The organism is Sinomicrobium oceani, assembly GCF_900119185.1.
GTDB classification, from domain to species: Bacteria; Bacteroidota; Bacteroidia; order Flavobacteriales; family Flavobacteriaceae; genus Sinomicrobium; species Sinomicrobium oceani.
Genome location: NZ_FPJE01000005.1, coordinates 1 through 57671, shown reverse-complemented (window position 1 = coordinate 57671; position 57671 = coordinate 1). Strand labels below are relative to the sequence as shown.

Genomic DNA, 57671 nt, shown 5'->3' with positions numbered 1-57671 from the left:
GTCATCGCCATAATGCGCGATGTGGAAAAGACCCAGACCAAGCCCACGGTCGCAATGCTGCAATCTTTGTTTGAAGTGGACGAACCCAAAAAGAAACCGCTCATTCTGGAAAAGAAATATGCCGGGGATAAACAGAAAGAACCCAAGTTCAGGGAAAAGAAGAGCACAAATGATAAACCTTAAACCAATCTACCATGTACATTACCATCACGCCCCAGAAATTGGGAACCGACTATCCGCAAAGCTCGGCCGACTTTGTGGGCTACCTCGAAAAGGAAAATGAGGGTCTGGCCAAAGAAGATATGGAGCACTTTTTCAACCAGTACGGCGATAGAATATCGGCGGGGGAAGTTGTCAGGGAAATTGACGGCAACACCGCCAAGCTCAAAAAGAAAGAGCCCAAGTTCTATTCAATAACGGTCAGCCCCTCTAAATATGAGCTGCGGAAGCTTCAGGACAGTAGCAAGGGCCTTAAGCGCTATACCCGCGAGTTGATGAAGGATTACGTGGCCAGTTTCAACCGAGAGATCAATGGACGCCCCGTTTCGGTGGACGACATCAAATATTTTGCAAAAATAGAGCACCAACGCAGCTTTAAGGGAACGGCCAGGGAGATTCGAGAAAACCAACCTTATGCCACAAAGATTCTTCAGTTTAAAACCGAAATCCGGAACATTCAAAAAGGAACGATGGAAGGCAATATCAAAAAACGACAAAAGGAAATAGCCAAGCTCGAAAAGGAAGCACCGCACCAACAGAACGGCAAGCGCATCGTTCAGGGAATGAAGAAAGCGGGTAACCAGAGCCATATCCATATCATCGTCAGCCGAAAGGATGCTTCCAACACCTTTAGCCTGTCCCCGGGCAGCAAGCACCGGGCATCCCAAGTGGAGATGCACGGCAAGGTGGTGAAGCGAGGCTTCGACCGTGATCGGTTCTTTGAACGTGCGGAGCAGACGTTCGATAGGGCGTTCGGTTACAAACGTAACTATGCCGAGACCTATAGGGCAAAAAAGAACTTTGTGCAACACCCGAAACTTTACTTTGCTGCCCTTATGAACCTGCCGGCCAACGAGCGGGCCATGGCCTTTAAGATCATCGGCAAGTCGGGGGCGCCAATGCTGCCCAGTATCCCCACCAGTCAGGCTCAAATGGCATTGCGGATATTCAAACGGTTGCGACGAGGCGCGGAAATCGCCGTGAAATCAAGCTCAATAGGAATCTAAAATCAAGATTATGGACAATTTTATTCAAATTATATTGACACTTATAGGTGTGGGCGGCCTGTTTTACGGCTGTTTTCGTGTGGTCAAATATGCATTCGCCCTAAACCTGTTGTTGACCGGTCTATTGGTGTTCTACCTATCAAGGGAGTTGGAAATGGCCCTAGCATTGCTTTATTACGCCTGTCCGTTATTGCTCATCAATACAGTGGGCTATGTGTTCCTGCACAGGGCTGACCAATCAAAATCAGGAAACGATAGATACCGTGTAGGTTTTGCCACAGCCAATGGCCGTTTCGAACTGAACAACATCAAGCGTGGCGCATCGGTAATCGGTTCCGCCGGGAGCGGAAAGACCGAAAGTGTGGTCTATGGTTTTCTAAAACATTTTAAAAAACATGGGTTCTGTGGTGTCATCCACGATTATAAGGATTTCGAGCTCACCGAAATGGCCTACCCACTTTTTAAGGATAGCGAGGTGCCGTTCAAGGTCATTTCCTTTGAAAACATCATCCATAGAGCCAACCCCATTGCCCCGCGCTATCTGGAAAATGAGGAAAGCGTCAATGAGGTGTCCCGGGTACTGATCGAGAACCTATTGGAACAACGGGAAAGCGGCTCAACGGGTACTACAAAATTCTTTAACGATGCCGTTGAGGGATTGGTTGGTGGACTGATCTGGAAACTGAAAACGGATTACCCCCAATACTGTACCCTGCCCCATTTGATAGCCATATACCAATTGCTGGACACGGACAGCCTGATCGGATTTTTGGAGACCAACACTACATCGAGGGCAATGGCGGACGCATTCATCAGCGGAAAGGATTCCGAAAGGCAGACGGCGGGTGTTAAAAGCACCTTGGCCAATGCGTTGAAACGGATCAGTACGCAACGTATTTTTATGGCGTTGTCGTATGATGAAGTACCGTTGGATATCAACAGTGTGGAGCATCCATCGGTCATTTCCGTGGTCAACAATCCTAAATATGAGACGTCCTATGCGCCAGTTATCGCCACCATCATACATACCATCACCAAACAGATGAGCGTGCGCCATTCAAGACCGTCCTTTCTTTTGATGGAAGAAGCGCCGACCATTAGGTTGTTGAACATGCACCGTATTCCGGCAACGCTCAGGAGCTATGATATTGTTACGGTCTATGTAATGCAGGACAAGATACAGAACGATATGATGTACGGCGACAAGGCAAGCAGGGCAATTTTGAGCAATCTGTCCTATCAGTTCTTTGGGAAAGTGAACGACCCGGATACCGCCAAGTATTACGAGCGCTTTTTTGAAATAATAAAGGATCCGACAAAGAGTGTCAGCCGTGGGCACAACCTGGATTTTGATACGCGGGTTACCACGGGCGAAAAGGAAATCCCGAAGGTTCGGGCGGACGTTTTTTTCAGGTTAAAGCAAGGCGAGTTCATTACCTATGCAGATGGCAGGGATAAAAAGGTACAGTTCAAACTGACCAGAATACAGAGGGAACTGCCCAAAGGTGAAAGGCCATATTCAAGTACCGACCTACAGACCAATTTTGATAGGATATATGATGAGGCCCGGTCGATTTTTTCATAGCCCATCACATATTTGGTCAAAATTCTGTTTACCTTTTAAGAGCTTCCAGTTCAACCCCCAAAGCATTGAACATCTGAAGAATACTGCTGATCTTCAATTCGTCGGGACTATATTCCTGTGTTTGGATGGCACAGGTGAACTCCCATAGCTCCAGGATTTCATCGGCCTTGATTTCATAGGGGAGGTATTCCCTGTTGTCCGAAACCAAGAGCAACGTCCCTTTGGAATGCAATTGGTCAAAGACCCGTTTGTAGACCATGCCATCGTTTTTGGTCAAAAGCACATAGGTCGTGCCGTTTTTGATATCGGCCATGTCCTCAACATAGCGGCCAACAATGAATGACCCATTTTTCATGGGCAACATCGAATCCCCCTTAATGGGAAAGGCACGGTGCTTCCCAGAAGGAAGGAAAGGTAACTTGATCTTTTCCAGTTGTTCAATGTACTCCGGGTCATCATATCCTGCCAGATACCCGGCGGAAGTCTTTACGGGTACCACCTCGATAAGGTCTTCATTTTCTGAGTCCACCATGATAGGGAACAGAACCCGTTGGTTGCCCAAGTCTATAAATGAAAAATCCTTGGTCTTGGTGAGATCCTTTTTTATAAGGATATCGACAGGTATCTTGAAGAAATCCGATAGGGTTACCAATAGCGCCAGATTGGGTTCGGAACGTCCTTCCTCTTTGGAACCGAGGTTCGATCGGGATATGCCCAATTCCTCAGCGAGTAGTTCCTGGGAAAGACCTTTTAAATCACGAAGATGCCTGATGTTTTTGGATATAAAATTCATAATGCTACAAAATTAAGCAATAAAAACTACATATTGTAGTTAATTTTGCTTTTCCAATGGAAAATAAAATTCTACATCTCGATTTGGACACTTTTTTTGTGTCCTGTGAACGGCGACTGGACTCCAGTTTACAGAAACGTCCTTTATTGGTAGGCGGCACGGGCGATCGTGGCGTGGTTTCCGCTTGTAGTTATGAAACCCGAAAGTTTGGCATCCGCTCGGGAATGGCGATGAAGTTGGCCCGACAGCTTTGTCCCGAAGCCGTTGTCATTCGTGGCAATGCCGGAACATATACCAAGTTTTCGCAAGAGGTTACGGAAATCATTAAGGAGCAAGTGCCTATTTTTGAAAAGGCGAGCGTAGATGAATTCTATGCAGACTTGACGGGAATGGACAAATTCTTTGGCTGCTACAAATACGCAACAGAGTTGAGGCATAAAATCATCAAGGAAACGGGACTGCCCATTTCCTTCGGACTGTCCTCCAATAAAATAACCTCAAAGGTGGCCACGGGTGAGGCCAAGCCCAACAACCAGATGAAAATCGATTTTGGTCTTGAAAAGGCGTTTTTGGCTCCGCTGTCCGTGCACAAGATTCCTTCCGTAGGCGGCAAGACTTTCCAATGCCTAAAGAATATGGGGGTTTTTAAGGTGCAGACCATTCAGGAAATGCCGGAGGAAATGATGATCAGTGCGTTTGGGAAAAATGGGCAGACCATTTGGCGGCGAGCCAATGGCATTGATAGGCCGCCACTGATCCAATACCATGAACGGAAATCCATTTCGACCGAACGCACCTTTTGGGATACGACTGATATGGTAAAGTTACGAACCACGTTAACGGCGATGGCAGAAAATCTAGCCTTTGCCCTGCGGAACGGCAATAAGCTCACTTCCTGTATCTCCATTAAGATAAGGTATGCCGATTTCAATACCTATACCAAACAAGCGAAGATACCGTATACCAGTGCCGACCATATCCTGATTCCAAAAGTCTTGGAGCTTTTTGAACAGTTGTACCAAAGGCGGATATTGCTACGGTTGGTAGGTGTGCGGATGGGCGATTTGGTTTCCGGGAACTACCAAATCAACCTGTTCGACGACACCGAGGAAATGCTGAACCTTTACGGTGCAATGGACCATATCCGCAAGCGATTTGGTGAAAACAAGATCATGCGGGCATCCTGTATGGGTGCGAAATCCATCGGTAGATTTTACAATGTGTTCAATGGCGAACCGCCAATGGTGTTGGCGCACAGAACCCAATAGCCTATGTATCTGAACTGCCACACCTATTATTCCTTACGATTCGGGACGTTTTCCGAAATCGACCTGTTGCAGCTTGCCAAGGATAACGGTGTGGGCGAATTGGTACTTACCGACATCAACAATACATCGGCCTGCCTCAATTTTATCCGTAAGGCTCCTGATTTTGGCATCCGCCCGATGGTAGGCATTGATTTTAGGGACGGGGCAAAACAACTGTACGTAGGTATTGCGAAAAACAATGAAGGTTTTCTTGAACTGAACGCATTTTTATCAAAGCATTCCCATAATGCCATCAAACTGCCCGAGGTAGCACCGGAGCTAAAAAATGCCTTTATCATTTATCCTTTTGAACAGCTTTTGCAATTGGATAAGACCCATTTTTTGGACAATGAATTCATCGGTATTTCGATAGAAAATTTAAGGAGACTACCGTTTTCCGCCTACCGGAATTTTACCGACAAATTGGTGGTACAACAACCCGTAACTTTCCGAAATAAAAAGGATTTTAACGCCCATAGGTTACTTCGAGCCATTGACAACAACACACTATTGAGCAAATTACCCACTACGGAAGAAGCCAGTGAGACCGAAAGGATGCTGCCCTTGGAAGATTTGTTGGGTCGTTATCAAGAATTTCCCCATATCATCAAAAACACCGAAAACCTATTATCGCAATGCCAAGTCGATTTCAGTTTTGGAACGAACAGGGTATCGCAGAACCAACAGGTTTTTAGCGCATCGAAGGAGCAAGACTATCAGCTTTTGACCGAACTCTGTAACAAGGGCCTGCCCAAACGCTATTCAAATCCCAATGACATCGTGCTTGCCCGCTTGGAAAGGGAATTACAGGTCATACGGAAGATGGATTTTGTATCTTATTTCCTCATCAACCACGATATTGTGAGCTATGCCAAGAGCCAAGGGTATTTTCACGTGGGCCGTGGTAGTGGAGCAAACAGTATTGTAGCTTATATTATTGGGATAACCGATGTAGATCCCATAGAGCTCGACCTGTATTTTGAACGCTTTATCAATCCGTTCCGGGCTTCACCACCCGATTTTGACATTGATTTTAGCTGGCGTGACCGTGATGATGTTACCGCCTATATCTTCAAACGCTTTCCGAACACAGCATTGTTAGCTACCTACAATACCTTCAAATATCGGGCTACGGTACGGGAATTGGGCAAGGTGTTCGGATTGCCGAAAAGCGACATCGACCAATTGAGCGATGGAAACTTCCCACTTTCCAAATTGAACGACATCCATAGGCTCGTAGTCAAATACGGTTCACTTATCCAAGGGATGCCCAACCACCTGAGCGTACATAGCGCAGGAATCTTAATACTGGACAAACCCGTTCATTATTATTCGGCGACCGATTTACCGCCAAAGGGATTTCCAACGGTGCAGTTCGATATGATTATTGCCGAGGATGTGGGAATTTTTAAGTTCGATATTTTGGGGCAACGGGGATTGGCGAAAATCAAGGATGCCATAGACATCGTAAAAGAGAACCGTCACGAGCTTCCCGAGATCGACATTTCGCAAATTGAAAAATTCAAGAAGGACGATAACCTGAACCAAATGCTTTCCAAGGGAAAGGCCATCGGGGTGTATTATGTGGAATCCCCTGCAATGCGTGGGCTGATGAAAAAGTTGCAAGTAAGTGATTATTTAAGTTTAGTGGCTGCCAGTTCCGTGATTCGCCCTGGTGTTTCTTCATCTGGGATGAAAACCGAGTTTATCCGTAGGCATAGGGAACCGGAACGAAGAAAGGAAGCCCATCCCGTTCTGGCCAAGATTATGCCGGAAACCTATGGCGTGATGGTGTATCAGGAGGATGTGTTGAAAGTGGCGCACGAGTTTGCCGGACTGGATTTGGGCGAGGCGGATGTGCTGCGACGGGGAATGAGCGGTAAGTTTCGCTCCCGGGAGGAGTTCAAGGCCGTAGAACTGAAGTTCAGGAGCAACTGCTTGGAGAAAGGCTATTCGGAAACAGTCATCAATGAGGTTTGGGAACAGATTGCCAGTTTTGCGGGGTACGCCTTTGCCAAAGGGCATTCGGCCAGTTATGCCGTGGAGAGTTACCAAAGCCTCTATTTGAAATGCTACTATCCCTTGGAATTTATGGTGGCCGTACTCAATAACGATGGCGGCTTTTATAGCAGCGAACACTACATTCAGGAAGCCCGGATGTGCGGCGGCATTATCCACGCCCCTTGCATCAACAACAGCGACCACGCCAACAGCATTAAAGGGAAACATATTTACTTGGGATTTGGCTACCTGAAGAATTTGGAAACCTTTTTGGTACAGCGGTTATTGACGGAAAGACAGCTCTACGGGAAATATGAATCCTTGGACGATTTTATTGACAGGGTTGCAGTAAGCATTGAACAGCTAACGATTTTGATACGCATCGGGGTGTTTCGGTTTACCCATAAATCGAAGCCCGAATTGCTCTGGCAAGCCACGTTCAAATTGAATACTTTGGGAAAACGGAGCGCACATCCGCAGTTGTTCCGTCCCAAGCACCGAAATTTTCCCTTGCCCGAGTTCAATCAAGGATGGTTGGAAGATGCCTATGACGAAATGGAGCTTTTGGGCTTTCCGTTGTGCAACTATTTCGACTTGATTTCAGAAGCCCCAAAATCCAATTGGATGGCCAAAGATATGCCCAGGTTCAATGGCAGGGAAATGTTATTGTACGGGATTATGGTGAATTCAAGATTCCATACAACAAGTCAAGGAAAACGGATGCGGTTAAGCACTTTTATTGATAACGAGGGCGAATATTTTGATGCGGTACATTTTCCAAAAGCAGTCGATAAGTACCCCATTCACGGTAGGGGCGTATATGCCTGTTATGGCAAGATTACCGAAGAATTCGGGCATTTTAGTATGGATGTGGTTTGGAGTAAAAAAATGGCTTTAAAGACCGACCCACGCAGCCCTGATGAGCCGACTTATGAAGATGTCTTTAAACTAAAATCCGCCAAACGAAAGGAAATTAAAAGCTAATTCGGTATATTGTAACAAACATTTTTGTTATGTGTTACCGGACCAGACTCAACGCCAAATTAGAGGATATAGAAAAATCGTTCGATGCCTATTTTGAGGAAAAGGAGCGTTACAAACCCAGTGAAGAAATCAATGGTTTTGCACATTCGCCCTATCCTGTTATCGTGGATGAAAGCCCAGGCGAAATCCAATTTTATAGTTGGGGCTTGATACCGTTTTGGGCAAAGGATAGAAAAATCCAAAAAGCGACCTTGAACGCCAAGGTGGAAACCCTTGACGAAAAACCGTCCTATCGCAATTCTGTAAAGAAACGGTGTTTGGTACTGGCGGATGGGTTTTACGAATGGCAATGGTTGGATCCAAAGGGTAAGGCCAAACAAAAGTTCGTCATAAAACCACAAGACCAAGACATTTTTGCACTCGCGGGGATTTATTCGCTATGGAACGACCCCGAAACCGGAGAGGAGTTGGGGACATATAGTATAGTCACTACCGAGGCCAACGAGCTGATGAGCGAAATACACAACACCAAGAAAAGAATGCCCATAGTTCTACGTGAACAGGATAGAAACCGTTGGCTAACCAATGATGATTACAGTTTGTTCGCTTTTCCTTATGAAACCAATTTGGTGGCTTCCAAGTGTTAGATTTGCCAAAAATCAAAACGGGGATTTTTCACGTAATCCTTTTTCGGTAACCTTCCAGTTGCCATCCACTTTTACGAGCTTAAAGGTTTCGGGTTCATCGCTGTATGAAGTGGTGAATTTCACCCAGGCCGTATCGCCGTTAACGGCTTCATCCAGAACCTTGAAATTTGATGCGCCGTCCATTTTGGAGGGCACCAGCATATCATGAACGGCCACAAAGGCCTCGTAACTTTCCGTTGTGGTATTCTGCCTTAAGGCGGAAAGGTCCTTCTGGTAAAAGCTTTCGATAACGGTTTGGGCGATTTCAACGGGTGATTTTTGAACTGTGGTGCAGGCCATAAAAAGTATCGGCCATAATTATCAATAAATATGGTTATGTGCTTATTTTTTTATGGTGGATTTTTGAAAAAGAATAAAAAACCAATAACAGCCAAGACAATGCTGCCAGCAATTATAAAAGGGTAGTAAAAACCACCTGCGAGTAACCAAGTCCCTAAAACAGGCCCTAGAATTTGACCAACGCTATTAGTAGAGCTCTGAATAGAAATGTTCCTGCCAGTATTTTGCTTTGATATTAATGAGACCGCAGAAAGTAAATTTGGGGTTACCATAGCACCTCCAGCAGCGAAAACAACGATTAACACATATACCAAGTATTCATTCTTAAAAAAGGGAAAGACAATTAAGGATAATCCAGATATAAACAACCCTAATGCAATTTGTTTCTTTGTGGATAAAAACTTCTCTCCGTAAGTAGCGAACAAAGGTTGTAAAACAGCCATTATTGAACCACATAGCATAAAACCAATACCTATTTGGTTACTGTTAAACCCTAATTCATCTTTCCCATATATTGAAAAGACGGTTTCAAACAGCGTTACTACAAATTGGATGACAAACGACAGAACCAGTAATACGGCAAAATATTTGGTAAATGTGAATCGCAAGCTCACTTTTTGTATCGTGAACGTATGTACACGAGGGATATTTTTTAGCCATTTTGCTACTACAAATAGGACTATAAATCCTAGAAGAGCGGCAAACAAAAAGGGTACTGAAAATCGGTCTAAATGCAGCAGGCCTATCGTATATTTTAAATGAAGGTCAGTTTGAGACAGAAAGCCACCAATGACAGGGCCAAAAATAACACCAGAGCTAATAGCAACACCAGACCAGGCCATTATTTTGGTTCTCCGTTTTTCTGAAGTAATGTCGCTTAAATATGCGTTGCTAACAGGAATAACTGAAGACGTAAAAATACCTCCAAATATTCGAGCAATATATAGCATTGTCAAAGATGTTGCTAGACCAGTAAGCAATTGCATTATAACAAACCCAATTAGACCGATTAATATAATTGGTTTACGTCCATATCTATCTGAAAGCTTTCCCCATACCACAACAAAAATTAATTGAAATAATGGATAAATGCTTGTAAGCAGTCCAATATGGAAGTTGATTAAATCGGTATCAAGATTGTCTTTTAAAGCTAATCTTTCGGTATAGTAAGGAAGGGTTGGCAATAATATACCATAGCCCAACATCACTGCAAATAAACTCAACAGGATTAAAAATATCCTGTTGAGTTTTTCTTTTCTTTCCATTTATTTTTTACCGATTTTTCTTTTTAACAATTGTGCATTAATGGCCACTATAATGGTGCTCAAACTCATAAATACAGCTCCAACGGCAGGTCCTAAAACAAAGCCTGAAGAATATAGTACGCCAGCTGCTAAAGGAATAGCCACTACATTATATCCCGTAGCCCAGATTAGATTCTGAATCATTTTGTTATAGGTCGCTTTTCCGAATAGAATTAGATTGGCAATATCCTGTGGATTGCTATTTACCAAAATAATATCGGCAGTTTCAGCAGCCACATCTGTTCCGGAACCAACGGCAATACCAACATCAGCTTTTGCAAGTGCAGGCGCATCGTTTACACCATCGCCAGTCATAGCCACAAACTCTCCCTTACTTTCCAATTCTTTTACTATTTCCACTTTTTGATGTGGCAAAACTTCGGCGTAGTATCCATCCAAGCCGAGTTTATCGCTAACAGCTTTGGCAGTTCTTTCATTATCACCGGTAGCCATTAAAACTTTTATATTATTCTTTTTAAAGACTTTTATGGCTTCGGCAGATTCTGGTCGTATTTCATCGGCAAGAGCAATGTAACCAGCTAATTTTCCATCAATCAAGACAAAAACAACTGTTTCAGCGGCATCACTGTATGCGTCTTCGGGAATAGTGATTTTTTCATCCCTTAAAAAACCAGGACTAACCACTTTTACTTGCTTACCTTCTACATTGGCCTCAACGCCTTTACCTGTAATTGCATTAAAGTTTTCAGGCTTTGGGATGGTCATATTATCTTCTTTGACTTTTTTAATAATACCTACGGCGATAGGATGTTCCGAACTTTGTTCCAATGCACTCGAAAGCCTTAAAATTTCTTCAGATGAATAAGTTTCGCTAACAGACTCAATTCGAGTAACGCCAAAATCGCCTTTGGTCAATGTTCCCGTTTTATCAAACAATAAAGCTGATATTTTTCGGGATTCTTCAAAAGCTGTCCTATTTCGAATTAATAACCCGTTTTGAGCTGAAACAGCAGTAGAAATAGCAACCACAAGTGGTATGGCAAGACCTAATGCGTGTGGACAAGCAATGACCATAACGGTAACCATTCTTTCTAAAGCATAGACAAATGGAAAGCCTAAAATCAGCCATACCGCTAATGTTCCAAAACCAATACCTAATGCGATATAGGTAAGCCATTTTGCAGCTCTATCCGAGAGGTTTTGCATTTTTGATTTGGTTTTTTGCGCTTCTTCGACCATTTTGATGACCTTGTTGAGATAGCTATCTTTTCCAGTATGCTCAACCTTTACTTTTAAGGTACTGTTACCATTTACCGAACCACCAATAACCTTATCGTTTTCATCTTTTTTTACAGGTTTGGATTCGCCTGTAAGCATAGATTCGTTCAGGTAACTTGAACCGTCTACTATAATCCCATCAGCAGGAACTTTTTCACCTGGTTTTACAAGTATTACGTCATCTTTCAGTAAATCTTCCAGAGGAATATCTTCAATAGTGTCTCCTTTAACACGATGTGCCTCGGCAGGCATCATGCTTACTAACAGCTGCAAGGCCTTAGAGGCGCCTAGAACGCTTTTCATCTCTATCCAATGACCTACAAGCATAATAGCAATAAGCGTAGCCAGTTCCCAGAAAAAATCGACACCTTCTAAACCAAACACCGTTGCCGAACTATAAACGTAAGCCACGGTAATGGCCATAGAAATAAGGGTCATCATCCCTGGTGCACCTTTTTTGATTTCAGACCAGAATCCTTTTAAAAATGGCCAACCACCATAGAAATATACGATTGTGGAAAGTGCAAAAAGGATATATGGATTTCCGGGAAGCAAAAACTCATATCCAAAAAAGTCCTGAATCATCGGCGAGAAGAACAGTATGGGAATAGTAAGTACAAGGGTTACCCAAAACCGTTTTCTAAAATCGGCAATCATCATTTTATGATGGTCGTGCCCGTGTTCTCCGTGCCCTGGATTGTGGCCAGAATGGTCTCCACCTTTGTGGTTCATTTTAGAATGGTCTTCTTTTTTGTGTTTCATCTTCGAATGGTCCATTTTAGAATGGTCCATTTCATCGTGATTGTGGTGTTCGTGATTTTCCATTATTGTCTTGTTTAAGTGTTATCGTAATTTTTTTCTCATAGCTTCCGAAATGTTTTCGGCATAGACGCCATAGGCATCTACCAAAAGTCCTTTAATCCCATTTTTTGATGAAATAGCATAAAGCACACTATTATCGTCGGTACTGCTCATACCCTCAAAACGATGCATCTCGTCAACATTAAAATCTTCTGGGTGTATTTCAATTTTTAGTGAGGCACACTCCAAACATTCTGGTTTTAGGTTAAAATCATATGTATAGCCATTTCCCTGTAAATCGTTTATGGCTTCAGAAAGTGTATCGTAATTTTTCATCTGTCTTTATTTATAGTTTATTGTAAAATAGCTGTTATCTGCTTCTGAAAATTTCTGAAAAGTCAATAAACCTTTTTCATTTAATTTTTCGATAACGGTATAATTGAGTTGCTTAATGCGAATTCCCCAGGCATAGGCTTTAATATTAATTTTTGATTTTATAGTGTTTTTCCCATCCTCTAATTTTCGGTCATAAATTTTTATGATGCTTTTGGAACCAAAAAAGTTTAACAAGCCCGAGTCAAAACTCATTTCCAATTTAATATCTTTCAAGTTTTGTAAATCGTAGAGCTTTTTAAAATTTTCAGAAATGGTATTAATTTCGGTTTCTTTTGATTTTGGCTTGGAAAACGGAAAAGCCATTATCATTACATTGGCGTCATCTGGCTCACAACGGTAGGTAGTAGTGTATTTATCGGTTGATTGTTTGTTTTTGTCAAACAATTCTGTAACTACCTTTATTTCATAATATCCATTTTCCTTTATTGTTTCTCCAGCTTCAAAAGTTTGTTTATTGAGAAAATCACCTTCTTTATCAAAGTTTTCCCGAATAACAACTCTGCCTGAAATCTGCCCAATGAGCATTTCAGTTTGTCCAGTCATTGTGATGCTGAATAAAGTGATTAGTACTATAAAGCCTTGTTTTCTCATATATGGTGCATTAATTTTTTTACCTCTTTTGCCATAATATCACTTAAATCAATTCCATTTGAAGAGTGTGGGATGGTATTACAAGTCACTATTTTTTCTACTCCGGAATCCAATAAATCTTGATAGGCGTTTCCTGAAAAAACGGCGTGAATGCCTACACAAATAGGTGGTTTCATTCCTGCTTTTTTAAGATGTTGTACGGTTTCAATCATTGTTCGGGCTGTGGAAATAATATCATCTACCAAAATGGGTGTAGCATCTTTATATATATCCACATCGGGAACAGAGACTTCTACATCACGGTCACCGTGACGCACCTTTTGTAATACCGTAAATGGTGCTCCTGCATTTTTGGCGACTTCTGATACCCATTGTTCACTTTCAGAATCAGGTCCGATAAGTACCGGGTTTTCGATATTTTCTTTAATCCATTCTGAAATTGCGTCGGCAGCGTGAATCACTTTATTTGGAATTTGATACACTTCTCCCAACGAACTAATTCTGTGCAAGTGAGGGTCAACTGTGGTAATGCTATCGGCGAAACCAGAAATCAATTTTCCGAAGAAACCGGAAGTCACTCCTTCTCCTTCATTAAATACTTTGTCCTGCCGCATATACGCCAAATAGGGTGCTACCAAACAGGTACACATAGCTCCTAATGATTTGGCTGTGTGGCTTAAAAAATATAGTGACAACAGTTTTTCGTCCGGTTCGTGCAAGGTGCATACCAGTACCACACATTTATCTTTAACATCAGACAATATGCGCGTGTATGATTCCCCGTCAGGGAATTTCCTTAATGTGGCTTGACCCACTTCAGCATCCATTTTTGTAGCCATTAGTTCTGTGAGTTCTTCATTTCCGGGAAGACTGAATAATATTGTTTTCATAGTATGTTCTTTAATTTATAGTTATGATGTCGTTATGGTTGTTTTCATATTCCAAGGCATAATTAAGTTCACCTTTGGATTCAGCATATATGGTATAAAGCAGTTGGTTCTCTTCGATTTGTTCTCCCAAATGCACATTTAGAAGAATCCCTGCCGATTTAGATTGTGGTGCTCCAGAAAGCTTTGCCAGTTTTGCAATTTTACGGTTATCAATTCGTTGCAAAACGCCTGACTTTTCAGCTTTAATTTCAATTTTATAAGGTGCTAAAACTGGTTTTGAAAATTGACCTTGCGCCTTACAAATGGCTACGAATTTTTCATATGCTTTTCCAGATTTGAGAATTTTATGTGCGGTTTCCTGTCCCTTTCCTTTTTCTACTTTTCCAGAAAGTTCTAATAGTTCAGTAGCTAAAAGCAATGCTCTTTCTGTTAAGTCTTTAGGTGCATCTTCCTCATTTTTCAAAACTTTTAATATATCTATGGCTTCTAAAGTTGGACCGATACCTCTTCCAACAGGCTGCGTGCCATCCGTAACTACAACTTTTACATTCAACCCAACAGCAGTTCCAACGGTTTCCATATGATTTTTTAGTTTTTCTGCCATTTCGGTACTGCGAACCTTGGCGGTTTCTCCCACGGGAATATCAATGACCACGTGAGTAGAACCAGCTGCTGCCTTTTTAGAGAGTACTGAAGCGATGAGCTGACCTTCGCTATCAATATCCAAGGCTTTTTCAATTTTAATGAGCACATCATCGGCAGGACTTAACTGCGCTGTACCGCCCCAAACAAAACATCCGCCTTCTTTTTCTACTACGGTCTTTATTTCCTCGGAAGAGAGCGTAACATTGGTCAGTACTTCCATTGTATCTGCTGTGCCTGCTGGCGAAGTGATTGCCCGTGAGGATGTTTTTGGCATAGTAAGCCCATACGCGGCAACAATGGCAACTACCAATGGTGTTGTCCTATTGCCAGGCAATCCGCCAATACAATGTTTGTCGACCACGAAATCCTTGTTCCAGTTCAGTTGCTTTCCGGAAGCAATCATTGCTTTCGTTAGGTCGGATATTTCATCAATATCCATTCGGTCGCCAGCACAGGCAGTAATAAATGCCGAAAGGTGGATGTTGGAATAATCGCCTTCCACGATATCGGTTATGATGTTGTTATAGGCCTTATAATCCAGTTTTTTGTTATAGATTTTTGCCCTGACGTGGCTTAAGGATTCAATAGGCTCTAAATGGGAAACATATAATGTATCGTTTGGGGAAACATTGAGTTTTTTCGCAGCAGCATCTGATAGTCCGATTTCATTAGGCAACAGAATATCAGAATTCAGGACATTAAGACTTGCTACGATTGATGTATTTGCATTGGATATTCTTATTCGGGTAAGTGCCTCAAACCCTTCTGAAATACAGACGTGGCAATCTTCGCGCATATACACTACATTTTCGTTTTGGGTATAGATTCCGAGATGTTTATATTTTAATATGTTTGAGTGTGTGTCCATATTTTATTGGTTGTTGTGATTTTTCGATTTATTCTATTTCTTCGATGGTGTATAATTGCGGAATTTCTGCATCCCACCCATAGGTTTCCTTGATGCCTTTTTGCAATGTTTCTGCACTCTCTTTTTCACCGTGTACAATGAAAATACGTTCGGGTTTGTTTTTTATCTTATCCATCCAGTCCATAAGTTCTGCGTGGTCTGCGTGTGCCGAAAGCCCTTCAATTTCTACTACTTGCATTTTAAACGGCACCCATTTTCCATATACTTTTAGTTCTTTTTCACCTTCCAATAATTTTCTGCCACGAGTGCCTTCAGCTTGATAGCCTACAAAAAGTAAGGTGTTATTTGGATTTTGTGCCTGTGTTTCAAGATAGTTTAGCATTCTTCCCCCTGTGAGCATTCCGCTTCCTGCAATCACGATTTTTGGTTTGTAATCTGTTCTTAATTCCATTGTTTCACGATAACTGCTAACAACTGTAAAGTGTGAGCACATTTCGTCACATTCGTTGTCTTCCAACCTGTGCCAATCTCTTGTGCGATGAAACAATTCTAATACACTTGCTCCCATTGGGCTGTCCATTATCATTTGTATTTTTGGTATTTTCTTCTCTTTCAATAATTTCCAAAAAATCAGCATCATCAATTGGGCACGTTCTACTGAAAAACTTGGAACAAATAGGCTGCCACCTCTGTTGATGGTGTCATTGACCAATTTTTCTATCTGTGGAAGTGCTTCTACTTCATCAGGATGAAATCTTCCTCCGTAGGTGGATTCAATAAATAATACATCTGCCTTTTTTGGCTTTAATGGCGGAAACAGTAATAAATCGTTTGTTCTGCCTATATCGCCAGAAAACACAAAACGTTTCCTGTGTACATCCAACTCAATGTAAGTTGCTCCCAGAATGTGTCCATTATATTGAAATCGAGCCCTTATGCCATCAAACAATGGAATCCATTGTGATTGCGGAATTCCTTTAAAATGAGGGATAGTTTTTTCTACATCCTTTAGGTCGTACAATGGTTCAGCAGGATTATGTTTGGAATAGCCTTCTTTATTGGCACGTTCTGCTTCTTGTTCCTGAATTTTTGCACTATCATTCAAAATGATTTTTGCAATGTCCAAGGTGGGATTGGTACCATAGATGGGCCCTTTGAAACCTTGCTTTACCAATCTCGGCAGATAACCTGTGTGGTCCATATGGCCGTGGGTGAGCAAAACAGCATCAATATCAGCAACATTAACAGGTGGGTACTCCCAGTTTTTAAGGCGTAATTCCTTTAGCCCTTGAAAAAGTCCGCAGTCTATGAGTATCTTTTTATCTCCTGTGTCCACTAAATATTTTGAGCCGGTTACCGTACCTGCTGCACCTAAAAAGTGAATATTTATTTTATTGTTATCCATCTTTATAGTATTTATTTAGAGTCCACCACAGCAGGAAGGTGTATTTCCTTTATCTTGTTTTGATTTGCTCAATTCCACTATTTCTTTATATAGATTACGAGAATCCTCTTTAATAAAAAGAGCCAATTTCTTTACTGATTTAGGTTCAAAGTGAACCATTTCCAATAATATCTCAAGGGCTTCTTCAAGTAGTTTTGAGTCATCTTCCAATGCCTGGTAAAATGGTTCTAAATCTATGTTGCCCTGTTTTTGCAATTCTTCAGTTTTCATTTGTATTATTTTTAAAAATTAGTAATTATTCATTATTTGAATTAATGGGATCTACATAATTCTCTTGAATCTTCGAGTATCTTATTTTGCCTTAGCTTACTGATACCCATTTGTTCCAAAAAGTCTGGATTTTCGTGTAGCTCCTTGCAGAGTATGATGCCTTGATCCAATAATTTTGTTTTTTCAGCTTTGGTAAGTGTTGTTAAAGCGGTTAAGGGATGTAGCCCCGATTTATCTATTCTGTCCTTGAGACCATTTCCTCTTGGATAATCCCAACTGGTCATAAGCATTCCAACACATTTCCCGTACTGAATGGCATCGGTTGTGAAACGCGTATTGGTGTAAACCCCGCCTTTATGAAGTTTAGCCTCGTGACCTTTTTGGTGTTTCCATTGCTTTTCCACGTCCAAAAACCGTGAATGGATATATAATGGGATTTTTACATTGCAAAACCTGCCTTGGTCACTATGGTATTTACATTCAATCATATAATGTTTATTTCCTTTTTGTGCTATCACATCCACTTCGTGCTGAACGCAATTGCCTTGAACTATGACACCAACCTGTGTTGAAAATCCTTCGTGTGCCAATAGTTTGCCTACTAACTTTTCAAATGGAAAACCGGTTGGACCTAGTTCCATTAAAGCTTTTTTGAGCTTGTACTTTGAGGCACTTACCCTAGATTTTCGTTTTAGCATCTTGAAAGCCAACTGATAGATTTTTTTGGTTGTCATTCCTTCTTCAATCTGCTCTTGTACTTTCCGGGCTACATCCTGAATAATATCCTCATCTGCCCGCGAACGTCGCAGGGAGTTGATGAGTTTGTTTACATCAAAGGCTTCATACTCACCAGAATATTTTTTTATTAAGACTGATTTATTCATTTTTACATTTTAATAGTCATTACTGGTAGTTCGGAGTGATTGGTAATACCCTCTGCGATGCTTTTAGAGAATAAGCTTAAAAAGCCTGTACGTCCGTGTGTACACATTGCAATTAAATCGGCATTTTTATATCGTAAAAAATTGTTTATCCCTGTTTCTACGTCAGGTTCGTTATATACGTTCATTGAGAAGTTATCCAAATCCGGGAATTTTTTCAGGAACTCATTGATGGGGTTCAACCCTTGTTCTATACTGTTAAAATCGGTCTGAGTATTGACCCTCAATAAATGGATATGTGCACCGCATTTTTCAGCAATCGAAATAACCTGCTTAAATGCATCGCTTACATCTTGAAGAAAATCTGAAACAAAAACGATATCCTTAAAAGGAAAGGATACTTCTTCATCCTTGACTACAACAACCGGTACATCAGCTTTCCTAACAATTTTTTCTACGTTGCTTCCCATTAACTCACGTATACCGCCTCGGGTGCCACTACTTCCCGTAACTATAAAATCGTGATGGAAATGACCAGAATGTTCTAAAATATCTTTCTGTCCCGAATCAAATTGAAGAAAAGTTCGACATTTAAGACCTTCGTGCTCAGCCTTTTTTTCCAGTTCCCGCAATTTTGATTTAACGACTCCAATTTCCTTTAAAGTTTCGGGATACCTTTTTTCTTTTTGTTTATCCAGTTTTACCCAATCAACAGGGGTTTTCATCAAATGGAAAAAATGGATTTCGGAATTGTAAAGCTTTGCCATTTCAATTCCGAGTTCTTCTGCTTTATTGCAATTTTTTGAAAAGTCTGTTGGTACGAGTATGTTTTTCATAATATTTGTTTTTAACTATTAATTAATGCTAATTTCATTTCCAGAAGGTTTTTGTTTTTCAAAACAATCCAGATTATATATGGTTGTTTCTGCAATATTGGTCAATGCGGTTTTGGTTAAAAAAGCTTGATGGCTTGTAATTAGTACATTGTTGAAAGTCATTAAGCGTGCAATCACATCGTCTTGCAAAATGTCATCGGAATGGTCTTCAAAGAACAATCCTTCTTCTTCCTCATAAACATCCAGTCCTAAATACCCTATTTTTTTAGTTTTCAATCCTTCGATAACTGCCTTGGTGTCCACCAACCCACCACGACTTGTATTGATGAGCATTACTCCAGATTTCATTAGTGCTATATGCTCTTTATTTATTAAATGTTTTGTTGAAGCTTTTAATGGCACGTGCAGGCTTATTATATCTGCGTGCTTACAGAGCGTCGCACAATCTGAATAGATTACGCCATATTTATCAATTAGGTCTTTGCTTTCTTCTATATCCTGGGCAAGAATATTGCAGCCGAATCCGTGAAGTATTTTTACGAGTACAGACCCTATTTTTCCTGTTCCAATCACGCCAACGGTTTTCCCATTTAGGTCAAAACCAGTGAGACCGTTTAATGAAAAGTTTTGTTCGCGCACTCTATTGTGGGCTTTAATCAGTCTTCGGTTTAATGCAAGTATCAAAGCCATTGTATGTTCTGCAATGGCATAAGGTGAATAGGCTGGGACACGGGCCACTTTTATATTCAATTCAGCTGCTTTTTCTAAATCGACGTGATTGAAACCTGCCGAACGTAATGCGATAAATTTTATGCCTAGTTTGTGTAAAATATCCAAAACTTCCGAAGAGGCATCGTCACTTGAGAAAAGTGCTATGGCCTTTGAACCTTCTGCCAATAAGGCGGTTTCCTTTGTTAGCCTAAATTCCAGAAAATTCAATTGATGTTTTCCTTTATTAGCGTTTTCAATGGAAGGCTTATCGAATTTATGTGTGCTGTATATTGTTGTTTTCATAATTTATGTTCCAAATAGTTCTAAAAGTTCGTGCAATTCTTTATTGACCTGATGTTGTTTGACCACTTCATTAAAAGGGGTTAAGTGCAATTGATTGTTTAAAATCCCGACCATTACATTCTTTTTACTTTGTAAAAGTGATTTTACGGCTTCCACCCCAAGCCTAATACCCAACATCCTATCTAAAGCAGAAGGATTTCCACCACGCTGTACGTGCCCAAGTTTTGTAATTCGTAAATCGACATTGGGGTTGACTTCCTTTATTTTTGAAGAAACAAGTTCGGCACCTATTTCATCGCCTTCTGAAACCACGACAAGAAAAGCATCTTCGCTATCGTAATTTTTAACCTTATCCAATAGATAAATAAAGTCCTTTCCACTCTCGGGAATTAAAATGGCATCTGCTCCTGTGGTAAGTCCTGAATGAATGGCGATGTAGCCAGAATCCCTGCCCATTACTTCCACAATGAATACCCGATTGTGAGATTCCGCAGTGTCCTTTATTTTATCAATATTCTCAATGGCTGTATTTACTGCGGAATCAAAACCAAGGGTATAATCTGTTCCTGAAATATCATTATCTATAGTACCAGGAATGCCGATAAACGGAATGTCGCATATTTCTGAAAAAGTAAGTAGTCCTTTAAATGTGCCATCGCCACCAATGGCAATCAGGGCATCTATTTTGTTTGCATTTAGGGTTTGCAGGGCTTTTTTTCGACCTTCCAGTTCGAGAAAACGTTTGCTTCGTGCGGTCTTTAGAATTGTGCCACCCTTTTGGGTCAGTTTTTGTAATTCGTGTGATTTAAATTGAACCAAGTCACCGTCTATCAATCCTTCATATCCTTTTCTAAAACCACTAACTTTTATACCAGTTGCTTCAGCCGTTTTTGCAATGGCGTACAAGGCTGAATTCATCCCTGGACTATCACCTCCAGAGGTAAATACACCTATATGTTTTATAGTACTATCCATAGTTATAAAGCTTCTTTTTTAAGAATTTCAGTATTTTTTATACCATACAACCTATTAAAAACCATACAAGCTGTAAGGTCACCCGTTACGTTTACAGCAGTCCTGAACATTCCCAACAATCTTTCTACACCAATGATAATGATGATGCCTTCGGCTGGAATACCGACACTTCCCAAAACAGAAGCGAGTATCACCACACCACCTCCGGGAATGGCAGGTGTGCCGATTGAAGCAGCAACGATAGTAACAATGACCACAATAATATTGAGCAAACTCATTTCCAGTCCATAGGCTTGGGCTATAAAAAGGGTTGTTATCGTTTGATAGAGTGCAGTACCATCCATATTGACGGTTGCGCCAATGGGAATGATAAAATTGCTAATGGTCTTGTCCACCTTTAGTTTTTCTTCGGCTGTTTGAAGAGAAAGTGGCATCACAGCGGCAGAGCTTGTGGTTGAAAAAGCCAATAGCTGAACATCCCTTATTTTTTTCAGGAAATGCATAGGGTTTGATTTTCCAAGAAGCACAATTAGCCCTAAATAGAAAATCACTAAGAATAACAGACCGAGCAAGACGACACCCACATAGTAGGTGAGGCCAGATAGAGAACTCAAACCAACGCTAGAGGTGAGCTGCGCCATAAGTCCGAAAACAGCAATAGGCACTAGAAGCATTGACCATTTTACTACTGTCATACAGACTTCCTGAATGGCACTTAGAAGCAGCTTCACTGGGCGCAGTAAGGCATTTTCAAGTGATAGCACAGCTACACCAATAATGATTGTGAAAATTACAATGCTTAACATTTCACCACTTACCATAGATGCCAACGGGTTTTCGGGAAGTAAGTTTGAGATGGCATCAGGAATCGTTTCAATTCCGAAGGAAAGCTCTGGATTTTCCGTTGGAACAGCTGTAATTTCATTATGTTCAGCTAGAGCCTGTTGATGTAAAAAGCGACCAGGTCTAAAAAGTTGAGATAGTATGACACCCAAACTTACCGAAACTATCGTAGTACCTAGAAAATATAACAAAACCCCACCACCTAATTTTTTTAGACTGTCCTTATCATTACTTGCTATTCCAGTAATGATGGAAGCCACAATCAACGGAATCATAATCATTTGAACCAGTTTCAGAAACAGGACACCAGGCAATGCCAGCCAATTCCCCGCGATATCTGCTGTTTCTTTAGAAATCCATCCATTTTGTGGGCTCAATAGCAGACCAAATCCAACACCTAAAAACAAGGCAATGATTACTTTAAGCCATAGACGGCTTTCTACCAGTTTAAGGAGGTAGTGGTTAAGTGATTTTAATGATTTTATCTCTGTGTCAAACATTCTGTTGATTATGCTATATTAATTTTATTATCCAGATACACTTCCTGAACGGATTGTAATACTCTTACGCCTTCGCTAAAGGGTTTTTGAAATGCTTTTCTTCCCATTATCAGCCCAGAACCACCAGCCCTTTTATTGATAACGGCAGTTGTTACAGCTTCGGACAAATCTGATTTGCCTTTGGAACCACCACCTGAATTAATCAGCCCTATTTTACCCATATAGCAATTGGCTACTTGCAACCTGCAAAGGTCAATAGGGTGGTCTGTGGTAAGGGTTTTATACATTTCATCATCATATTTTCCAAATCCTATCTCTTTGAAACCAAAATTATTGGTAGGTAATTTTTGTTTGATGATGTCTGCTTGAATAGTAACACCCAAATGGTTTGCCTGCCCAGTTACATCGGCAGCTGCGTGATAATCTTCCTTGTTGGTTTTAAATGCCTCGTTCCGTGTATAGCACCATAAGATGGTGGCCATACCAAGATTATGAGCTTCTTCAAAAGCCTCTGCTATTTCTTTGAGTTGTCTGTTACTTTCCGCTGAACCAAAATAAATCGTAGCTCCTACGGCAATTGCTCCCATATCCCAAGCGGTTTTTACCTTACCAAAGAGTGTTTGGTCATATTTGTTCGGGTAGGTAAGCAGTTCATTGTGGTTAATCTTAACGATAAAAGGGATTTTATGGGCATATTTTCGGGCATTCAAACCCAAAACCCCAAACGTGGAAGCCACCCCATTACAACCGGCCTCAAGGGCGAGTTTTATAATGTTCTCTGGGTCGAAATAATCTGGGTTTTTATAGAATGAAAAGGCCGCGCTATGCTCAATACCTTGGTCCACAGGAAGGATACTTAAATAGCCTGTACCTCCCAGATTTCCGTTGTTGTACAATTGTGAAAGACTTCGAAGCACCTGCGGATTTCTGTTGCTACTGCCAAATACTTTTTCTAAACTATTTTTGCTTGGCACTTGCAATTCATCCTTTGTTATTTTTTCACAAACGTGTTCTAAATAGAAGTCTGCTTTTTCTCCTAAAAGTTCTACTATATTCTTGTCTGTTTTCATTTTGATAGTATTTAATGGATTCCTAAACTTTCATTTGTTTTGGCTATGGATTTTGTACCATCTGTTTCAATTCCAGTTAAAGCCCTAATAGCATCAATTGTTTCCGGGATTACAATAGCTTGGTTATCGACCACGTAGGCATAAAAGAGTTCGTCTCCCTGTACCTTCAGCATATCTTCCCATAGTGCTACTTCGTACATATCGCCCCAAGGCCTTCCCATATCCAAGAACATTTCCTTAATGGTATTGTTAGAAACCAGACCTTGGTCATATTGAATTAATTTAATACGACTTGAAGTTTTGAAAGCATTTAGCACTTCTTCCTTTGTCGCCTGCTTTTTCAATTTCACATTCCAGTAGTGCATATGGCTCAATGTTTCGGGTACTTTTACCGCTGCGGTGATGACATCCAGTTCTGGGTCAACACTTTTAGCATCTGGACCTTGATGGCTTGGGATATCTTTTTCGGGAACCATTGTATTCATAATACCACCTAAATGACTTTCCCAAGGGTCTGTAGCTCTTCTTAAAAGTGTACCTCTGGCATAATCCAATAAATCGGCTCTTTTTAAAGCGGTCAAGGTTCTTAAAATAGACGTAGTATTACAAGAAACTACTCTTGTCGCATTCAAGTTTAGAGCTGATTTGTAATTATTTTCTGCACTAAAGGAATGCCCTGTGGTTTCGTGTTTTTCGCCACCGTGTAGAATAAATTTGATGTTTTGCTCCTTGTAGATAACGACATTCTGAGCGGCAATTTTTTTGGGTGTACAGTCCACAACAAGATCTGATTTCTTTAAAAGTTCCTGTAAGCTTCCTTTTACTGAAATTCCTTTTGAGTCCATATCATTGGCTGCTTCTTCGGTAGCTGCATAAATATCATACTCCTTTCTTACGGCATTTTGAATGCGCCAATCGCTGATTATATCGCAAACGCCCGAAAGCTTCATATCATCTTGTAATTTGATGGCATCTGCCACTCTTTTTCCTATGACTCCGTATCCTATAACTCCTATTTCTTTCATATAAATTTTGTTTTAATTAGTTATTCTTCTGTATTATCGATTAATGATTTTGGCTTAAAATTTCTAATAATCAAGCGGTTGCTCTTTTCATAAGTGAAATAGCTAACCGCCCAATTAAAACCAACCATCAATCTATTTCTAAATCCACTTATGGACATCAAGTGAACAACGGACCACAGCAACCAGGCGAAATAGCCTGCAAATTTAAATTTGCCCAAATCGGCAACTGCCTTGCGTTTTCCTACAGTGGCCAAGGAGCCTTTGTCTTTATATTCGAAAGGTTGTGTGGGTTTATTATTTATGAGGTTTAATATAGAATTACCCAGATATTTTCCTTGTTGAATTGCTGCCTGCGCCACCTGTGGATGCCCTTTGGGTCTTTCTTCAGAAATAAGCGCAGCTATATCGCCTATGGCAAAAATGTTTTCGTAGCCTTCTACTTTTAAATTAGCATCGGTTTTAATCCGGTTGCCCTTGACCACGTGTTTTTCATCAATACCTTTTGGGAATTGTCCTTTTACGCCAGCCGTCCAGATAAGATTTTTAGCCAAAATGGTCTTACCACTTTTGGTAGTGACTTCGTTGCCGTCATAATTGCTTACAGCTTCATTTAATAATACCTTTACATTCAAATCCTCTAAATATTTGAGGGTTTTCGATGATGCCTTGTCTGACATTGTGCCTAACAACTCATCAATGGCTTCTATTAGATAAATATTCATAATGGAAGAAGGGTACTCTGGGTAATCTTTGGGAAGGATGTATTTGCAAAACTCTGCCAAAGCTCCTGCCATTTCTACGCCTGCTGGACCACCACCTACTATTACAAAATTTGTCAGCGCGTCGCGTTCTTTATCATCACAAGTAATAGCTGCCTGTTCCAAATTTTGCAACATCATATGACGGATGTTGAGGGAATCGCGAATATCCTTCATCCCCAAACTATTTTCGGCTACAGAATCCATCCCAAAGAAATTGGTGGTCGTGCCAGTAGCCAACACTAAATAGTCATAAGAAACACTTCCCTTATTGGTCAATATAGTATTTGAATCAGGTTGAATTTCCACAACTTCTGCCAAACGAAAGAAAACATTTTTATAGCCATTGATTTGTTTTCTGAATGGAAATACTATGCTATCAGGTTCCAACGCACTCGTTGCCACTTGATATAATAAAGGCTGAAATTGATGGAAGTTATTTTTATCGAGTAAAACCACTTGAACTTCTTTGTGTTTCAGTTTTTCAACCAATGCCAAACCTGCAAATCCTCCACCAACGATAACCACACTAGGTAATTTGGTATCGGGAAGACAGATTTCATCTGTTATCTTACAAGTGGATTCTAATGTAATGCTATGTGTTTGCTTTTCTTTCATTTTTTATTTCTATCTCTTGCAATCAGTACTGAACATTTGGCATTTGTGGTTAAATATTGGGATACTGAGCCCAATACTAAGCGAGAAAAAGCACCGTGACCCTGAGAGCCTACTACAATTAAATCTGCACCCCAATTTTCTGCTTTTTCATTAATAGTACTTTTGGGCAGTCCGCTAACAACACTTGTGGTTATGGTAAGTGCCTTGTTTTCGGCCTTGATTTTATCGGAAGCTTCTGAAACGATTTTGTTTCCCAATTTTTGAGCGTTACTTTTAATTTCTTCTATGTAATTTCCTATCTTGCCGCCCATAGTATGCAATCCCAGACCGGTTGTTTTCGGAACTTCATAAACATTTATAATATGAATTTCACTATTTGAGGATAAAGTCATTTTCTTAAGCTCGTTAATGGGTACTTCACTAAAATCTGAACCATCTATGGCCAATAATATTTTCATAATTTGAATGTTTTAGTTGGTTGACATTTCTTTCGATTTTATAAGTTTTCTCCAATACAAGTGTTCATATAATCCAGACCAATACATACCAAAGGTGAAAGCGAACAGTAACTCTTCAATTGGGATTCCCAAAACAAGAATATGGGTCAGGTTGTCCAGATTCCAGTACAGCTCAACATATTGCGGATAAAACGGAAGGATGCTTCCGAAATAAATGAAGTACAGTATGGTAAACAAGATTCCTCCAACCCATATCTTTCCTTTTAAATCTGGGCGACAGTACAATGTTGCCAAACCACCAAAAAACATTGCAATGATGCCACAATAGATGTGGTTAAGCGTGGTGAAAAGACTAAATATGACGAATACAATGGCTGGAACAAAAAGTATATAAATATGTAGCTTATGTCTTTGGTGGCTCCGTTCGGTATGAGGCATATCTATATAGCCTTTTTTGAATATCAGATTATACAATACCGTCCCTATTCCGCCAATGGCAAAAGAGAAGATAAGGCTCTCAATATCAAAACCTGTTCTTTCCGCTAAATGGAATAAGGAAGGTGGCATCCAATATTCTGGTACAAATAATGGTTCTGTTAAACCAAAGGGCATCGTAATAAGGCTCATTTTGAGCATTTCTTTTCTATACCCCTTTTTTGACAAATAGATTATTGCCCAAAGAGCAAGAATTATAAGAGACCATATGAACCAGACATATTGCATAAATTTTATTTTACTCTCTTATTTTTTGACTTTTATTTGCGCATTATAAAAAGCCGCAATACAGGCACCTATTAGCCATCCTAAAATGAATATCTGTACTATTCCCAAACCAGCTTCCCATAGTGGCACATCCATCCTGATAATGCTTGTGGTATCTAAACCGTGCAATAGGCTGTTGAAAAAATCGATAGTGGCTTCTCGACCTGCTGTTGACATAACTATCATACAGCCTAAGTAAATTAGTGCCGCCGTAAGACCGAAAGCAAATCCGAGTTTTTTTACGTTTAATCGATACATAATTTTAAAGTTTTGAGTTAGTTGTCTGATTTTAATAATTTTTTGGATTCTTCAAATTCCTCCTTTGAAATTTCGCCCTTGGCAAACCTGTTTTTTAGGATGTCCAATGGCTTTTCTTCTTTTGTTCTTTGGTATGGGATATCAGTTGGGATAAAGAAAATCCAAATGATAAACGCCATCCAAATAATCCACCATATTAGGTGCATACCTCCAAAATGTCCTTCGTAAAAATGCATAATTTTTGGTTTTAAGTTACTTTTATAGTTTTTCAATTGTGTAACCCTCAAGGTTGCTGAGTTGTTTTTGTAATTCATCTACTGAAAGCGTTTCCTTCATAGTGATGATTGTAGCTCCTTTTGGTGCCAGAAAAATTTCTGCCTTTTCAATCTTTGGATGTTCTTCCAATGTCTTTTTGACCCTGCTAATGCAGCCGCCGCAACTAATACCATTAATTTGAAATTTTCGTTTCATAACATAAATTTTAGTGATGTTGTCCTTCTTTTTTTTTATCCTTCTTTTTTAAGTTCTCATTGGACAATCCGTGCGTATGGCTCCCGTGCCGCATGGGCATTAACAAGTGTACTGCGAACATTATTATAATAAATGCAAAAAGCCAGGTGCCACCACCAATTCCAATAGATGGTGCTAAAAAGATGAGTAAAAGCGGCAGTCCACAACCGAGGACCATCCATAACCAGTGATTTTTCATTGTTTTTTATTTTAATTAATGTTTATTCCTCGCCTTTTTAAGACCTGAACTGGCTTATGTTGTAATTGGGGGATTATCAACACAAGCCTTAGGGAGTTCAGGCTTTAGGGTTTTTAATATTATAATTAACACGAAAGCTATCTGTTTTTATGCTACTTCATCTGCATAACTTTCGTTGTTATTTATATAATTTCATCATAGAAATTTCGTTTCCATTTTTCTGTGTTTTTATAGTCGCTCATACTCATTCCAACCACATCCTTAAATTGTCTAGATAAGTGATTTACACTGCTGTAATCCAATAAGTACCCTATATCAGAGAAGGAATGCTGTTTAAGCTGTATGAGTTCCTTGACTTTTTCAATTTTTAATTTTATAAAGTACTTTTCAATGGTGGTCTTTTCCTTCGATGAGAATAGTTTGCTCAATGCCTTGTAATCTCGGTGAAGGGTTGATGATAAATGTTCTGAGGTCTTAACTTTTAACGTTAGTGGTAGCTCATCAAGTTGTTCAATTAGAATAATTTTTATTCTTTCAACCAGCATTTCCCCTTCACTTTGTACTATATCAAAATCATTGGAATGAAGTACTTTGGTAACTTTATACGTAACCTCCGTGTTGGTGTTTTTTGAAGATTCAACCAATAGTTTACCTAATTCCAAAGAGAGTACGGTTATTCCCATCTCTTCCAGTTCTTGCGTTATTACTTTTAGACAACGGCTACATACCATATTCTTTATCCAGAATTCTTTCTGTAAATCCATAGTATTAATTATTAAAAGAGGGAAGCCTACAGTTGAAAGTGTGGTATGCTCAGGATAGAGCGCACCAGTTGTTAGCCTTTGCGTAGTACAGGCCAACATATAAGGTAGGTTGTTTGAAAAAGAACCTACTTAGGATGAAATCAAATTAAATATACCTCGTGGAGTACTTGAAAATCTTTCGGTATGAGGGGTGGGTCATAATCCCTAAAAGGGATTATATTTTGTTCCAACCCTTCGAATAGATTTACGTAAGTGTAAAAAAATGTGTGTAGGAAAATCAGTTTATGATTTTCCATCTCAAATGAAGCTTTTTGAAAGTTATCGCCACTTTCTTTAACTATAGATTTATTAGCACAGCAACCTTTTTTTTCGAACGAACATTTTTTTGAAGGATTGGTCTGAGCCTTCACCGCATTATCACAAACCTGAGCTTTATTTAAAACCGCCATATCCACGAGTTTATCACAGCAGAAATGCATATTCACAGTAAAAGACGATGAAGCAAACATTACTGCAAGTACCAATGAAACAGCTATTATTTTATTAAAGCTTTGCATAATACGAATATAAAAAAAATAACAAATGTTAACTATATTTTTAACATAATTTTTTAGTAATGTGTTTTTAACACCTTATTTAACCGAAGATACTGCAAAAAAAGACGACGGTAATATGATATTTATCATATTTTTAGAAATTTGATTCTTTTTTTGTCGAAAATAGTATAGGAAGTAAAAGTTTAACATAACGAAAAGAATTATTAATGTTTTTATATTTCGTTGTTTTATATATATTTGCAGTCTTATGAAATCATTTTTCCATAAAATATTATCTGTAGCCTTAGCGAGCTTGGTATTTGTTACCACTATGTCGTTTACTGTAGATATGCATTATTGTGGAGATTCTTTGGTTGATTTTGCTTTATTTCATAATGCTCAAACCTGTGGAATGGAAAATCAATCATCCCAAAAAAGTTGTGAAGCAGGTTTTTCGGAAAAATCTTGCTGTTCAGATGTACAAATAGTGAATGACGGTCAAGATGATTTAAAAACATCTTACACCAATTTAAGCTTTGAGCATCAAGCCTTTGTTGCTACTTTCTTTTATACTTATATTAATCTTTTTGATGGACTGGATAAGAACATTGTTCCATTTAGAGATTATACACCTCCTTATCTTGTAAGGAACGTACAAAAACTACACGAAACTTATTTAATTTGATTTTAAACAGTTTCCGATAATTATCGGAAAGATTTGCTCTATGGTTACTTCCATCTTGGGCTTACTTTGTTGTGTTTAATTTTCTGATATTATCAGAAAGTTATTCAATGTATAACTGTTTAATTATCAATAAAGATGCTAAATAAATGCATAAAATTTCTTATAGAAAACAAACTAGTAGCCGTTCTACTACTTGCACTTTTTATTGCTTGGGGAGTCGTAAACGCCCCGTTTGAATGGAATACAGGCTCACTTCCTCGAGACCCTGTTGCCGTAGATGCCATACCAGATATTGGCGAAAACCAACAAATTGTATTTACTAAATGGGATGGTCGTTCCCCTCAAGATATTGAGGATCAAATTACTTATCCTCTAACCACATCGCTTCTTGGTATTCCAGGGGTTAAAACAATACGTAGTTCATCTATGTTCGGGTTTTCGAGCATTTATATCATTTTCGAAGAAGATATTGAATTTTATTGGAGCAGAAGCCGAATACTTGAAAAATTAAACTCATTACCAGCCGGACTTCTACCAGAAGGCGTTAATCCAGCTCTAGGTCCCGATGCCACAGGATTAGGGCAAATATATTGGTACACCCTTGAGGGACGTGATAAAGATGGTAATGTTACAGGTGGATGGGATTTACAGGAATTACGAAGCATTCAGGATTTCTACGTAAAATACGCACTGTCTTCGGCGAGTGGTGTTTCCGAAGTGGCTTCCATCGGCGGATATGTTTTGGAATATCAAGTGGATGTTAATCCCGAATTAATGCGGCAATACAACATAGGCTTGAGTGAGGTTGTAAAAGCAGTAAAACAAAGCAACAAAGATGTTGGTGCACAAACGCTTGAAATCAACCAAGCTGAATACCTTATAAGAGGATTGGGTTATATTAAGAAACTATCTGATTTAGAAAACGCGGTAGTTACTTCAAAAGATTTTACATCCATCCGTATAAAGGATATTGCGAAAGTAACACACGGTCCTGCTACAAGAAGAGGCTTATTGGACAAGGAAGGAGCCGAGGTTGTTGGTGGTGTTGTAGTGGCTCGTTATGGGGCCAATCCTATGGAAGTCATCAACAATGTTAAAGAAAAAATAAACGAGTTAAGTTCTGGGCTTCCATCAAAAACATTAAGCGATGGGAGGACTTCGCAATTAACCATCGTACCCTTTTATGACAGAACAGAACTAATCCAAGAAACCTTGGGCACACTTGATGAAGCGCTAACTTTAGAGATATTGATTACCATTTTTGTGATTATCATAATGGTCTTCAATTTAAGGGCCTCCGTATTGATTTCCGGATTATTGCCTGTTGCGGTTTTGATGGTCTTTATTTCTATGAAACTGTTCAATGTAGATGCAAATATTGTCGCCTTATCTGGTATTGCAATTGCTATTGGAACTATGGTCGATGTGGGCGTTATCCTTTCGGAAAATGTCTTGCGGCATATTGATGAAAATGAAGAAAAGCTACCTATGAATACGGTAGTTTATAATGCGACTGCCGAAGTTTCTGGCGCCATCTTAACGGCAGTAATGACCACTATTATTAGTTTCATTCCTGTATTTACTATGATTGGTGCAGAAGGGAAATTGTTTAGGCCATTGGCATTTACAAAAACGGCAGCACTCACCGCATCTCTTATTGTTGCCCTATTTTTACTTCCACCATTTGCGGCCTATTTATTTAAAAAGAGAAATTTAAAAACTTCTTTTAGTTATATGCTAAATGGAGCATTGATTGTTTTTGGCGTTTTATCTTTAATTTTAGGCTATCCGCTTGGATTAATATTAGTTGCATTTGGCGTTGTTGGCTTCCTTTCACTAAAGGAAAAGATTACGTCAAAACGCGCCAACATCATCAATATATTTGTTTCGGCTTTTGCTATCATATTCCTATTGGCGGAATATTGGAGACCACTGGGAGTAGATAGAAGTATCCTTATAAACTTAATCTTCGTTGGTCTTATCTGTTTTGGTCTTTTGGGTGTATTTACACTTTTTAGAAATTATTATGTTCGAATTTTAAATTGGGCATTGCGCAATAAGCTGTTATTTCTTTCGATACCAACTGCCATTGTAATTTTTGGAGTGATGATTATGCGTAATACTGGTAAAGAGTTTATGCCTTCACTCAATGAGGGTTCATTCCTGTTAATGCCCACTTCAATGCCACACGCAGGTGTGGAGGAAAATAAACGCGTCCTACAGCAACTCGATATGGCCGTTGCGAGCATTCCAGAAATTGAAACCGTAGTCGGTAAATCTGGGCGTACAGAATCAGCATTAGACCCTGCACCGTTATCGATGTATGAGAATGTTATTCAATATAAATCTGAATATATTTTAAATGAAAATCGCAAAAGACAACGCTTTAAGGTAAACGAAGACGGCTTATTTGTTTTAAAGGATGGCAGTTTAGTAACCAACCCTAATAGCGAAATTGAAGTAGAAGATGATGACTATAAAGCCTCAAAAATTACAGACCCATTCTCTGTGACAAGTTCACAGCTCATTCCAGATGACGATGGAGAGTACTTTAGAAATTGGCGACCTGAAATTGAATCGCCAGACGATATTTGGAAAGAAATCGTAAGGGTTACAAAGCTTCCAGGTGTTACTTCAGCACCAAAGCTACAACCCATAGAAACACGCTTGGTGATGCTACAGACTGGTATGCGAGCACCTATGGGCATTAAGGTGAAAGGACAGGATTTAAAAGAAATTGAGGCGTTTGGGGTACAATTGGAAGATATCTTAAAACAAGCAGAGGGTGTAAAGGATGAAGCAGTTTTTGCCGACCGTATTGTGGGGAAGCCATACCTACTTATAGATATTGACAGAGAACGACTTGCGCGCTATGGCATAACCATAGAGCAAGTACAGCAAGTTATACAGGTTTCTGTTGGTGGTATGGTGCTTTCACAAACAGTAGAAGGTAGGGAGCGCTATGGTATTCGTGTACGCTACCCAAGGGAATTACGCGCAAATCCAAATGACTTAAAAGACATTTATGTTCCAGTAGAAAAAGGGAGTCCGGTTCCGTTAAGTGAGTTGGCTACTATAAGATACGAACAAGGGCCGCAGGTCATTAAAAGTGAGGATACTTTTTTAGTTGGCTATGTCCTTTTTGATAAATTAGATGGTTTCGCCGAAGTAGATGTGGTGGAAAATGCCCAAGCCCTTATTCAAGAAAAAATTGACAATGGCGAATTGACCGTTCCAAAGGGTATCAATTATCAATTTACGGGAACGTATGAAAATCAGTTACGAGCAGAAAAAACATTGAGCGTGGTAGTACCTCTGGCTTTGGCTATTATTTTTCTAATCCTATATTTCCAGTTCCGTTCTGTTGGAACGTCATTAATGGTCTTTACTGGAATTGCTGTCGCCTTTGCGGGAGGTTTTTTAATGATATGGTTCTACGGCCAAGATTGGTTCTTAAACTTCAGCTTTTTCGGAGAAAATTTACGAGACCTTTTTCAAATGCACACCATTAATTTAAGTGTTGCCGTTTGGGTTGGTTTTATTGCCCTATTCGGTATTGCAACTGATGATGGTGTGGTTATGGCAACTTATTTGACCCAAACCTTTGATAGAAATACCCCAGAAACAAAACAGGAAATTAGGGCATCTGTAGTTGAAGCTGGAGAAAAGCGTATCCGTCCGTGTTTAATGACAACTGCAACAACTATTCTCGCTTTGTTACCTGTATTGACATCAACAGGTCGTGGGAGTGATATAATGATTCCGATGGCAATCCCTTCATTTGGCGGAATGCTTATAGCACTTGTAACCCTATTTGTTGTGCCAGTTTTATTTAGCTGGAAAGAAGAATTTCAATTAAAACGAGCTACAAAATGAGATATATAATTTTAATAGCACTTGTTTTTTTCGCTTTCGCGGAAGTAAATGCACAAGATTTAGCATCCTATATTCAGGAAGCTGAAAAGAACAATCCAGAAATCCAAGCTTTTGAATTGCGGTACAATATCGCCGAAGAAAAAGTAAATGAAGTTAACAGCTTACCAAATACTGAATTTAATTTTGGCGTTATGGCTATAGCTCCTGAAATGGATATGCCTATGGAGCAATTTAGTGCCTCTGTAATGCAAATGTTACCGTGGTTCGGGACCATTTCAGCAAGGGAAAATTATGCATCATCTATAGCAGAAGCGCAATATGTTGATATAGCAATTGCGAAAAGAAAACTTTCATTGTCAGTATCCCAGTCATATTATAAACTTTATGCCATACGTGCAAAACAGCTTATTCTGGATGAGAACATTGAACTTTTACAAACCTATGAACGCCTAGCATTAACTTCATTGGAAGTTGGTAAAGCATCAGCTGTTGATGTACTTCGCCTTCAAATAAGGCAAAACGAATTAGTTCAACAAAAGGAAGTGCTAGAACAGGGTTTTCAGGCAGAACAGACGCTGTTCAATAACCTTTTGAATCGTGAAGAAAATATGTCGGTGGATGTTGTGGAAGAAATGATGATTCCGGACGTTGACCCTCTGGTTTTAAATGAGAACCTTCAAATAAACCCGGAACTTATTAAATATGATAAGTTATATGAATCTGTTGAGCAGTCAGAGCTGTTAAACCAAAAGGAAAGTGGTCCTATGGTAGGGTTTGGAGTGCAGTATATTAACCAAGAAAATAGTCCAATGATAACTAGCTCTTTTAAAGATATGGTTATGCCTATGCTTTCTATTTCTATTCCCATTTTTAATAATAAATATAAGTCTGTGACAAGACAAAATGAGTTGAAACAACTAGAAATAAAATTTCAAAAAGAGGATAGGTTGAATAAGTTAGAAACACTTTTGGCGCAAGGGCTTTATAATAGAAATGCGACAAGAATTAAGTTCAATGTACAAACCGATAATTTGAAACAGGCCATTGATGCCGAGGAAATTCTTATGAAAAACTACGAAACTGGAACTATAGATTTTAATGATGTGTTAGATGTACAGGAATTGCAGTTAAAGTTTCAAATCAATTTAATCGATTCCATTAAAGAGTATTTTACAGAATATGCTTTAATAAATTATTTAACAAGATAAAAAATTGAACTAGGCCAAATTGGCTTTTGAACACTAAAATAAAGAATTATGATTAGAAAGATAACAATACTATTTGTACTTCTCGTTTCATTTGAAAGTGTTGCACAAGTAGGAACCAACGGACAAGATAGAAAAGAAGAAGGACGACCTATTCAAGAGTATAACCTTACCATTGAAGAAAATAAAATGACGCTTGGTGGTGTTACTGCTAATGCAATGACTATCAATGGAGGTATCCCTGGGCCTGTTTTGGAATTTAATGAAGGAGACCTTGCTATAATCAACGTAACCAATAAAATGGATGAAGAAACTTCAGTGCATTGGCACGGATTGATACTTCCCAATTTTTACGACGGGGTTCCATATTTAACTACCCCACCGATTGAGCCAGGAACAACTTTCCAATACAGGATTCCAATCAACCAATCGGGAACATATTGGTACCATTCCCACACAATGCTACAAGAACAAAAAGGTGTTTATGGGTCTATTATCATTCATCCAAAAGAGAAAACCTTGGAATATGATAAAGATTTAGTCGTGGTATTATCAGATTGGACAAACGAAAAACCAATGAATGTATTACGTAACCTTAAAAGAGGAAACGAATGGTATCAAGTAAAAAAAGGAACAGCAGTACCTTTAAGTAGAGTAATAAAAGAAGGTGCATTAGGAGCACAATTCAAATTTTGGCGAGACAGAATGGAAGGTGCAGATATTGCAGACATTTATTATCCCACATTTTTGTCCAATGGTAAAAAATTGGTAGAGTACCCAGAATTTAAACCAGGAGAAAAAGTAAGGCTTCGTTTTATCAATGCATCGGCATCTACCTATTATTGGATGGATTTCGGAGGAGGTAACCCAATGTTGGTTTCCAGTGATGGTGTTGACGTGCAACCCGTTTCCAAAAGCAGATTTCTCTTTGGCATAGCCGAAACGTATGATGTAATTGTAACTATTCCAGAAGGAACTATTGAAATTACTGCCACAGCACAAGACGGCTCTGGTAATACCTCAATTCGTTTGGGTAGTGGCAAACTTTATCCAGCTAAAAGAATTGACAGACCTAGTAAAATAGAGATGATGAAGCAAATGGCCAAAATGGATATGAAAATGGGAGCACCTGCAATGGTTGGAAACAAGAAGAAGAATACACCCGAAGTTTTAATGCAGAAGTACGGAATGAAGATGAATATGAAGGACGGCGAGATGAAAATGGGGAACGATAAGATGTCGATGAAAGATGGCAAAATGAATGACCAAATGGATATGAAGATGGATGATACAATGGGAATGAAAAAAGACCCGATGTCAATGAGCCATAATGGAGCATCAAATAAAATGGAAGGTCATATGCACAATATGCCAATGATGCAGAAGGATTCTACTTCTTTTGATTATGAGGAGCGAAAGACATACTTCAACTATGATTTTTTAGAGGCAAAAGAAAAAACTGAATTTAAGGCAGATTTACCAGTAAATGAAGTGTTGCTTAACCTAACAGGTAATATGAATCGCTATGTATGGAGTATGAATGGGGTTCCATTATCAGAAACCGATAAGATAAATATAAAAGGAGGCGAGGTAACCAGAATTACATTAAATAACCTGACTATGATGCACCATCCAATGCACTTGCACGGTCATTACTTCAGGGTCATTAATGAAAAAGGAGAACGTTCCCCATTAAAGCATACCGTGAACGTACCACCAATGCAGAAAGTTATTATTGAATTTTATAACGAAGAGTATGGCGATTGGTTTTTTCATTGCCACATATTGTACCATATGATGGGTGGTATGGCAAGAGTGTTTAGTTACGATACCCCAAGGGATGATAGAATGAAAGATTATCCAGTTCAGAAACTTATTGATGAGACAGACCATTATTATTCGTGGGGATTGGCTCGTGCAGGTTCAAATTTTAATGAACTCTTTTTAACGTCGAGCAATATCCGAAATGAATTTGGTTTGAGAACAGAGTTCGATTACGACCAAAATCTTGAAGCCGAAATAAGTTATAATAGGTATCTGAACGATTGGGTACGTGTTTATGCAGGAGTAAATACCGAAACGTCAACACCAGATTCTTACGATACATTTAATACCGTAGGATTGGTTGGTGTAAAGTATTTTACGCCTTATAGATTTAATGTAGATGTGAGTATGGACCATCAGCTACGCCCAAGAATACGTTTGGACAGAGAATTATTGATTTTTCCAAGAATTTTTTTGGAAGGCGAATACGAATACAGAGCAGATTTTGGATGGGTCAATGATTTAGAGAATAATAAATCATTTGAAAGCGAAACACAATGGTTGGTAGGGGTTGCATACATTCTTTCGCGCAATTTTTCAATCCAAGCTAACTACAATAACCGATATGGATTGGGTGGTGGACTATTAGCAAGATTTTAAACAACTAAAAATTAAAAAAAGATGAACTATTATTTTAATAAAACAATCAATGGAACCTTCGAAGAGGTCATAGAGAAAGTGACACAAGGATTAAAGGAGGAAGGTTTTGGAATCCTTACAGAAATTGATGTAACAGAAACACTAAAGAAAAAACTGGATATAGACTTTAAAAAGTATAGGATACTCGGAGCTTGTAATCCGCCCTATGCACATAAAGCTTTGCAAGCAGAAGATAAAATTGGAACGATGTTGCCCTGCAATGTCATAGTACAGGAAATCGAAGCAGGTATCATTGAAGTTGCGGCCGTAAACCCAATGGCTTCAATGCAAGCTGTAAAAAATGAAAAATTGAATGAGATAGCCAGCGAAATAACTGCAATGTTGGAAAACGTCATTGAAAAATTATAAGACACTATAAAAAGGCAGTAATAATAATTAATAAACACAAACTTAAATTAAAACAAAATGAGCAAATTAAAATCAACATTAGGTATAGTTGCGATAGCATTCATAACCTTAACAGTAATGTCTTGTAAAGACAACAGCAAAGAACAAAATAGCACGGATGGAGACCATTCAGAAATGAACCACGATAACAGTGATGGTCATCACGACGGCGAAAAGAGGGAAATGGCAATGGGTGGAGATAGTAATACACAAGCGGTATTAAATGACTATTTCAACTTAAAGAATGCCTTGGTGGGAGATGATAATGGCAAAGCCAAAGAACTTGGGGCAACCCTAGCAACATCCTTAGGAAATTTTGACGCCTCACAATATAACGATACCCAGCAATCGGAATTAAAGGATATTGTAGAGGATGCAGTTGAACACGCAGAACACATTTCAGAAAGTGATATAGCACACCAGCGCGAACATTTTAAAGTTTTAAGTAAAGATGTTATAGATATGGTTGCTATAACAGGAGCAGAGATGAAGCTTTACGAGCAGTTTTGCCCTATGTATGATGGCGGTACAGCTTGGCTAAGTACTAAAGAGGAAGTGCGCAATCCATACTATGGTAGTCAAATGTTAAAATGCGGCAAAGTACAACGTGAAATTAACTAAATGAAAATTGTAAAGATTATAGCAATAGTACTACTGGTAGCGTTCGTGGGAATTCAATTTATTCCGACTACACGCAATCAAAGTGATACTGTACCGTCAACTGATTTTATGCTGGTCAATAATGTACCAGAAACTATTCAAAAAAAGTTACAGGTATCCTGCTATGATTGCCACAGCAATAATACGCAATACCCTTGGTACAATAAAATTCAACCTGTTGCTTGGTTTTTGGAAGACCATATTAAAGAAGGAAAAGCTGAACTTAATTTCAACGAATGGGATTCATTATCCAGCCGAAGAAAAGCAAGTAAGTTAAGGTCTATTATCAAGCAGATTGAAAATGGCGAAATGCCTTTGGATTCTTACACTTTGATACATAGTGAGGCAACATTTACAGAAGCTGAAGCAGAAGAGTTAATCAATTTTATCACACAATTAAAAGATAGTTTATAAACAATAATTTAAAAGTAATTAAAATGAAAAATTTAAAAATGAGTATTGCAGCAATGCTATTGTTAGCAGTTTCTTTTACCAATGCACAGGAAAAAGAAAAAATGAACCACGATCACGGAGATATGAAAATGGACCATAGCAAAATGATGAATAAAAATAGTGACGCAAAAGCAGAAGCTATTTTAAGTGATTACTTTAATTTAAAAGATGCTTTAGTTGCGGACGATACAAAAAAGGCAGCACAAGCAGGAACAAAATTGGTAGCCACTCTTAAAGCATTTGATACGGACAGTTATTCAAAAGAAAATCAAGAAGAATTAGAAGACATTATAGAAGATGCCGTAGAGCACGCCGAGCATATTTCTGAAAGTGCCATAGACCACCAACGCGAGCACTTTAAAACGTTAAGTAAGGATATTACTGATATGGTAGCTATTACGGGTACAAAAAGCACGTTATACGAGCAATTTTGCCCAATGTATGATAAGGGTAGTGCGTGGTTGAGTACAAGTAAAGAAGTGAAAAATCCATATTACGGCAGTAGAATGCTTAAATGTGGAAAAGTGCAAAAAACTATTCAATAAATAATCCCCTGCCTTTAATACTCTTTTAAATATACTGGTTTATTAGTTAACAGTAGCTTAGGAGATGACAGGGTTACCTGAATAGTTGTAAAGTCCTGTCGTGGGAAGGAAAACAATGTTGATGATTAGTGTTAGTTCCTTCCCAAGTCAGGCACAATGAACTTTTGAAAAAGAGAAGTTGATTTGGTTAATAGCAGCCTGAACTGGGAGAGAGATTAAATCCCTAAATATAGCGTCTCTCTTCCTAGGTCGGGCAAATTAAAATTTCGCAGAAAAGAAGTTTAGTGAAGATGCTTGATTTTGAGGGGTAAAAATTTGGTTGGTTCATTAAAGTTTACCTCTCATCTTCAAGTATTATTTATATGGTTTTGCAAATAACAATAAAGAAAAGAATTTATAACAATGAAAGAATGTTGCAAGAACGGTTGCCAACAAATAATAGGTAAATCTGTGGTTAAAAAATGGCTCAATTATATAGTATATACAATCCTAATATTAATAGTTGGTGGTGCATTGGCACTTCAATTATTTAGTTAAGAGCTTAAATTAAAATGGTTAATGACAACAAGAAAAAAATCTGAAAACACAGGGTTTTACAAACAACTATTTAGGGTTCTTTAAAAATAAGGGTGTTGAAAGTACGATGAGCGGGATGGCACCTAAAAGCCCATTGCTTGAAAAGATTTTAAAGTATGTTGCCTATATCTGTTACGTCTGGTTGGTAGGTGGAATAATTGTCAAATATTTTGTGAATTAAATTATAGAAAGTATGGTCAACAGAAAGACAGCAAAATGGATTCGAAAAGCGCACCGATACTTGGGTATATTCCTCGGCATTCAGTTCTTGATGTGGACTATCAGCGGAATGTATTTTAGCTGGACGGACATTGATGAAATACACGGCGACCAGTTCAAAAAAGAAAAGCCACGGCAAACTGCTTTTTCCAACCTATTGGGGACTGAGCAATTAGCGAGTGAAGAACCAATCCAAACACTAAAATTATTGGAAATAGCCAATGAGCCGTACTATTGGATTAACGAAGCTAATTTATTTAGTGCTAAAACGGGGAATGAAAAAAATGGTATTACTAAAGCTGAAGCAAAACAGGTAGCCAATAGATATATGCTGCCCGATTTGGAAATAAGGGGTATAAAACGAATTGAGAAAGTAGATGCACATCACGAATACCGTGGTCGTCCATTACCAGCCTATGAGATTTCATATAAAACCCCACAAAACTTGAAGGCTTATGTCGCCATAGAAAATGGTGCATTTCAGACCGTTCGTCATAGAAACTGGCGCTGGTTCGATTTTTTGTGGATGAACCACACTATGGACTATCAAGGCAGGGACAACTTTAATACCATAATCCTGCGGGCGTTTTCATTGTTAGGGTTAATTACAGTATTAAGTGGGTTCTTACTTTGGTACATATCGTCGCCCACAATTAGAAAATTGGTTAAAAAGAAACGAAAATAAGTAACACTAAAACCAACATAAAATGGAAAATTCAAATCAAAATTCAAAGAAAAACAACTACACAAAATTTGTAGGTATGCTCGTGGCATCCTTCATAGCAATGTACGTTACAATGTACTTAAACTCTTATGAAATTGACCACGTCTATTTTAGTCTTACCCGATTTTATATGAGCTGTTTGGGTATTGCCGCTATGGCCATTATTATGTTTGTAACAATGCGTAATATGTACCAAAACAAAAAGAAAAATATAGCAATTGTTCTTGGAAGTATTGTTCTATTTGGTGGCGCGTTAGGCCTTGTGAGGGCACAGGCCCCAATTATTGGCGATGTGCTCTATATGAAAGCTATGATTCCGCATCACTCTATCGCCATTTTAACCAGTAAGCGAGCGGATATACAAGACCCGGAAGTGAAGAAATTAGCAGATGATATAATTAAAGCACAAGAAAAGGAAATTGCAGAAATGAAAGCAATGATTAAACGATTAGAAAATAACAAATAAAAACAAAGACAATGAAAAAAAACATCATTTATATAGGTATTGCCTTGATTGTTGGCCTTCTAGGTGGCTTTCTACTGTTCGGTGGAGATTCTACTGATAAGGCAACAAATAGTGCTAAAGACAATCACGAACATTCAGAAGAAATTGCTACTAATCAAATGTGGACCTGCTCTATGCACCCACAGATTATGCAACCGGAACCTGGAGATTGTCCTATTTGCGGAATGGATTTAATACCTGCTGAAGCAGGAGCAGATGGTCTTATGGCAGACCAGTTTAAAATGACAGATAATGCAATGGCATTGGCCAATATTCAAACATCCATTGTTGGTCAGGGAGAGATTGGAAATAATATCCTAAAATTATCTGGAAAGATAAAAGCCAATGAAGAATCTAATGCTGTACAGGTAACCTATTTTGGAGGTAGAATAGAACAATTATATGTTAATTCTACTGGAGAACGTGTAGGCGCAGGCCAGCGCTTGGCTACGATATATTCGCCAGACTTGGTTGCAGCACAGCAAGAATTGCTTACCGCATCATCCTTAAAAGAGTCGCAACCCGAATTGTACAAGGCTGTAAGGAATAAACTGAAATTATGGAAGCTTTCCGAAAAGCAAATTAACGCTATTGAGTCAGCTGGAAAAGTGCAAGAATACTTTCCAGTTTTTGCAACTGTATCAGGAACGGTAACAATGAAAATGGTTGAAGAAGGGGACTATGTAAAACAAGGGCAACCCTTATATAAAATAGCCAACCTCAATACGGTATGGGCAGAGTTTGATGCCTATGAAAACCAAATTGCTTCCTTGAAAGTAGGACAGACCATTAAAGTAACTACCAACGCATATCGTAACGAAGTATTTGATGCAAAAGTCTCTTTTATAGACCCACTATTAAATTCAGCAACGCGAACTATCGTGGTACGAGCGGTACTAAATAATAAAAACGACCTATTTAAACCAGGAATGTTTGTTGAAGGTAAAATTGAAGGTACTCAAGAAAACACCACAAATAAAATAACAGTTCCTGCTACAGCTGTGATGTGGACTGGTGAACGTTCTGTGGTTTATGTCAAAACAAATCCTAACGAGGCTGTTTTTGAAATGAGAGAAGTCTTACTTGGTAATGCCAATGGAGACACCTATACCATACTTGAAGGCCTTGAAAATGGAGATGAAGTGGTTACCAATGGCACATTTACCGTAGATGCTGCTGCACAGTTACAGGGCAAGAAAAGTATGATGAACACGGCAGGAGGTAAGACAATGACTGGCCACGAAGGGCATTTGGGTATGCAAGGAAACAATACTGGGGATAATGTGGTGAATACAGACCATTCTGAAATGAAAGAAAGGATAGCTGTTTCAAAGAAATTTCAAAATCAATTGAAGCAGGTTTTTGATGATTATATCCTTGTAAAAGATGCTTTGGTTAATGACGATGCTAAAAGTGCACAACAAGCAGGAAAGCAAATAATCCAATCCTTAAAAAATGTTGATATGAAGTTGCTGTCCGATGAAAAAGCACACAACCATTGGATGACCATTCAAAAGGAACTAAAATCATCTGCAAATGCTATTGAGAACAGTTCAGACATAGCAGCACAAAGAGGGCATTTCAAGCATCTTTCGGCACATATGATAAGTGGTGTACAGCTTTTTGGGGTCAACCAAAATGTATATATCCAGTTTTGCCCAATGGCCAATAACAATAAAGGTGCCTATTGGATAAGTTTGGAAGAAGAAGTGCGAAATCCATATTATGGAGAGGCTATGTTAACCTGTGGAGAGGTAAAAGCAACTTTAAAATAAAACGAATTACGGATTAATCAAGTAATCTACATAAGGCCAAAAAATAATCTTGGTTTTATAATGGCGAACGATAATGAGTGAAAGCAGAAGAAATAGACGAAAAAATGAAAGGAAGAAGCATCAACCTAAAAGTAATATCACAAAAAAAGATAAAATTATAGCTTTTGTTGTGATAGTATTGATTTTTGTAATTGCTGCGATAGCTGCTGTTTACTATTCTTTACACAAATCTGGGTTAACCTTGTTTTAAAGACAAGTATTATATGAGAGAGATTATCTATATTAAAAATATGGTCTGCCCAAGATGTATCTCGGCAGTATCCAATATTTTAAAACAACTTGAAATATCCTATGCTTCTATTAAATTGGGAGAAGTTAAATTAGTGTCAACATTAAATGCAAACACCAAAAAAGAGCTTTCCGAAGCCCTTCAAAATTCAGGTTTCAGTTTGATTGACGACCGTAAAAGTCAACTTATTGAGCAAATGAAAACTTTGGTTGTTGAGAAAATACATCATTCCAACGACGAAACCGATTTAAAATGGGCAGATATTATAAGTGGTGAACTTAATTTGGATTACAAATATTTAAGTTCCCTATTCTCGTCAGTAGAAAGCATCACGTTTGAGCAATATATCATCAACCAAAAAATTGAACGTATAAAAGAACTCATAGTTTACGATGAACTAACCTTAAGTGAAATAGCTTTTCAACTACATTATAGTAGCGTTGCATATTTAAGCAATCAGTTCAAGAAAATTACTGGGATGACACCTACGCAGTTCAAGAAATCTGTAGACAAAAACCGAAAATCCTTGGATGAGATTTAGGGTGTGTTTACCACTATTAAAGGGGTATTTAAATCAGTAGATGATATATTGATTTACCAATGAACCGAATTTAGATATCAAAATGAAATTAGACAGAAAGAAACATTGGGAAACAGTTTAGGAAACTAAAAATCCAGACCAGGTAAGTTGGACGCAAGAAATACCAAAAACTTCACTGAAGTTTATACGTTCGTTCAAACTAAATAAAAAGGCAAAAATTATAGACATTGGTGGTGGCGACAGTAAACTTGTTGACTATTTACTCAAGGAAGGGTATAATAACATTACTGTACTTGATATTTCAGAAAAAGCAATTGCGAAAGCTAAAAAAAGACTGGGAGAAAAGGCAAGTAAAGTAAATTGGATTGTAAGCGACATTACCGAATTTGAACCAGATACATCTTTCGATGTTTGGCACGACAGAGCAACTTTTCATTTTCTTACAACAGATGATCAGATTAAAAAATATACTAACATAGCGACAAAATTTGTAAGAGGTTATTTAATAATAGGAACCTTTTCACAAAACGGACCAAAAAAATGTAGCGGACTTGAAATAAAACAATACAATGAAGAGGAATTAACATCGGAATTAAAAAAAGGATTTGACAAAATTCGCTGTGTATCAGAGGACCACACAACACCATTCAACACCATACAGAATTTTCTGTTTTGTAGTTTTAAAAGACAATTAACTGTAAAGCCAGCAATACCTTCACCTACAAGCTAAAAGAACAGATGTACAATTCGGTAGTTTTAGTTTTTGCAAAACACAAATCAAAACGTATCCGTCCGTCTAAGTACATCTTTACCGGTATAGTATAGTGTTCTAATTTTGACCACAAAACGAACGATGTCAAAAACTACGAACTACAAACGTATGGAGCGTCTGGTGAACGAATATCGCCAGAGTGGTCAAGGTCAGGCTGCCTTTGCTCAGGCTCATGGTATTACCGAGAGTAAATTGTATTACTGGTTACGTAAACTCGGTGAGCCTACCTCCGGGAAAGCGGAATCCGCTACAGAGAAGCCTTCGGGATTTATACCTATAACCGCCCCCCAACCCCCCAGTGACGACTCCACGTCCATGATCATCCGTCTTGGAAGGGATATCACCATAGAAATTCCGGTATCATGTTTGCACTGAGTAGTTCGGACCGCTTTTACCTGTACGCTCATCCCACCGATATGCGTAAATCCTTTGACAGTCTGTGCGGGTTGGTTCAAAACGATCTGCAACAAAACCCCAATAACGGAGCGGTGTATATCTTCGTGAATAAAGTCAGGAACAAGGTCAAGCTATTGCACTGGCAATCCGGAGGTTTTGTCTTGTATTATAAACGCCTGGAATCGGGTACCTTTGAGCTGCCCCACTATGATAGTGAGGTGGAAGGGCTGCGCCTGGATTACGCTCAGTTGGTACTGCTCGTTGACGGGGTGGCCATTACCAATCTGTCCCGGCGCAAACGCTATGAAAAAGTAGAATAATTATTGGTATACATGGGGAAGGGTTCGTATCTTCGGTTCCCGATGAATCAGGAGTTACGTATAGCAAACCAACGGCTCAAAGCGGAAAACTGTGAACTTCGGGAGCAGATGCTCTCGATGCAACAAGAGTATCAGCAGAACATCGCCTCTTTAAAAGCAGAGCTGGCCCAAATCTACAAGCTTCTGAGTGGTTTTAAATCGGAACGTTTTGTAGCGGCCATTGCCGAGCATCAATTATCGCTTTTTGAAGCGGAGGCTTCTCAAGAACAGTCAACTCCTGCTACAGAGACCATCACCTATACCCGGGATAAACAAAAACACCCGGGACGTCATGCCTTACCGGAACACCTTCCGGTTCGGGAAGTGATTATAGAACCGGAAGAAGATACCACTGGGTTGAAAAAAATCGGAGAGGAAATCACCGAAACTTTAGAATATACTCCGGCCAGCCTGGTCAAAAGAAGGACCATTCGTCCCAAATATGCTAAAGCTGACGGTGAAGGGGTGTGTATAGCAGCATTACCTACCCGTCCTATCGATAAATCCATTGCCGAGGCGTGTTTGTTGGCCCATATCCTGGTGAGCAAGTATATCGATCATAGCCCGTTCTATCGCCAAATCCAGATATTTAAGCGAGATTTTGGCTGGGAACCCGCTTCCAGTACCCTGAGTGACTGGATGCAAGGATGCTGCCAACTGCTGGAACCCCTATACAACACCTTAAAACAAAAAATACTGGCCTCAGGCTATATCCAGGCCGATGAGTCCCCGATCAAGGTACTGGACAGTGACAAACCGGGCAGTACGCATCAAGGCTATCAGTGGGTCTATCACGACCCGGTACATCGGTTCGTATTATTTAATTACCGCAAAGGCCGTGGACAGCAGGGACCTAAGGAGCTGCTTATGGACTATAACGGCTATGTGCAGTGCGATGGTTATAGCGTGTATGACAAGATCGGCGCCGACCCTGCCATGACCCTGGCCGGTTGCCTGGTGCATGCCCGAAGGAAGTTCAGTGATGCGGTAGACAGCGACAAGGCCCGGGCAGAAAAAGCCCTGGCGATCTTCCGGGAGATCTACCTACAGGAACGGGAGATTAAAAAACAGACAAAAGAAGACTTCGAAAGCAGAAAAGCCCTTCGTCAGGAAAAAATACAGCCGCTACTGGCACAAATCAAAACATGGATCGAACAGCAGCAGTTTAACGTACTGCCCAAAAGCCCCATGGGCAAGGCTATGGCCTATTTTATCAATCAGTACCCCAAGTTCGAGAATATCTTTACCGACGGACGTATCGAACTGGATAACAACCTGATCGAGAACGCGATCAGGCCCCTGGCCCTGGGCCGGAAGAACTATCTCTTTGCCGGATCACACCGGGCGGCACAACATGCTGCCATCTTGTATTCCTTCTTCGGTACCTGTAAGATGCAGAACATCAATCCCAGGCAGTGGCTTACCGATACCCTGCAGAGAATCCCCGATTATAACATCCAGAAACTCGAAGAGTTATTACCCGGATATACCACAAGCTAAAGCCCATTACAATGACCAAAGAACAGATCAAAGAGAAAGAGCAACAATTATTAGAACTCACAGGAACCTTTTGTGCCCAGAAACTCAACCAGGAATACTTTGAACTCTGCGAGAAACTCATTAAAAAGATGGGCAGAAAAAGAGAAGTTCCTTTTAAAAGGGGAAAACTGGAAATATGGGCGGCTGCAGTTGTATATGCCATAGGCTCCATTAATTTTTTGGGAGATAAATCTTTTGAGCCCTATCTGCATACCCGAGAGATCCACAACTATTTTGGCACCAAGGCCTCTACAGTGTCTGCCAAGGCCAGAATGATAAAGGATATGTTCGACCTATGGTATCACAACCCGGAATTCTCTACCGGTCATATGCAGCAGAGTAATCCATTTAACAATTTAGTGATGGTGGATGATTTGATTGTACCCATAGAATCCCTTCCTGAACACATGCAACAAATGGTGCATCAAGCCAGAGCTGAAGGTAAAGACATTGCCTTTACAACCGAATACGAAGAGGATTAACCCCATGTACTTCCCGGACGGATACATCAAAACAAAAGGAACATAATGATCAAAATTTACATATCATTCTTTTTTGTATTTAAGTATTTGCTTAAATAAGAAATAATTGTAACTTTGCCTTATGAAAAATAATTCTTGCATAAGACAACAGGCAGATATTGAACAGATAAACCGTTGTAAAAAGACAGTTTCAGAATTAAATGAATCGTTTGACTATTTGGCAAATGGACTTTCTTTAGTCGGAAATAATGTTCGGCTAAAAATTCTTTACCTACTCTTTGAGGAGAAACGACTTTGCGTTTGCGACTTAAGTGATATTCTCGAAATGAATATTTCTGCTATCTCTCAACATTTGAGAAAAATGAAGGACAGAAATTTATTGGAAACCGAAAGAGATGCTCAAACGATTTTTTACTCACTAACCCCTGAATATTCAACATTATTAAATCCGTTTTTTGAAATACTCGATAAAAACAAAGTTTTAGAAACGATATGAAACGTGAGAACAAATTAATTGGTGCAGGTTTACTTGCTGCTATTACAGCTTCATTATGTTGTATTACACCCGTTTTGGCTTTAATCGCGGGAACAAGTGGAATTGCCTCAACATTTTCTTGGCTTGAGCCTTTTAGACCTTATCTAATCGGGCTAACAATTTTAGTGCTCGGCTTTGCTTGGTATCAAAAACTAAAACCTCAAAAAGAAATTGACTGCGAATGTGAAACAGACGAAAAACCAAAATTTATACAATCAAAAAAGTTTTTAGGAATTGTAACTGTATTTGCAATTATAATGCTGGCATTTCCATATTATTCATCCATTTTTTATCCAAACATAGAAATGCAAATAATCGTAGTTGACAAATCGGATATTAAAACAATGGAATTTAAAATTAGCGGAATGACTTGTGCAAGTTGCGAAGAACACGTCAATCACGAAGTAAACAAACTCAACGGAATTGTAAACTCAAAGGCGTCTTACGAAAATGGAAATGCAATCATTGAGTTTGATAAAACCAAAACCAATGAAAAAGAAATTGAAAATGCAATTAACGCAACAGGCTATAAAGTAACTGACAGAAAAAACTAATGGAAATCCAATTAAAATCAGAAATTACCTGTCCAAATTGTGGACACAAAAAAGTAGAAGAAATGCCAACAGAATCCTGTCAATTCTTTTATGAATGTGATAATTGCAAACAAATACTTAAACCAAAAGAAGGAGATTGCTGCGTATTCTGTTCTTACGGTACTGTGGCCTGCCCACCAATTCAAGAAAATAAAAGATGTAATAATTCAAGTTGTTGCTAAACATTATAATGGACAAATTATGAATATGGAACAGTACAAATTACCTACTGATTTAATCTTGGATATTAAATCCAGATTAAAAACTTTGAGTGGTCAAATAAACGGCATTGTTAAAATGCTTGATGAAGGAAAGGACCCCGAACAAATAAACATACAGTTCAGATCCATTGATAAGGGGATTCAAAAAGCACATTACTTACTGCTGGATGAAGTCTATCGAAAAGCACTTGCTATTGGAATTGTAAAGGCCGTGGACTCTTGCCCAGGAAATTGTGGCAATGAAGATAAAATTGAATATTTAAAAAGTGAATTCCCCAATTTGGAATTATCCGATTTGACCAATCGCTTAAAAGAAATCCAAACTATTGAAACCAGATTAAAAAACTACAACGAAAAAAAAGGTTAAAAAAAGTTTGGTGACCCCCTACCTCACGTTCTCATCTTTGTTCCATTATTAATTTAAACTTAAATAAGATGAAACGACAAATCGAGATTTTTACAGCAGGTTGCCCGGTATGCGAGCCTGTGGTGCAATTAGTAAAAGAGACAGCAGGAAAGGACTGCGAAATCACACTTCATAATCTGTCCGAGCAATGCGAAAGTAAAATCTGTGTTTCAAAAATGAAGGAATATGGGGTTACAAGAGTTCCCGCCATTGCTGTGGACGGAAAACTACTGAATTGCTGCACCAAAATCGAAATCACAAAAGAGGATTTGGTAAACGCGGGAATAGGAAGTTGTTAGGTATGGCAATTACTAAATGGAACAAAAAAACATCTATGGGGACTGCTGTATTTTCAGCAGTTTCCCTTAAACTATGCTGCTGGGGTCCTTTGCTACTTACAAGTGTAGCTGGTATTAGTGGAAGTTCTGTCTATTTTTCTTGGCTTATTGCCTTGAAACCTTATCTGTTGGTTATAGCATTTTTGTCATTGGGACTGGCCTTTTATCAGGTTTATAAAAAAAAGAAGGTGGACGATTGTGGTAACTGTGATATGGCTAAGCCATCATTTTTTAAGTCGAAATTCTATTTGTGGTTGGTTACAGTGTTTGTTGTTGTAATGACATTGGTTTCTTATTATCCACAAATATTTCATTCAACGGAGAAAGTAGGAATTGTTGCAACAAACAATACCGATATTCAAACTGTAAAGTTGAATATTGAAGGGATGGTATGCTCGGGTTGTGAAGAAAACATCAACCATTCGGTAAACAAAATTGACGGGGTTACAAATGTATCTACGTCTTTTGAAGAAGGGACTTCAATTATAGAATTTGATACCACTAAAACGAATGTCGATGAGATAAAAAAGGTCATTCAATCAAAAGGGTATTTGATTACAAATAGTAGAGACTGATAGACACGTATCCATTGCGGTGATAAAAGATAAATTAAAAACGACTTATCCAATTGGTAGTAATAATTCGTGAAGAGTAAATTCTACAAATCATTCAGCATATAACGTAACACATTACAGTCTTTTAATCCTGAAATTTGTAACATACAAATAAGAACGGATTTATGGAGACAATCAACATATTTGAAACCAATAAGAAGAATCATAAACAGGGTGTGAAAGAATCATTTCCAGTTACGGGAATGACCTGTGCCTCTTGTGCAGCGAGTGTTGAATCTGTATTAAAACACACAGAAGGTGTGTTTGATGCAAGTGTTAATTTTGCCAATAGTTCCGTTCTTGTGGAATATGACAAGGAGTTGAGTCCAAATCAACTTCAAAACGCGCTTCGTGAGGTCGGTTACGATATTATAATTGATGCCGAAGACCCTTCGGAAGTACAGCAAGAACTTCAGCAAAAGCATTATCAGGACATAAAAAACCGAACCATCTGGTCGGCGATACTTACGCTACCCATTTTTGTGTTGGGAATGTTCTATATGCAATGGGAACCAGGCAAATGGATTTCATTGGTATTGGCCTTTCCAATTCTTTTTTGGTTTGGGCGCAGTTTTTTCATCAATGCCTTCAAGCAGGCCAAACACGGTAAAGCAAATATGGATACCTTGGTGGCGTTGAGTACCGGAATCGCCTTCCTCTTTAGTGTATTCAATACCTTTTTTCCTGAATTTTGGTTAAGTCGTGGCATCGAGCCTCACGTATATTACGAAGCGGCTACCGTGATTATCACCTTTATTTCCTTGGGGAAACTATTGGAAGAAAAGGCAAAATCAAATACATCTTCAGCCATTAAAAAACTAATGGGGCTTCAGCCTAAAACCCTTAAAATTATTGAGAATGGGGAAGAGAGGGAAATCCCTATTTCATCCGTACAGGTTGGTCAGACCATTTTGGTGCGTCCCGGAGAAAAGATTCCCGTGGATGGCGAAGTTTCCAAGGGAAGCTCATATGTAGATGAAAGTATGATTACTGGAGAACCCGTTCCAGTTCAGAAATCCCAAGGGGAAAAGGTATTCGCTGGTACCGTTAATCAAAAAGGAAGTTTTCAATTTACCGCTGAAAAAGTAGGTGGAGAAACCCTGCTTTCCCAAATCATTAAAATGGTTCAGCAAGCGCAAGGGAGTAAGGCACCCGTTCAAAAACTGGTCGATAAGATTGCCGGTATTTTCGTTCCTGTGGTATTGGGTATTTCCATTGTAACCTTCATTGTCTGGATGTCAGTAGGAGGCGATAATGCCTTTTCACAAGCCTTATTGACCTCTGTAGCAGTATTGGTAATCGCCTGTCCTTGTGCTTTGGGATTGGCAACACCTACCGCCATTATGGTGGGAATTGGTAAAGGCGCAGAAAATAATATCCTTATAAAGGATGCCGAAAGTTTAGAACTCGGTCATAAAGTGAATGCTGTCATTCTTGATAAAACAGGTACAATTACAGAAGGAAAACCTTTAGTAACTGATATATTTTGGAAGGATAAACTCGAAGATATCAACGAATACAAAAAAGTTCTTCTAGCTATTGAAGCACAATCAGAACACCCTTTGGCGGAAGCTGTAGTCAATCACTTAAAAGATGAAAATATTGAAAAAGCTGAAATTGCTTCTTTTGAAAGTATTACAGGAAAAGGTGTGAAAGCTCAAACAGAAAATGGTTCACCATACTATGTTGGAAACCATAAACTAATGCTTGAGAAAAATATTCAAATCGATGCTTCCTTGATGCAAACAGCAGAAAGTCTCGAAGAGCAAGCGAAAACCGTCATTTTCTTTGGCAATGAAAAACAAGTGCTGGCGATACTCGCCATTGCAGACAAGATTAAGGAAACTTCAAAAATGGCCATAGCAACACTTCAAGAACGAGGCATTGAGGTCTATATGCTTACTGGAGATAACAATAAAACCGCATCTGCTGTCGCAAAACAAGTAGGAATAACAAATTACCAAGGAGAAGTGATGCCTTCGGACAAAGCGGCTTTTGTCGAAAAATTACAGGCGGACGGAAAGATAGTAGCAATGGTGGGCGATGGTATCAACGATTCGCACGCCCTGGCGCAAGCCAATGTGAGTATTGCTATGGGCAAAGGTTCGGATATCGCAATGGATGTAGCAAAAATGACCTTGATAACATCAGATTTACAATCTATCCCAAAAGCATTGGAACTATCAAAAAGAACCGTGTTGGGCATACGTCAGAACTTATTCTGGGCATTTATTTACAACATTATTGGCATTCCAATTGCAGCGGGAGTTCTTTATCCTGTAAATGGGTTTTTGTTGGATCCGATGATTGCAGGTGCAGCAATGGCATTCAGTAGTGTATCCGTAGTTGCAAATAGCTTAAGACTTAAACGAGTAAAACTTTAATAATAAATAAATTCAATACTATGAAAACTTTAAAATTTAAAACAAATATCAATTGTGGTGGGTGCGTATCAAAAGTCACCCCTTTTTTAAACAAACAAGAAGGTGTAGAAAGTTGGGAAGTAGATACCTCTAATCCTGATAAAATCCTAACCATTGAAAGCGATGGTGTAACCGAAGAAGATGTAAAGGCGACTTTGCAAAAAGTGGGATTTAAGGCCGAACCTGTAGATTAATACGTTTTTAATATGGCTTATATTTTTATTTCGGTTGTGATTGTTCTTTTTGCTGTTCATTTTTATAGAAAAGCAAAACGTCATAGTGTAAAACCATTTCCAGAACATTGGCATAAATTATTGACGGATAATGTGCTGTTTTATAGAAATCTATCAAAAGACGCACAGCTAATTTTTCAGCAAAAAATGATGCTATTTTTAAGTGAGGTCTATATCGATGCTGTGCAGTTTGAACTGGAAGAGTTGGATAAGGTTTTAATTGCAGCAAGTGCCGTCATTCCAGTTTTTGGCTTCAAGGAATGGCACTACACAAATTTAAGTGGCATCCTTTTATATCCTGATAATTTTAATGAGGATATGCAATTTAGCAGTAAGGATAACTCACGGAATATTGGTGGAATAGTTGGAAATGGAAGGTTCGAGAAACAGATGATACTTTCCAAGAAAGCATTGTACCACGGCTTTAAAAATACAACCGATAAAAGCAATACTGGCATACACGAATTTGTGCACCTTATAGATAAGTTGGACGATAGAACAGACGGTGTGTCAGAGCGGCTAATGGAACATCAATATGCCATACCTTGGTTAAACTTAATCCATAAAGAAATGGAAGCGATTAACGATAACCATTCAGATATTCGTAAATATGGTGGAACAAATCAAGCTGAATTCTTTGCGGTTGCTTCAGAGTATTTTTTTGAACGAGCGGATTTACTAAAAAGAAAACATCCAGAACTTTATGGGATGTTGGTGGAATGTTTTAGGCAAGAACCGAGCACTTGAGAAAATGAATCAGGCAAACTATAGAGAGTTCAGTTTACACTCTCGTGTAACGTGCTCAAACGTTAGTTTACTATGATTTCCGCATATCCTGCAAGTTCCTTTACGTTTCAAATTATCCTATGAATCCAGTTTTTTGATTTTATCAGTTAGTTCTTCAGGTTGTAAAATTGGTATTGCTTTACGTTCTACACGCAATCCCAATCCTTTGGTCTGATTTATATGGTTAGTAGTAAATTGATTTATGTGAACGTAAATAATTCCAATATCATCACTCATTCGGGTTTGCCAGTCAAAACCATACAATTCTTTCAACCATTTAAAAGGTGTAGTTCTGAACATAACATTGGGGTTTTTGTAATGCCGGCCATCATCCAATAGTATGATTAGCAGATAAACCCTGTTGAATCCAATTTCGGTATATCCATTTGCCTGAATAGTTCCCTTTTTTTGAACGCTTGTAATCTTGTTTATTTTTGGTGGTTGATTTTCAAGCGATTCGGTTTTTACTATTTTACATTCTATTCCAACCGCATTTTGTTCCTTTCCTTGTTCATACAGAAGAATGTCAATATCCCCTGGCATTTTGTTTGGGATTGTGATAGGTTCTTTAACGCCACATTGGTATTTCACCGAATTTGCGGATGGAAATACATTACTAAATAACATCTTTTTGAAATCTCGATTTTCCATAAGCCAATTAACGGCTTGGTCTTCGCTATCAAAAGTTCTGGTAACACTTACATCTGGCTTGGGATTGTTTACGAAAAATGAAATGGTCGAAGAACCATCAAGAGGTTGTCTATCCGAAAACACATATTCTGTCACCTCATATTCTGGTGGTGGTTCTTTTCGGAAGAATTGAACTATTCTATTTTTAATACCTGCCCATATTCTCGTACGTAAAATGGAAATATTTGGTTAGTAAATTGTTTGAATATGTCGCTGGCGATAGCTTTGTCAAAGGCTTTGGCTGCGACCAAATCGCCAAGTTTTGATTTTAATAACTGACCAAACGATTTTTTGCTAAGATGCGGAATGTCTTTGCGCAGCTCATCAAACTCATCGAAGATGATTTGCTGACCATATCCTGATCTTTTAACTTCGGCAAGTACCTCTTTGAGAAGTGTTTTTAATTCTTCATCAGAATCGCTAATTTTTGAGTAGTCGGGCACTTGGGATTTTCTGGCTTGTTCAATGGCATACTTTCCCTCAAGTTTTAGTTTGGCATTTACCTCACGACCATTCATAGTCTCAATAAGGCCTCGTTCTTCAAGCATTCTACCATAGTCCCAATCTTCGCTACGCCCACCTAACTTTAGGCCGTTACCTTCAAGAATCCACTTAATAGAATAGTATTTCCCATCATTATACAGTTCATATAGTTTAGAAAGTATAAGATCAAGAATGCCTTCGGTATCAAGGTTTTTATGCTCTTCTAAATCAATGTCATCAGCTCGCACAATAGCATCTGAAATGAATAATATTTTTAAATAGTAATCAAGCCCATTAATTTCATCTTTAATGGTTTGAATAGTGTTTTTGACTCTTTGGTCGATACCTAATTTCATTCCGAAATTATATCCTTGTTGAGCCTTAAACTCGTATGCAAAATTGGTGTGTTCAGGGTCAAAAGAAGCCTTTACATAACTGATTACATCGCTTTCCCACGATTGTTTTTCCTCTTTCAATTCATTTAATAAATCCTCAGTTCTTGCTGCTTTATATTTTTTAATAAGCGCATTTCCTTCGGACTGAAAATTTTCAAGACTACTTTTAAATTCAGTCCATTTAACCTTTAACACCATAAACATAAAATTATGTTGGTAAAGGTAAGGGAATGGCAATTGAATATGTTGAAATATGACTTTAAAATATTTGCAGATGGCTGATAATAGTTCAAAAATTTACCACACTATCCAAAGCATCATCTGCTTCTTTGTGAATAAAATTAGCTTGATAGTTCAATGTGGTTTTTAAATCGCTATGACGATACAATTTTTGCAGCATAAAGGGATGGATGGTATCACCAGCAATATTGCCAAAGGTATGCCTCGCAATATGCATTGTAATTTTCTTATCAATTTTCGCCTTTTTAGCTATAGATTTTAAGTTGTCATTAAATTTCTTGGTAGCTGTCTTTCTCTTGTTATAGACATCTTTTGCATCATCGAGATTCGCTTTTTTCAATTCGGGAAAAACAAAATCGGTTGCATATCTTTTGTCTTCTTTGTAATAATCTAAAATTTTGAAAACCTTATCTGGAATTTTTAATGATAGTAATTTTGAGTTTTTGTTCATTCTATAATGCAACCTTTTGTCGTATATGTCAGACCACTTTGTCCACAATACATCGGTAACTCGCATTCCGGCAAAATTAAAACTAAAGAGCCAGACATTTCGAGTGTGTATTTCACTCAAAGTTAAATTCTCAAGAGCTTCTATGGCTCTTACTTCAATAATATTCAACCCGACTTTGCTTGTTTCTGGAAACTTAATTTTAATCTTGTCACCACCAAAAGGATATAATTCCCTACTAACTATTTTGAGCTTAATAGCTCTGTTGAACAACAACCTAATGAGGACTAAGATGTTCATTACTGATGTTTCTGAAAGTTCGTGTTTGGCTTTCAAATATATCATCAGCTTTTTTAGGAAGCGTTCGTTAATTTCCTGAAAAGCCAACTGTTTTGATTTATTAAACTTTATGATATAGCTAACCAAAGCACTATCCGTAGATAACCGGTTTAATTTTTCGGCGATTTCCAATTCGTCCAGATGCTCTTGTGCTAGTTCAAAAAAGGTAGCAGAGTTTCCCGAGGCATATATCTCTTTTTTGATTTGGTTGGCAGATGCATCTTTATGCTCGGATTGTAAGTCAATAAGTGCTTTATTGGCGTTCGAGAGTTCCTGTGATAGCAACTTGTTTAAACTATCAGCATTTGAATTAGACTTTCTTACTCGAATATTTTTTTCGTCCCAATCCTCTATGTCAATATAATGACCTATATATTGATATGTTGAACGACGATTTTTTGTAATTCGAACAGCTAATGGGTAAAGCCCTTTACTGTTTGGTTTTTTACGTAGAACTATCTTTGCGTTTGATGACATAATTGACCTGTTTTGAGTACGAAAGTCAAATCAGGTACAACATAGGTACAACATTCCATTTTGAATGTATTCCTTTACCTAAGTACACCATAAAGATACGAAATTATTGTTCTTTTCAGGTACAACATAGGTACAACAAATGTTGAAATCAATTGATATTAGATGATATTAAAGAAAATGTAGAATCGTATAATCAATTGAAAATGAATGACTTTGTTTCAATTTGGTGCAATATACGCTAGACTTAGGATCTAGTGCCGCAAGGTGTGCAGGTTCGATTCCTGTCATCCGCACGAAAAGCCGGAGATTTTTATCCGGCTTTTTTTATGCTCAATATTTTGCCTGAATCGGGCTTGTTAAGGATCATCCCGGATCATTCCCATTTGTTGTGGACTACGCAAAAATTCTGGATAATCTAAATAGGAAAAACTCAGTATTCTTCACCTCTCTAAGTTGTGCTCTAAAGGCTTTTATTTTGGCATTAAAGGATTCTGCTGAGGCATTGGTACTTCTGTTTACAAAGTAGTTTAGGATAGATCGATAATTCAAGCTGATGCTGTTGGCTACGGTTTGGAAGCTTTTAAACCCGGATTCTTCAACTTGCTTATACCAATGTGCTAATTTGGTATAGGCTATTTTTATATCTGTATTCTGGTTAAATATATTTCTTAATCCTTGAA

The 57671-nt window shown here is 38.7% G+C and carries 61 protein-coding genes and 1 pseudogene (1 of these 62 running past the window's edge); 32 read left to right on the top strand and 30 right to left on the bottom strand.

From position 1 onward, the window contains the following. The 3 genes in view from BT112_RS05760 to BT112_RS05750 are tightly spaced (at most 11 nt apart) and all read left to right on the top strand, a layout consistent with a single transcriptional unit that may run on beyond the window. Positions 1–183 carry the 3' portion of a BfmA/BtgA family mobilization protein gene (locus tag BT112_RS05760; protein WP_175545754.1) on the top strand. Its footprint begins 219 nt before the window's first position, so only the last 183 of its 402 coding nucleotides appear in the window; its start codon lies off the left edge, out of view; its stop codon occupies positions 181–183. An 11-nt stretch (positions 184–194) separates the two neighbouring features. After that, a complete protein-coding gene (gene mobB, locus BT112_RS05755) occupies positions 195–1226 on the top strand; it encodes a MobB family relaxase (RefSeq protein ID WP_072316412.1) in 1032 nt (343 codons plus the stop codon). 10 nt (positions 1227–1236) lie between these two features. Next, on the top strand, positions 1237–2811 hold the full coding sequence (locus BT112_RS05750) for a type IV secretory system conjugative DNA transfer family protein (RefSeq protein WP_072316411.1): 1575 nt from the start codon (positions 1237–1239) through the stop codon (positions 2809–2811). Between the two features lie 28 nt (positions 2812–2839). On the opposite strand, the gene BT112_RS05745 is transcribed toward BT112_RS05750, so the two are convergent. Further along, on the bottom strand, positions 2840–3604 hold the full coding sequence (locus BT112_RS05745) for an XRE family transcriptional regulator (protein WP_072316410.1): 765 nt from the start codon (positions 3602–3604) through the stop codon (positions 2840–2842). 56 nt (positions 3605–3660) lie between these two features. Between BT112_RS05745 and dinB the strand changes: the two genes are divergently transcribed. From dinB to BT112_RS05730, 3 genes are read left to right on the top strand one after another with little or no spacing between them, the layout of a single operon-like run. Next, positions 3661–4872 (top strand): DNA polymerase IV, encoded by a 1212-nt coding sequence (dinB, locus tag BT112_RS05740; protein WP_072316409.1) that lies wholly within the window; start codon positions 3661–3663, stop codon positions 4870–4872. 3 nt (positions 4873–4875) lie between these two features. Further along, positions 4876–7896: a DNA polymerase III subunit alpha gene (locus tag BT112_RS05735; RefSeq protein WP_072316408.1), complete on the top strand. Its 3021-nt coding sequence runs from the start codon at positions 4876–4878 to the stop codon at positions 7894–7896. A gap of 29 nt (positions 7897–7925) precedes the next feature. Continuing rightward, on the top strand, positions 7926–8543 hold the full coding sequence (locus BT112_RS05730; RefSeq protein WP_072316407.1) for an SOS response-associated peptidase: 618 nt from the start codon (positions 7926–7928) through the stop codon (positions 8541–8543). Positions 8544–8555: 12 nt separating this feature from the next. Here BT112_RS05730 and BT112_RS05725 read toward each other — a convergent pair whose 3' ends face one another. From BT112_RS05725 to BT112_RS05605, 25 genes are all read right to left on the bottom strand, one after another. Further along, positions 8556–8882, bottom strand: coding sequence for a DUF4878 domain-containing protein (locus tag BT112_RS05725; protein ID WP_072316406.1), 327 nt, complete (start codon positions 8880–8882; stop codon positions 8556–8558). A gap of 50 nt (positions 8883–8932) precedes the next feature. Continuing rightward, positions 8933–10147: an MFS transporter gene (locus BT112_RS05720; protein WP_072316405.1), complete on the bottom strand. Its 1215-nt coding sequence runs from the start codon at positions 10145–10147 to the stop codon at positions 8933–8935. After that, positions 10148–12250, bottom strand: a complete 2103-nt coding sequence (locus BT112_RS05715; RefSeq protein WP_027884452.1) for a copper-translocating P-type ATPase — start codon at positions 12248–12250, stop codon at positions 10148–10150. Between the two features lie 18 nt (positions 12251–12268). Continuing rightward, positions 12269–12562, bottom strand: coding sequence for a hypothetical protein (locus BT112_RS05710; RefSeq protein ID WP_008616393.1), 294 nt, complete (start codon positions 12560–12562; stop codon positions 12269–12271). A gap of 6 nt (positions 12563–12568) precedes the next feature. Continuing rightward, on the bottom strand, positions 12569–13213 hold the full coding sequence (locus tag BT112_RS05705; protein ID WP_041579017.1) for a hypothetical protein: 645 nt from the start codon (positions 13211–13213) through the stop codon (positions 12569–12571). Next, on the bottom strand, positions 13210–14103 hold the full coding sequence (locus BT112_RS05700) for a ribose-phosphate pyrophosphokinase (RefSeq protein WP_008616396.1): 894 nt from the start codon (positions 14101–14103) through the stop codon (positions 13210–13212). Before BT112_RS05700 ends, BT112_RS05705 begins: the two co-directional genes overlap by 4 nt. 10 nt (positions 14104–14113) lie before the next feature. Beyond that, the gene (locus BT112_RS05695; protein WP_072316404.1) at positions 14114–15616 is read right to left on the bottom strand and encodes a thymidine phosphorylase family protein; all 1503 of its coding nucleotides are present in this window, start codon (positions 15614–15616) and stop codon (positions 14114–14116) included. A 28-nt stretch (positions 15617–15644) separates the two neighbouring features. After that, positions 15645–17021 (bottom strand): MBL fold metallo-hydrolase RNA specificity domain-containing protein, encoded by a 1377-nt coding sequence (locus BT112_RS05690; RefSeq protein WP_072316403.1) that lies wholly within the window; start codon positions 17019–17021, stop codon positions 15645–15647. Between the two features lie 15 nt (positions 17022–17036). Then, a complete protein-coding gene (locus tag BT112_RS05685) occupies positions 17037–17291 on the bottom strand; it encodes a hypothetical protein (protein WP_013072813.1) in 255 nt (84 codons plus the stop codon). Positions 17292–17332: 41 nt separating this feature from the next. Beyond that, a complete protein-coding gene (locus BT112_RS05680; protein WP_013072812.1) occupies positions 17333–18175 on the bottom strand; it encodes an ATP cone domain-containing protein in 843 nt (280 codons plus the stop codon). Positions 18176–18177: 2 nt separating this feature from the next. Continuing rightward, entirely contained in the window at positions 18178–19008 is an 831-nt protein-coding gene (locus BT112_RS05675; protein WP_072316402.1) for a universal stress protein, read from the bottom strand. Positions 19009–19026: 18 nt separating this feature from the next. Then, on the bottom strand, positions 19027–20022 hold the full coding sequence (locus BT112_RS05670) for a 2-hydroxyacid dehydrogenase (protein WP_008616405.1): 996 nt from the start codon (positions 20020–20022) through the stop codon (positions 19027–19029). A 3-nt stretch (positions 20023–20025) separates the two neighbouring features. Then, the gene (locus tag BT112_RS05665; protein WP_072316401.1) at positions 20026–20997 is read right to left on the bottom strand and encodes an ATP-dependent 6-phosphofructokinase; all 972 of its coding nucleotides are present in this window, start codon (positions 20995–20997) and stop codon (positions 20026–20028) included. Positions 20998–20999: 2 nt separating this feature from the next. Further along, positions 21000–22340 (bottom strand): dicarboxylate/amino acid:cation symporter, encoded by a 1341-nt coding sequence (locus BT112_RS05660; protein ID WP_072316400.1) that lies wholly within the window; start codon positions 22338–22340, stop codon positions 21000–21002. A gap of 8 nt (positions 22341–22348) precedes the next feature. Next, positions 22349–23410, bottom strand: coding sequence for a class I fructose-bisphosphate aldolase (locus BT112_RS05655; protein ID WP_072316399.1), 1062 nt, complete (start codon positions 23408–23410; stop codon positions 22349–22351). 11 nt (positions 23411–23421) lie between these two features. Beyond that, a complete protein-coding gene (locus tag BT112_RS05650) occupies positions 23422–24435 on the bottom strand; it encodes a type II glyceraldehyde-3-phosphate dehydrogenase (RefSeq protein ID WP_072316398.1) in 1014 nt (337 codons plus the stop codon). Between the two features lie 20 nt (positions 24436–24455). After that, a complete protein-coding gene (locus BT112_RS05645) occupies positions 24456–25811 on the bottom strand; it encodes an NAD(P)/FAD-dependent oxidoreductase (protein WP_072316397.1) in 1356 nt (451 codons plus the stop codon). Next, a complete protein-coding gene (locus BT112_RS05640) occupies positions 25808–26269 on the bottom strand; it encodes a universal stress protein (RefSeq protein WP_072316396.1) in 462 nt (153 codons plus the stop codon). The genes BT112_RS05645 and BT112_RS05640 overlap by 4 nt, the downstream gene beginning before the upstream one ends. Positions 26270–26281: 12 nt before the next feature. Continuing rightward, complete coding sequence (locus BT112_RS05635) at positions 26282–26896, bottom strand: lycopene cyclase domain-containing protein (RefSeq protein ID WP_228122685.1); 615 nt, start codon at positions 26894–26896, stop codon at positions 26282–26284. A 114-nt stretch (positions 26897–27010) separates the two neighbouring features. Next, positions 27011–27289 carry a DUF5676 family membrane protein gene (locus tag BT112_RS05630; RefSeq protein WP_041579015.1) on the bottom strand — a complete coding sequence of 93 codons (279 nt, stop codon included), beginning with the start codon at positions 27287–27289 and terminating at the stop codon, positions 27011–27013. 17 nt (positions 27290–27306) lie between these two features. After that, positions 27307–27525: an SHOCT domain-containing protein gene (locus tag BT112_RS05625; RefSeq protein WP_072316394.1), complete on the bottom strand. Its 219-nt coding sequence runs from the start codon at positions 27523–27525 to the stop codon at positions 27307–27309. A 22-nt stretch (positions 27526–27547) separates the two neighbouring features. Beyond that, a complete protein-coding gene (locus tag BT112_RS05620) occupies positions 27548–27760 on the bottom strand; it encodes a heavy-metal-associated domain-containing protein (protein ID WP_027884438.1) in 213 nt (70 codons plus the stop codon). Between the two features lie 10 nt (positions 27761–27770). Continuing rightward, a complete protein-coding gene (locus BT112_RS05615) occupies positions 27771–27998 on the bottom strand; it encodes a hypothetical protein (protein ID WP_034892122.1) in 228 nt (75 codons plus the stop codon). Between the two features lie 182 nt (positions 27999–28180). Next, positions 28181–28762: a helix-turn-helix domain-containing protein gene (locus tag BT112_RS05610; protein ID WP_072316542.1), complete on the bottom strand. Its 582-nt coding sequence runs from the start codon at positions 28760–28762 to the stop codon at positions 28181–28183. A gap of 140 nt (positions 28763–28902) precedes the next feature. Then, on the bottom strand, positions 28903–29319 hold the full coding sequence (locus BT112_RS05605; protein ID WP_027884435.1) for an HYC_CC_PP family protein: 417 nt from the start codon (positions 29317–29319) through the stop codon (positions 28903–28905). Between the two features lie 247 nt (positions 29320–29566). Between BT112_RS05605 and BT112_RS05600 the strand changes: the two genes are divergently transcribed. From BT112_RS05600 to BT112_RS05475, 26 genes and pseudogenes are all read left to right on the top strand, one after another. Continuing rightward, positions 29567–29983 (top strand): HYC_CC_PP family protein, encoded by a 417-nt coding sequence (locus tag BT112_RS05600; protein ID WP_072316393.1) that lies wholly within the window; start codon positions 29567–29569, stop codon positions 29981–29983. Between the two features lie 135 nt (positions 29984–30118). Beyond that, positions 30119–33859 (top strand): efflux RND transporter permease subunit, encoded by a 3741-nt coding sequence (locus BT112_RS05595; RefSeq protein ID WP_072316392.1) that lies wholly within the window; start codon positions 30119–30121, stop codon positions 33857–33859. Continuing rightward, the gene (locus BT112_RS05590; protein WP_072316391.1) at positions 33856–35067 is read left to right on the top strand and encodes a TolC family protein; all 1212 of its coding nucleotides are present in this window, start codon (positions 33856–33858) and stop codon (positions 35065–35067) included. The genes BT112_RS05595 and BT112_RS05590 overlap by 4 nt, the downstream gene beginning before the upstream one ends. 48 nt (positions 35068–35115) lie before the next feature. Next, positions 35116–37488: a multicopper oxidase domain-containing protein gene (locus BT112_RS05585; protein ID WP_072316390.1), complete on the top strand. Its 2373-nt coding sequence runs from the start codon at positions 35116–35118 to the stop codon at positions 37486–37488. Positions 37489–37509: 21 nt separating this feature from the next. Then, positions 37510–37896 (top strand): DUF302 domain-containing protein, encoded by a 387-nt coding sequence (locus tag BT112_RS05580; protein WP_072316389.1) that lies wholly within the window; start codon positions 37510–37512, stop codon positions 37894–37896. A 57-nt stretch (positions 37897–37953) separates the two neighbouring features. Beyond that, a complete protein-coding gene (locus BT112_RS05575; protein WP_072316388.1) occupies positions 37954–38556 on the top strand; it encodes a DUF3347 domain-containing protein in 603 nt (200 codons plus the stop codon). After that, complete coding sequence (locus BT112_RS05570; RefSeq protein ID WP_026754886.1) at positions 38557–39009, top strand: heme-binding domain-containing protein; 453 nt, start codon at positions 38557–38559, stop codon at positions 39007–39009. A gap of 23 nt (positions 39010–39032) precedes the next feature. Continuing rightward, positions 39033–39593, top strand: a complete 561-nt coding sequence (locus BT112_RS05565; protein ID WP_072316387.1) for a DUF3347 domain-containing protein — start codon at positions 39033–39035, stop codon at positions 39591–39593. Positions 39594–40362: 769 nt separating this feature from the next. Further along, positions 40363–41073: a PepSY domain-containing protein gene (locus tag BT112_RS05560; RefSeq protein WP_008616453.1), complete on the top strand. Its 711-nt coding sequence runs from the start codon at positions 40363–40365 to the stop codon at positions 41071–41073. Positions 41074–41095: 22 nt separating this feature from the next. Further along, positions 41096–41578 carry a DUF305 domain-containing protein gene (locus BT112_RS05555; protein ID WP_008992801.1) on the top strand — a complete coding sequence of 161 codons (483 nt, stop codon included), beginning with the start codon at positions 41096–41098 and terminating at the stop codon, positions 41576–41578. 11 nt (positions 41579–41589) lie between these two features. After that, positions 41590–43392: an efflux RND transporter periplasmic adaptor subunit gene (locus BT112_RS05550; protein WP_013072785.1), complete on the top strand. Its 1803-nt coding sequence runs from the start codon at positions 41590–41592 to the stop codon at positions 43390–43392. 263 nt (positions 43393–43655) lie between these two features. Further along, positions 43656–44222 (top strand): helix-turn-helix domain-containing protein, encoded by a 567-nt coding sequence (locus tag BT112_RS05545; protein ID WP_013072784.1) that lies wholly within the window; start codon positions 43656–43658, stop codon positions 44220–44222. 82 nt (positions 44223–44304) lie between these two features. Beyond that, positions 44305–44952 (top strand): annotated as a pseudogene (locus BT112_RS05540) (class I SAM-dependent methyltransferase). A 123-nt stretch (positions 44953–45075) separates the two neighbouring features. Continuing rightward, positions 45076–45369: an IS66 family insertion sequence element accessory protein TnpA gene (gene tnpA / locus BT112_RS05535; RefSeq protein ID WP_072316386.1), complete on the top strand. Its 294-nt coding sequence runs from the start codon at positions 45076–45078 to the stop codon at positions 45367–45369. Next, positions 45357–45710: an IS66 family insertion sequence element accessory protein TnpB gene (gene tnpB, locus BT112_RS05530; RefSeq protein ID WP_072316385.1), complete on the top strand. Its 354-nt coding sequence runs from the start codon at positions 45357–45359 to the stop codon at positions 45708–45710. Before tnpA ends, tnpB begins: the two co-directional genes overlap by 13 nt. Positions 45711–45752: 42 nt before the next feature. Continuing rightward, positions 45753–47249 (top strand): IS66 family transposase, encoded by a 1497-nt coding sequence (tnpC, locus tag BT112_RS05525; RefSeq protein WP_072316541.1) that lies wholly within the window; start codon positions 45753–45755, stop codon positions 47247–47249. Between the two features lie 11 nt (positions 47250–47260). Then, positions 47261–47770 carry a DUF6398 domain-containing protein gene (locus BT112_RS05520; RefSeq protein WP_072316384.1) on the top strand — a complete coding sequence of 170 codons (510 nt, stop codon included), beginning with the start codon at positions 47261–47263 and terminating at the stop codon, positions 47768–47770. Between the two features lie 121 nt (positions 47771–47891). Beyond that, positions 47892–48266 (top strand): ArsR/SmtB family transcription factor, encoded by a 375-nt coding sequence (locus BT112_RS05515; RefSeq protein ID WP_008992796.1) that lies wholly within the window; start codon positions 47892–47894, stop codon positions 48264–48266. After that, positions 48263–48859 (top strand): mercuric transport protein MerTP, encoded by a 597-nt coding sequence (gene merTP / locus BT112_RS05510; protein ID WP_072316383.1) that lies wholly within the window; start codon positions 48263–48265, stop codon positions 48857–48859. The genes BT112_RS05515 and merTP (BT112_RS05510) overlap by 4 nt, the downstream gene beginning before the upstream one ends. Next, positions 48859–49080, top strand: coding sequence for a GDCCVxC domain-containing (seleno)protein (locus BT112_RS22055; RefSeq protein WP_072316382.1), 222 nt, complete (start codon positions 48859–48861; stop codon positions 49078–49080). Before merTP (BT112_RS05510) ends, BT112_RS22055 begins: the two co-directional genes overlap by 1 nt. 19 nt (positions 49081–49099) lie before the next feature. Further along, entirely contained in the window at positions 49100–49486 is a 387-nt protein-coding gene (locus BT112_RS05500; protein ID WP_072316381.1) for a metal-sensing transcriptional repressor, read from the top strand. Positions 49487–49554: 68 nt separating this feature from the next. Next, positions 49555–49824: a thioredoxin family protein gene (locus BT112_RS05495; RefSeq protein ID WP_072316380.1), complete on the top strand. Its 270-nt coding sequence runs from the start codon at positions 49555–49557 to the stop codon at positions 49822–49824. Positions 49825–49826: 2 nt separating this feature from the next. Then, positions 49827–50438: a mercuric transport protein MerTP gene (gene merTP / locus BT112_RS05490; protein WP_008992790.1), complete on the top strand. Its 612-nt coding sequence runs from the start codon at positions 49827–49829 to the stop codon at positions 50436–50438. Positions 50439–50602: 164 nt separating this feature from the next. Beyond that, positions 50603–52861: a heavy metal translocating P-type ATPase gene (locus BT112_RS05485; RefSeq protein ID WP_072316379.1), complete on the top strand. Its 2259-nt coding sequence runs from the start codon at positions 50603–50605 to the stop codon at positions 52859–52861. 20 nt (positions 52862–52881) lie between these two features. After that, positions 52882–53094, top strand: coding sequence for a heavy-metal-associated domain-containing protein (locus BT112_RS05480; RefSeq protein WP_008616468.1), 213 nt, complete (start codon positions 52882–52884; stop codon positions 53092–53094). Positions 53095–53106: 12 nt separating this feature from the next. Beyond that, entirely contained in the window at positions 53107–53880 is a 774-nt protein-coding gene (locus BT112_RS05475) for a M90 family metallopeptidase (RefSeq protein ID WP_013072779.1), read from the top strand. Between the two features lie 117 nt (positions 53881–53997). On the opposite strand, the gene BT112_RS05470 is transcribed toward BT112_RS05475, so the two are convergent. The 4 genes from BT112_RS05470 to BT112_RS05455 form a co-directional block, all read right to left on the bottom strand. Further along, on the bottom strand, positions 53998–54705 hold the full coding sequence (locus tag BT112_RS05470) for a hypothetical protein (protein ID WP_245776993.1): 708 nt from the start codon (positions 54703–54705) through the stop codon (positions 53998–54000). A gap of 38 nt (positions 54706–54743) precedes the next feature. Continuing rightward, positions 54744–55685 (bottom strand): hypothetical protein, encoded by a 942-nt coding sequence (locus BT112_RS05465; protein WP_245776992.1) that lies wholly within the window; start codon positions 55683–55685, stop codon positions 54744–54746. A 91-nt stretch (positions 55686–55776) separates the two neighbouring features. Then, the gene (locus BT112_RS05460) at positions 55777–56991 is read right to left on the bottom strand and encodes a site-specific integrase (RefSeq protein WP_013072776.1); all 1215 of its coding nucleotides are present in this window, start codon (positions 56989–56991) and stop codon (positions 55777–55779) included. A gap of 393 nt (positions 56992–57384) precedes the next feature. Then, positions 57385–57671, bottom strand: a 287-nt coding sequence (locus BT112_RS05455; RefSeq protein ID WP_139276021.1) for a transposase, incomplete at its 5' end; no start/stop codon positions are given.

What these genes read in the sequence shown, in the direction of transcription:
- tnpC (WP_072316541.1), top strand. Translation starts at nt 45,753, where the DNA reads ATGAATCAGGAGTTACGTATAGCAAACCAACGGCTCAAAGCGGAAAAC.
- BT112_RS05475 (WP_013072779.1), top strand. Translation starts at nt 53,107, where the DNA reads ATGGCTTATATTTTTATTTCGGTTGTGATTGTTCTTTTTGCTGTTCAT.
- BT112_RS05585 (WP_072316390.1), top strand. Translation starts at nt 35,116, where the DNA reads ATGATTAGAAAGATAACAATACTATTTGTACTTCTCGTTTCATTTGAA.
- BT112_RS05730 (WP_072316407.1), top strand. Translation starts at nt 7,926, where the DNA reads ATGTGTTACCGGACCAGACTCAACGCCAAATTAGAGGATATAGAAAAA.
- BT112_RS05680 (WP_013072812.1), bottom strand. Translation starts at nt 18,175, where the DNA reads ATGAATAAATCAGTCTTAATAAAAAAATATTCTGGTGAGTATGAAGCC.
- BT112_RS05655 (WP_072316399.1), bottom strand. Translation starts at nt 23,410, where the DNA reads ATGAAAACAGACAAGAATATAGTAGAACTTTTAGGAGAAAAAGCAGAC.
- BT112_RS05720 (WP_072316405.1), bottom strand. Translation starts at nt 10,147, where the DNA reads ATGGAAAGAAAAGAAAAACTCAACAGGATATTTTTAATCCTGTTGAGT.
- BT112_RS05570 (WP_026754886.1), top strand. Translation starts at nt 38,557, where the DNA reads ATGAAAATTGTAAAGATTATAGCAATAGTACTACTGGTAGCGTTCGTG.
- BT112_RS05735 (WP_072316408.1), top strand. Translation starts at nt 4,876, where the DNA reads ATGTATCTGAACTGCCACACCTATTATTCCTTACGATTCGGGACGTTT.
- BT112_RS05665 (WP_072316401.1), bottom strand. Translation starts at nt 20,997, where the DNA reads ATGGATAGTACTATAAAACATATAGGTGTATTTACCTCTGGAGGTGAT.
- BT112_RS05645 (WP_072316397.1), bottom strand. Translation starts at nt 25,811, where the DNA reads ATGAAAGAAAAGCAAACACATAGCATTACATTAGAATCCACTTGTAAG.
- BT112_RS05460 (WP_013072776.1), bottom strand. Translation starts at nt 56,991, where the DNA reads ATGTCATCAAACGCAAAGATAGTTCTACGTAAAAAACCAAACAGTAAA.
- BT112_RS05620 (WP_027884438.1), bottom strand. Translation starts at nt 27,760, where the DNA reads ATGAAACGAAAATTTCAAATTAATGGTATTAGTTGCGGCGGCTGCATT.
- BT112_RS05715 (WP_027884452.1), bottom strand. Translation starts at nt 12,250, where the DNA reads ATGGAAAATCACGAACACCACAATCACGATGAAATGGACCATTCTAAA.
- BT112_RS05495 (WP_072316380.1), top strand. Translation starts at nt 49,555, where the DNA reads ATGAAACGACAAATCGAGATTTTTACAGCAGGTTGCCCGGTATGCGAG.
- BT112_RS05465 (WP_245776992.1), bottom strand. Translation starts at nt 55,685, where the DNA reads ATGGTGTTAAAGGTTAAATGGACTGAATTTAAAAGTAGTCTTGAAAAT.
- BT112_RS05640 (WP_072316396.1), bottom strand. Translation starts at nt 26,269, where the DNA reads ATGAAAATATTATTGGCCATAGATGGTTCAGATTTTAGTGAAGTACCC.
- BT112_RS05545 (WP_013072784.1), top strand. Translation starts at nt 43,656, where the DNA reads ATGAGAGAGATTATCTATATTAAAAATATGGTCTGCCCAAGATGTATC.
- BT112_RS05550 (WP_013072785.1), top strand. Translation starts at nt 41,590, where the DNA reads ATGAAAAAAAACATCATTTATATAGGTATTGCCTTGATTGTTGGCCTT.
- BT112_RS05575 (WP_072316388.1), top strand. Translation starts at nt 37,954, where the DNA reads ATGAGCAAATTAAAATCAACATTAGGTATAGTTGCGATAGCATTCATA.
- BT112_RS22055 (WP_072316382.1), top strand. Translation starts at nt 48,859, where the DNA reads ATGGAAATCCAATTAAAATCAGAAATTACCTGTCCAAATTGTGGACAC.
- tnpA (WP_072316386.1), top strand. Translation starts at nt 45,076, where the DNA reads ATGTCAAAAACTACGAACTACAAACGTATGGAGCGTCTGGTGAACGAA.
- BT112_RS05615 (WP_034892122.1), bottom strand. Translation starts at nt 27,998, where the DNA reads ATGAAAAATCACTGGTTATGGATGGTCCTCGGTTGTGGACTGCCGCTT.
- BT112_RS05560 (WP_008616453.1), top strand. Translation starts at nt 40,363, where the DNA reads ATGGTCAACAGAAAGACAGCAAAATGGATTCGAAAAGCGCACCGATAC.
- BT112_RS05695 (WP_072316404.1), bottom strand. Translation starts at nt 15,616, where the DNA reads ATGGACACACACTCAAACATATTAAAATATAAACATCTCGGAATCTAT.
- BT112_RS05600 (WP_072316393.1), top strand. Translation starts at nt 29,567, where the DNA reads ATGAAATCATTTTTCCATAAAATATTATCTGTAGCCTTAGCGAGCTTG.
- BT112_RS05745 (WP_072316410.1), bottom strand. Translation starts at nt 3,604, where the DNA reads ATGAATTTTATATCCAAAAACATCAGGCATCTTCGTGATTTAAAAGGT.
- BT112_RS05750 (WP_072316411.1), top strand. Translation starts at nt 1,237, where the DNA reads ATGGACAATTTTATTCAAATTATATTGACACTTATAGGTGTGGGCGGC.
- BT112_RS05485 (WP_072316379.1), top strand. Translation starts at nt 50,603, where the DNA reads ATGGAGACAATCAACATATTTGAAACCAATAAGAAGAATCATAAACAG.
- BT112_RS05580 (WP_072316389.1), top strand. Translation starts at nt 37,510, where the DNA reads ATGAACTATTATTTTAATAAAACAATCAATGGAACCTTCGAAGAGGTC.
- BT112_RS05710 (WP_008616393.1), bottom strand. Translation starts at nt 12,562, where the DNA reads ATGAAAAATTACGATACACTTTCTGAAGCCATAAACGATTTACAGGGA.
- merTP (WP_008992790.1), top strand. Translation starts at nt 49,827, where the DNA reads ATGGCAATTACTAAATGGAACAAAAAAACATCTATGGGGACTGCTGTA.
- BT112_RS05605 (WP_027884435.1), bottom strand. Translation starts at nt 29,319, where the DNA reads ATGCAAAGCTTTAATAAAATAATAGCTGTTTCATTGGTACTTGCAGTA.
- BT112_RS05590 (WP_072316391.1), top strand. Translation starts at nt 33,856, where the DNA reads ATGAGATATATAATTTTAATAGCACTTGTTTTTTTCGCTTTCGCGGAA.
- BT112_RS05500 (WP_072316381.1), top strand. Translation starts at nt 49,100, where the DNA reads ATGAATATGGAACAGTACAAATTACCTACTGATTTAATCTTGGATATT.
- BT112_RS05660 (WP_072316400.1), bottom strand. Translation starts at nt 22,340, where the DNA reads ATGTTTGACACAGAGATAAAATCATTAAAATCACTTAACCACTACCTC.
- BT112_RS05700 (WP_008616396.1), bottom strand. Translation starts at nt 14,103, where the DNA reads ATGAAAACAATATTATTCAGTCTTCCCGGAAATGAAGAACTCACAGAA.
- BT112_RS05480 (WP_008616468.1), top strand. Translation starts at nt 52,882, where the DNA reads ATGAAAACTTTAAAATTTAAAACAAATATCAATTGTGGTGGGTGCGTA.
- BT112_RS05520 (WP_072316384.1), top strand. Translation starts at nt 47,261, where the DNA reads ATGACCAAAGAACAGATCAAAGAGAAAGAGCAACAATTATTAGAACTC.
- BT112_RS05650 (WP_072316398.1), bottom strand. Translation starts at nt 24,435, where the DNA reads ATGAAAGAAATAGGAGTTATAGGATACGGAGTCATAGGAAAAAGAGTG.
- BT112_RS05555 (WP_008992801.1), top strand. Translation starts at nt 41,096, where the DNA reads ATGGAAAATTCAAATCAAAATTCAAAGAAAAACAACTACACAAAATTT.
- BT112_RS05675 (WP_072316402.1), bottom strand. Translation starts at nt 19,008, where the DNA reads ATGAAAAACATACTCGTACCAACAGACTTTTCAAAAAATTGCAATAAA.
- BT112_RS05595 (WP_072316392.1), top strand. Translation starts at nt 30,119, where the DNA reads ATGCTAAATAAATGCATAAAATTTCTTATAGAAAACAAACTAGTAGCC.
- BT112_RS05635 (WP_228122685.1), bottom strand. Translation starts at nt 26,896, where the DNA reads ATGAGCCTTATTACGATGCCCTTTGGTTTAACAGAACCATTATTTGTA.
- mobB (WP_072316412.1), top strand. Translation starts at nt 195, where the DNA reads ATGTACATTACCATCACGCCCCAGAAATTGGGAACCGACTATCCGCAA.
- dinB (WP_072316409.1), top strand. Translation starts at nt 3,661, where the DNA reads ATGGAAAATAAAATTCTACATCTCGATTTGGACACTTTTTTTGTGTCC.
- BT112_RS05565 (WP_072316387.1), top strand. Translation starts at nt 39,033, where the DNA reads ATGAAAAATTTAAAAATGAGTATTGCAGCAATGCTATTGTTAGCAGTT.
- BT112_RS05670 (WP_008616405.1), bottom strand. Translation starts at nt 20,022, where the DNA reads ATGAAAACAACAATATACAGCACACATAAATTCGATAAGCCTTCCATT.
- BT112_RS05705 (WP_041579017.1), bottom strand. Translation starts at nt 13,213, where the DNA reads ATGAGAAAACAAGGCTTTATAGTACTAATCACTTTATTCAGCATCACA.
- merTP (WP_072316383.1), top strand. Translation starts at nt 48,263, where the DNA reads ATGAAACGTGAGAACAAATTAATTGGTGCAGGTTTACTTGCTGCTATT.
- BT112_RS05685 (WP_013072813.1), bottom strand. Translation starts at nt 17,291, where the DNA reads ATGAAAACTGAAGAATTGCAAAAACAGGGCAACATAGATTTAGAACCA.
- BT112_RS05610 (WP_072316542.1), bottom strand. Translation starts at nt 28,762, where the DNA reads ATGGATTTACAGAAAGAATTCTGGATAAAGAATATGGTATGTAGCCGT.
- BT112_RS05515 (WP_008992796.1), top strand. Translation starts at nt 47,892, where the DNA reads ATGAAAAATAATTCTTGCATAAGACAACAGGCAGATATTGAACAGATA.
- BT112_RS05630 (WP_041579015.1), bottom strand. Translation starts at nt 27,289, where the DNA reads ATGTATCGATTAAACGTAAAAAAACTCGGATTTGCTTTCGGTCTTACG.
- BT112_RS05725 (WP_072316406.1), bottom strand. Translation starts at nt 8,882, where the DNA reads ATGGCCTGCACCACAGTTCAAAAATCACCCGTTGAAATCGCCCAAACC.
- BT112_RS05625 (WP_072316394.1), bottom strand. Translation starts at nt 27,525, where the DNA reads ATGCATTTTTACGAAGGACATTTTGGAGGTATGCACCTAATATGGTGG.
- BT112_RS05690 (WP_072316403.1), bottom strand. Translation starts at nt 17,021, where the DNA reads ATGGATAACAATAAAATAAATATTCACTTTTTAGGTGCAGCAGGTACG.
- tnpB (WP_072316385.1), top strand. Translation starts at nt 45,357, where the DNA reads ATGTTTGCACTGAGTAGTTCGGACCGCTTTTACCTGTACGCTCATCCC.